The organism is Actinacidiphila sp. bgisy160 (assembly GCF_965342435.1).
Taxonomy (GTDB): domain Bacteria; phylum Actinomycetota; class Actinomycetes; order Streptomycetales; family Streptomycetaceae; genus Actinacidiphila.
In genome coordinates this window covers 1-45421 of sequence record NZ_CBDRCM010000059.1, presented here as the reverse complement: position 1 = coordinate 45421, position 45421 = coordinate 1, and the positions used below count along the sequence as shown (strand labels likewise).

Below are 45421 nucleotides of genomic sequence, written 5' to 3'. Positions count from 1 at the left end.
ATGGGCTCGCCATGAAACGTGCAGCATCGACGGCATGGTCGCGAGGCTGAGGGGCTGCGCGTTTCACGCGCCGCCCGACGTTGACTGAGAGCAAGGTCGGGCCTTCCGAGGACAGCGGGACGCGAACGGCGGACCGACCACCGGAAATCCCGACGCGCGCACCCTCCGCGAGTGCGCGCGTTTCCTGGCGCACTTCGCCCGTACCCAAGCACGACCGATGTGAGCAGGACGTGAGCGATGCTCGAAGTGCCCAGCTCAGGGGGTGCGAGCCGCCGGATCGGGGCCCGGGTTCTCCGGCGGGTACAGCACGATGGCGGCGAGGGAGCGGGCCAGCCCCTCCCAGCATCGAGGGTCCCAGCCCGTGAGGTGGTGCCAGCGATCCAGCCGGTAGGACACGGTGTTGGGGTGCAGATGCAGGACCGCGGCACTCGCGCTGATCGAGAAGCCGTTGTGCGCGAAGGCCAGGACGGCCTCGGCGAGGCGTGGGTGGCTGCGCGGCACCGTGGAGCGCACGAGGGGGGCCAGCCGATCACGCTGGGGCAGGAGGGTGGCGATGAGCCACTTGTCGTCGAAGGAAACGGTGCACCCCCGTTCCCGGGCGACCACGAGTGCCCGTTCCGCGTCGCCGATGCTCTCCGCGGCACCCGCAAGTCCGGCCCTGGGCATGCCGATCCCGGCCACCGGGTCGACTCCCGCGGGCAGCAATTCGCCGGCGTCCGCGATGATCACGCCTTGCGCCAGGATGACGACGCGCTCGCCGTGGATCACAGCGTGCAGCGTGCCGCCGTCCGCGTGCAGCTTCCGCCGCAAAAGGTCGAAATGGGTGTCGGACCAGGCTTCGACGGGTGCGCACACGGCCTGGAAGGAGGCGTAGGGGTCGAAGTCCAGAGCCCGCGCCATGCACAACCCGTCCTCGCCCTGCGCGCCGTCGGCGTAGAGGGCCCCGATGAATCGGTGCCGAAGTTCGACGAGAGCCGTTTCCCTGCCCCGGCTCGTCTCGGTGTAGCCCTCGGCCACAGCGCCGCACATGTGCTGCACCCATGCCCAGGCCTGGTCCACCAGTTCCAGCAGGGCGAGCAGGGCCGCCGCATTCCTGTTGCGGGCCTCGCGGCGCAGCATGCCCCACAGATGCCGGTAGCCGATGTGGAAGCCAGTGATGACGGCTTCCATGGGAACGAACTGCCGGGCCCGCCTTCGTCCGAGTTCTCGGGCAGCCTCGATCTCGCGTCCGGTGGGCGGTCGCCTCTCCTGGAGCGAGGCGAGGAATGCCTGGTACTGCTCCAGCACCGCCTTCTCGTGGTCGGCGCGTGGCATCGCTTCGAACGATCCGACCTGGCCGCGGATGTCGTCCACGACGGCAGGCACCAGATCACCGATCTCCCGAGTTGCCCATCGGTAGAGCGAGGAGAGCTCCACGGCAACGGCATCATCAGTGCTCGGGAGATCCGCTTGTCGTGCGCTCACGAGAATCCTGGCCCTTCGAACGGATGACGATTTCCACCGTACCTCAGCACGTCATGCCTCCTCCCCGGTGCGCAGTCGCGTGATCCGTCTCTGATTCCGTGCAGGAATTCATTCGGCCGGGCCTCCTCCGCGCTGCGATCGCATATCCGGAAAACGCGTCGGCCACGAAGGGAAACCCTCCGCCCGGCCCGGGTCCCGAGCCCGGTCGGCACGTGTCCCGGCAGCGCGGCACCATGCCTTGACGCCGAACAAAACGATACGTATCGTTTTGGCATGGCACTGGAATTCTCCTCGGGACCGCCGACCGGTGGGCCGCGGTCCGCAGCGAAGATCCTCGACGCGGCGCGGGATGTCCTGTCGGCACAGGGCTACCCGGCACTGACCATCGAAGCCGTCGCGGCCGCCGCCGGCGTCGGCAAGTCGACCATCTACCGCTGGTGGCCGAACAAGGAAGCCCTCGTCGCCGACGCCCTCGCCGAGATCTTCCGGGCCGAGGAGATCCCCGACGTCGGCGACACCCACGCCGAACTGCGCCACGCCGTCGACATGACCATCGACAACTACACCAACGAGGACATCGCGGCCTCACTGCCCGCCCTCGCCGCGGGCCTCCTCCCCCACCCCGAACTCATGACCCGTTTCCGCGAGACCTTCCTCCGCCGCAAACGCGAGAACATCGCCGCCGCGCTACGCCGCGGCATGCGCCGCGGCGACCTCCCCGGCGACCTCGACACCGACCTCGTCCAGGACATCTGGGCCGGCACCATCCTCTACCGGCGCCTCATGACCGACACGCCCACCGACACCGCCCTTGCCGAGCACCTCACCAGGCTCGTCACCGAAAACGGCTCCCACTTCGCGCTCCGCGCGGCCGAGCCCTCCGCGTGAACCCGGCACCCGCCGCCCCGGCCGCGGCGATCAATGAGTCGGGGTGGGCTCCTGTGATTTCCACAAGGATGCCGGCCTGGATTCTTCGGTCTTCCCTCTACCCCCGTGACGGGAGATGCGAAAAAATGGGGACGAAGCCTTTTCCATCCCGGCTGAAAGCGACCGCATTTCACTGACGGCCGGGCCCTCGATCCGCGGACGGAATCGAATGCGGATGGGCGGGCCAGAGAAGTCGAACCGGGAGCCAGTGAATGCCCCCCCTGCCCCGTAGCCTGAAGGCCGGCGTCGCGGGCCGGAAATCGTGAGCATGGTCATCCGCCGGCTCGCCGAGCACTGGGGGAGCTTGCGCCTCCGGCTGACCGGCATATTCGGCGTGATGTTCTTCCTGGCCGTCGCCGTGGTGCTGGGTGTCACCGTGCTGCTGGTCTACCGCTTCCGCCAGACCCACCCCGGAGCGTCCTTCCCTTCCTACGTGAAGATGCGTCCACCTCTCACTCCGCAGCAGCAAGCGCAGTTCCAGGAACAGGCCAGGTGGCTCGCGGCTGCCCAAAGCACGGACACGCGTGCCGACATGTTGTGGATGCTGAAATGGGGATCGCTCGTAGCCACGGCCGTGGGAGGCGCGGCCACTGCGGCAGGCTGGGTGGCGGCCGGCCGGCTGCTGCGGCCGCTGACGCAGATCACCGGAACGGCCGAACGCGTCGCCGAAGGGACCCTGCACCAGAGGATCGCCCTGAAGGCCGGGCCGGGCGAGGTCAAGAGGCTGGCGGACTCCTTCGACCGGATGCTGGCGAGACTCGACGAATCCTTCGCCGGCCAGGGCCGCTTCATCGCCAACGCGGCACACGAACTCAAGACCCCGCTCGTCATCAACCGCACCCTCGTCGAAGTCGCCATGAACCGGCGCGACGTTCCTGTGGAGACGCGTCACCTGGCCGAGGACCTGCTCGCGGTCAACGCTCGCCACGAGCGGCTGATCGACGCCTTGCTGGCCCTGGCCCGCTCCGAGAACGGCACCGTGGACCGCCTGCCGACCGACCTGGCCGAGGCGGCCGCCTCGGTCGTCGCGGCCTCGGCGCAGGCGGCCGAACAGGCCGCGGTGACGGTCCGAACGGATCTGCGTCCCGCGCCACTCCGCGGAGACCCGCTCCTGCTGGAGCAAGTGGCCCGGAACCTGGTCGACAACGCCATCCGCTACAACGTTCACGGCGGCGCGGTCGGCGTCCTCACGGCACAGGTTGCCGGCGAAGTGCGCCTCACCGTCACCAACACAGGGCCCGTCGTCGCCGCGCATGAGGTACCCGTCCTGTTCCAGCCCTTCCGCCGGCTGACCGACCGGGTCGGCGACGAGGCCAGGGGCAGTGGTCTGGGCCTGTCGATCGTCCGGGCCGTCGCCCACGCCCACGGCGGAGACGTCGATGCCGTACCTCGTCCGGGCGGCGGCGTCACCGTGACGGTCACCCTGCCCACCCCGGTCCCGGGCAGCGCAACGCCCACAAGATGACGCCGCCGAACGTCGGTCTTGACCAGGACCGCCTCGTCCTTTGATGGCCGGGAGGCAGCGTCCTTCAACGGCACTTTCAAGGAAGTCCTGGTCACGCTGCTGCCGGCATACCAGCAGCAGGCCGGTGAGCAGCCCGTGAGCACTCGCGCTCACCCCCAGCTCACGCCCGGTCCGGACACTGGGCGTAGCAACATCGCTGAGTGGAGGAAGGTGGACGGATGGGTGTGGGGGCGGCAGTGCGGAAGTTCGTCCCGGTCGGCTTGCCGCGTTCGCCGGGCCTGAACCAGCGGATGTCCGTTCATGACGGCGGCCGGGTTCCGCGGGCGGAGGCGGACCACCCGAAGCGCCGCGGTCACCGGTGCTGGACCCGGCGAGCGCCGGCCTCACCGTTCCTGTGGATCGCCGCTCACCGCGGCAGCCTGCGCCTGCAACTGACCGCCGTCTTCGGCTTGATGTTCTTCCTCGCCGCCTCGGCCGTACTCGCGGCCACCGTGCTGCTTGTCGTCCGCTACCTGCATTGGGACAGACAAGTGGTGGCGCCCGAAGCGCATCCGAAGATCTATTCGGTGGTGGCGCCGGAGCACAGAGGTGCGTTCAAGGAGCTGTCGAACGAAGACCGTTCCGTTGATCCGGTCCTCCTGCACAGTGATGTGTGGTGGTTGCTGAAGTGGGGGTCGCTGGTCGTCGTCATCGTCGGCATCACGGCCACAGCGGCCGGCTGGTGGGTGGCCGGACGGCTTCTCCGACCGCTCACGAAGATCACGCGAACCGCCGAGCGGGTGGCCGGGAGCACGCTGCACCAGCGCATCTCCCTCGAAGCGCCGCCCGGCGAGGTCAAGACTCTCGCCGACTCCTTCGACCACATGCTGGAACGTCTGGACGAGTCGTTCGCCGGTCAGGGCCGCTTCATCGCCAATGCCGCGCACGAGTTGAAGACGCCGCTCGCGCTCAACCGCACACTCGTGGAAGTGGCCATGAACCGCCGCGACGCCACGGCGTCCCTACGCCACCTCGGTGAGGACCTGTTGAGGGTCAACGCTCGCCAAGAGCGCCTCATCGACGCCCTCCTCGCGCTCGCCCGCTCGGACAGCGGCACCGTGGAGCGCCTGCCCACCGACCTTCGCCTCGTCGCCGAAACGGTCCTCGACGCCTCCGCGGCAGCGGCACGAGAAGCCGGGATCGCCCTGCGCGGCGATCTCGATGTCGCGCCGCTACAAGGGGATCCCACCTTGCTGGAGCAGCTCGCGCGGAACCTCGTCGACAACGCCATCCGCTACAACCATCACGGCGGTACCGTCCGCGTCATCACCCGGTTCAGCCCCGAAGCAGCCGTGCTGACCGTCACCAACACCGGGCCCTCGATCGCCCCGCACGAGGTGCCCACTCTCTTCCAGCCCTTCCGCAGGCTCACCGACCGCGTCGGTTCCGCCAAGGGAAGCGGCCTGGGCCTGTCCATCGTCCAGGCGATCGCCCACACCCACGGCGGCGAAGCCGAAGCCACCCCACGCCCCGAGGGCGGCCTGACCATCAGCGTCACACTCCCCCACCGAGGAGCCCGGCCCCGGTAGGGGCACCGAACGCTGTCGTCACGCGGCCGTCAGCGTCTGCTCGGCCCAGATCGTCTTGCCCACGTCCTCATAGCGCATGCCCCAGCGGTCGGCGAGGGACGCGACGAGGAACACGCCGCGCCCGCCCTCGTCCTGCAGGCGGGCATGACGCAGACGCGGGGTCGTATTGGCGTCGTCCGCGACCTCCACGGTCAGCACACGGTCGCGTATGAGGCGGAGCCTGATGGGCCCCTCGGCATGCTCGATCACATTGGTGGCGAGTTCGCTGACGATCAGTTCCGTGACGGGGGCGCACTCCTCCAGCCCCCACTGCGCCAGCCGGTCCCGTGCGGCCCGGCGCGCCTCGCGCACGGAGATCGCTCGGGCGGGGAGGGTCCAGGAAGCGACACTGCCGTCGCCGACGGACCGGGTTCTGGCCACCAGCAGCGCCGCACCGTCCTGGGGAGTGCTGCCACGGAGGACCTGGTACGACACCTGGTCGCAAATGTCGTCCGGAGCCGCGAGGGGGTGGGCCACCGCGGCTCGGAGCCGGTCGACGCGGTCCCTGGCCTCCGACGGATGGCGATCGGCGCTCCCGTCCGAGTACAGCGCCAGGAGACTGCCCGGCGCCAGCTCCGCACTGACGACCTCGTGCGGCTCGCCCTTGCCGAGAGTCGCGCCGCGCGGCACGTCGAGCGTCCCTACGCCGCCCTCGGGACTGGTGACGAGTGGGCTGTCGTGACCGGCGGACGCAGCCGTACAACGGCAGGTGACCGGGTCGTACGTCATGTACAGGCAGGTCGCGGTGAACGGCGGCCGTGCACGGTGGAGGGTGGCCGGGTCCGCTTCCTGCTCGCCGGCCAGTCGCTGGGCGACATCGTCGAGATGAGCCAGCAGCTCATTCGCCGGCAGGTCCATCGCGGCCAGGGTGGAGGCCGCCGTCCGCAGTCGCGCCATGGCGACGGACGCCTGCAGGTCCTCTCCCGGCACATATCCGATGGTCAGACCCACACGGCAGCTCGACAGCGGGAGCACCTCGAACCAGTGAGCGCCGTAACGGCCGACCCGGTAGCAATGGGAGGCTTCGACGGCGGAGAGCTGGGGCGTCTGGCGGGGCAGCAGGGTGCGTTGCAGAGCCGTCGCGACCACGTGCTCCCGGGTGAAGCGACGTGCGTTGTCGATGCAGACCGCCGTGCAGGAGGCGAGCTGCGTCGCCAGCGACAGATCGTCGTCGCCGAACGGCTCGGGGTTGGAGCGGGTCCGGTAGAAGCTGGCCAGACCCAGGACCAGGCCGTGCACGGTGAGCGGTGCCACGATCATCGAGTGCGCCCCGGACCGGACGATGAACTCGGCCCGCATGCGGTCGTGCACCAGCCAGGCGCCCGAATTCGTCGCCAAGTCGACCAGCCGCGGCCGCAGGTCCGCCAGGGCCCGCGTGTAGGGCGTGTGGGACGTGAACTGGCTGGTGCCGCCCACCGGATAGACCCCGTAATACCCCTCGTGAGAGGAGAAGGCGGCACGCCGCATCGGGAGGTGTGCCGTGACGGGCGCTATGGGGGCGTCGCCGTCGGACACGGCCTCCGCCAAGTCGACGGTGACGGCGTCGGCGAAGGCCGGAACCGCCATGTCGGCGAGTTCCTGGGCCGTACGAGGTGCGTCGAGCGTGGTGCCGATCCTGGACCGGGCCAAGGCCATCAGGTCCGTCGCCCTCTGCTTGCGGACCTGCTCGGTCACATCGCGGACCATCGCCGCGACGGCGCCCGGTTTATGGCCGTCGCGTCGCAGGGGGTAACCGGTGACGGAGTACACGTGCTGATGCTGCGGGTCGTCGGCCGGGACCGCGGCGACCGTGCGTTCCCGGACCACTTCCCGGGTGTCCAGAACCTCACGCATGATCGGCGACAGAGGGATCCGGCCGTCCAGATCACCCAGGCTGGCTCCGACCACTTGCGCCTCAGGCATGCCCCGCAAGGCCAGGAAGACGGCGTTGGAGCGCAGAACCCGCAGATCCGGACCGTACACCTCAAGGCCTGTCTGGGCCCTCCTGAACAGTTCCCTCTCGAAGGTCTCCGCTTTCTCTCCCGGAGGCACCTTCGGGAAACCCGGTTCGGCGTGTCGATGTCCACGAGGCATGACCGACCTCATCTTTCCTCGGCATCGCCAGTAAACCCGCCTCCGGACCGATGGGCCAACCGGGCGCGGTGGCGCACGGCGTCCAGTGCGGGCGCAGGTGGCCGGAGGGTGCGCTCGTCCCCGGTCGCCGACGGCCGCGGAGGCATCGCGGGGCAGCGGTGCCCCCCGGCTCAGCGGATGCGGTACCCCACTCCGGTGACGGTCTCCACGACGCCCGGCTCGCCGAGCTTGCGCCGCAGGCTGCGCATGGTGACCCGCACGATCGTGGTGAAGGGGTCGATGTTCTCGTCCCACACCCGTTCCAGCAACTGCTCCGCCGAGACCGGCCCGCCCTGCGCCCGGAGCAGTTCCTCCAGGACCGCGAACTCCTTCCTCGACAGCGGTACGAAGCGGCCGTCGCGGGAGGTCTCACGCAGGTGCGGGTCGAGGCGGATTCCCGCACGCTCCAGAACCAGCGGGGCCGGTGGCCGCACCCTGCGGCCCAGCGTCCTGATCCGGGCCACCAGCTCGGCGAACGCGAAGGGCTTGACCAGGTAGTCGTCCGCCCCCAGGCGCAGCCCGGCAACGCGTTCGGCGACCGTCGTCGAGACGGTCAGCATGAGGATCTTGACCTCGGCCCCCGCGGAGGCGGTGCGTCGGCACACTTCGTCGCCGTGCAGCTTCGGAAGGTCCCGGTCGAGCACCATCACGTCGTAGTCGTTGACCGCCAGCCGCTCCAGAGCCGCCTCACCGTCATGGACGACATCCACCGCGAACGCCTCCTGCCGCAGACCCTCGGCGATGGCACCCGCGAGCAGTTCTTCGTCCTCCACGACCAGCACCCGCACCTTGCGTCTCTCCCATCAGCCGTTTCTGCGCCGTCCGCCGGGCAGCAGCCATCTCGTCATGTCCGCGCCGAAGGCGCCCGTTCAGCCTCACCGGCAGCGGCACGAAACCGGCCCGTCCTTCGCTGGACCGCGGGCCGGACGACCGAGCTGCCAGGGCGTACGCGGGCCTCCGCGATGCGTCCGGGTTCGCCGCCGCTTCATCCCCTGCCCGGAGCGGGAAGGTGGCGTGGGGGCCGGCAGCGGTTCCGGCGCTTTCTTGCCAACTATGCATCGCGCCGCGTGAGGACAGCGTGAGTCGCGGTGCTCACCGCTGTTTCACCGGAGGCGTTGTGTAGTCCGAGGCATGAAGCACCGTCGCCGCAAACACCGCCGGGCAAGGAGGCGGCGCAGGGTTCTTGTCATTCCCTGCCTCGCGATCCTGGGAGTGTGCCTCGCGGGGGTGTTCGCCGTCACAAGGCAGGACACACCGGAGCCGGCCGTGCCCGCCGCGCACAAGAGCCGTCCCTCGCCGACCACGCCCGCCTCGACGCCTCCACAGGACTCAAGCCCCTCGACGACACCGCCGAGTCCCCGGCGCAGTCCGTCGCCCCCGCCGGCTCCACGCGTGCCGCAGCACGGGGCCGGCACGTTCACCTCCGCCGCCGGCTCATCGGAGGCCGTCGGGCACGGCAGAACCCTGCGGTACGTCGTACAGACCGAGGACGGCAGCGAACTGACCGCGGCGTCCGTGGCCGACGAGGTCGAACGCATACTGGCCGACAGCCGGGGCTGGACGAGGAGCGGCGTGGCATTCCGGCGTGTGGAGGGGCCGCCGTACGACTTCCGGGTCCGTGCGGCGACCCCGGACACCGCGGATGCCCTGTGCGCCGCCTATGGCCTGGACACCCAGGGTGAGCTGAATTGCAACGTCGCCCAGACCGTCGTGGTGAACATCAAGCGCTGGATCCTGCTCAGCCCCCAGTACGAGGGCCGGCCGGCCGATTATCACGCGATGATCATCAACCATGAGGTGGGTCACTTCCTCGGGCGTGGACACCGGGGATGTCCTGGACCGGGCATGCCGGCCCCCGTGATGATGCAGCAGATCAAGGGGCTGCACGGATGTATCGCGAACCCATGGCCCTACGACGACCAGGGCGACCTGATCACCGGGCCGCCCGTGCCCCCCTGACCCGGAAGCGGCCGAACGGTCCTGCCCCTCGTGAGCATGAGCTGTGGCCCGCGGAATCGACGATGCGCACGTCGGGAACTCGCGCGGAGCATGCGCCGCTACGCCTCCCGCCGGCCCAGCCATTCCTTCTCGTGGCCGGGGTCCGGCAGGACATGGCCGCCTTCGACCGCGGACCGCGCGGGGCTGTCCTGGATCACCACCAGAACGCGGCGCTCGGCGATCCCGGTGACGCGGGAGGCGGCCGCCGACAGTTCAAGCGCCAGGCGGGTGGTCTCCTCCTGCGGGTGGCCACGCCGGGCCCATCCGGTGATCAGCAACGGCGCTCCGGGCTCTCCGCCGACGTAGACGCTGTCCCGGGGCAGTTCGGTGAAGACCACGTTGACGTAGGCGGGCGGCACATGGTTGATCTCCGAGTGGATCCGGGTGATCTCTCCGGCCAGTTCCCCTTTGGTCGCGACTTCCAGCGTCCCCTGAGCGGTGGTGCAGGTGTAGATGGGCACGTCGGCTCCTGAAGTGTGAGGCCTACGGGCATGCCCCTCGATGCGAGGGGCATGGCTGGGTCGTCGGGTGGGGTGGGGCTCAGTCGGTCAGGGTGGTGAGGTCGGTGACCGTGTAGGCGAGGTCGAAGTGGAAGCCCTTGCCAGTGCGGCGGACGGGGAGGTCGGCGAGTTCTTCGCCGTGGGCGGGAAGGAAGGTGAGGTCGGCGGTGCCGGCCCAGGCGTCGCTGACGGCGGGGTTGTCCAGGACGGCCATGACGAGTTCGTGGACGGCGGGCTTGTCGTGCTGTCCGGCGGTCAGGTTGGGGAAGTGCCGGAGGTTGATCAGGGGGCGGCCCATGAGTGCGGTGGGGTCGGGGACGGGCTGCTGGAGGGTGACGGTGGCTTCGGCGATGCGCTGTCCGGCGGAGGATGCGGTGGCGGCGAATTGCCCGCCGGGGCCGAGGACGGGGGTGCCGGGGCCGCCGACCGAGTAGGCGCGGGTCTGGTGGACGGCGCCGAGCTTCTTGGGGAAGCCCTGGACCCAGCCGCGGGCCATGGCGGAGTCGTTGTCGACGTAGATGTACGGGCACCAGGAGACGGGGGTGCCCTTGTGGTGGGCGTCAAGGGTGATGAAGAACTCCCGGTACTGGGAGCGCGCGGGGTCGAGGTACTCCATGTTGGTGGAGGAGTACTGCCAGTCGATGAACATCGCGACGCCGCGGCCGGCGGAGTCCGGGTCCGGGGTCAGTCCCTCGGGCAGGGTCGCCGCGGCCGCGTCGGGGTCGGTGAAGAACTCGACGGCGACCACGGTGCCGGCGTAGTGCCACGGCGGGGCAGGCGCCAGGTTCGCGATGCCGCGGGGCGAGAGGGGGACGGTGTAGCCCTTCATCACACGCACTCCTTCACAAGAGAACCAATCAAAACGATACGTATCGTTTCGTTCGACTGGTACGACCGTAGCAGACGTTGATCGGGAAACAAAACGATACGTATCGTTTTGCCAATGTGCTCGTCATCCCTTCCGGTTCGGCGGCCGGTGAGCTGCGGTCTGCTTCAAAGATCCTCGACGCGGCGTGCGATGTCCTGTCGGCACAGGGCCGCCCGGCACTGACCAGCCGGTGACCGAACACGGAAGCCCTCATCGCCGCAGCCCTCGCCGAGATCTTCCGGGTTCCGGCGACCTCCTGCAGCTACGCGTCCGGGCTGCAAGACCCGTTGCCCACCGCGCCAGTCGGGGGGCGGGTCAGTTCTTCCAGAAGGAAGACGAAGGACTCGTACGGGCGGCCGGTCGCGTGGCGCAGCCCCATCTCGCAGGTGCGGTTGGCCGACAGGTAGGCATCCGCGGGGGTCTCGTCCAGGACGGCTTTCTCGTCCCGCGTCGCGGACCGGACCAGTTCCGGGTGGAGGAGTCCCCGGTCGCCGGCCGTGCCGCAGCAGGTGGTGCCGACCGGTACAAGGACCTCGGCGGCGAGTTGTCCCGCGATGACTTCCAGCGTCTTGCTCAGCCCCAGATGCGCTGTCGAACAGGTTGGGTGCAGCGCCACGCGGTTCACCCGTCTGGTGATGGTCAGGTGCGGCAGCAGGTCGGCGCACCAGGTGATCGCGTCGAGAAGAGTGATGCGTTCCAGTCGGGCGCGGTGTTCGTCGTCGAGGTAGTTCTTGACGTCGTCGAGCAGGCCGTTGGTGCATGAGGCGGCGTCGATGACCACGGGCAGGGCGCCGTGCCCACTCCAGGACCACAGGGCGTCGCAGGTGGTCGCGGCCATCCATTCGTGGCCGCGCGTGTAGCCCTTGCTGCTCCACGGTGTGGAGCAGCACTTGCCTGCCACGTCGTCGGGGATCCACAGCGGCTTGGAGGCACGTGCCGAGACCTCGACGAACGCCTGCTGCAGGGACGGATGCCGTGGCTTCCCTGGGTCACGGCCGAAGATGCGGTTGACACAGGCCGGGAAGTACACCGCCGCCGCGCCGTCGCGGGAAGTGTCGGGTGGTTTGCTCGCCGCGCCGCGCGGCATCGGTCCGGGGATCGCCGGCATGAGGTCGTTGCTGATCGCGAGCCGTGCGCCGGCCGTCAGTCCGGTGAGTGCTTTCGCGCCCACGGCTCGCTGGACGATGCCGGCGGCGCCCATGGCAATGCGGGCGATTCCCTCCACCGTTGCCCAGCGCTTGGCGATCTCCAGGGCGGCCTTCTCGCGGTGTTCCGTCGATTCGTCCCGCCGGAAATCCTTGATCAACGCGCCGGTGTTGATATGTACGGGGCAAGGGAGCGCACAGGTGCCGTCGACGGCGCAGGTCTCGATGCCGTCGTACTCGTATTCCGCCTGCAACTGAGCCAGCAGCGGCGATCCTGCCGGTTGTCGCGCCATTTCCCGGCGCAGGACGATGCGCTGGCGGGGAGTGGTGGTGACGTTCCGGCTGGGGCAGGCGGCCTCGCAGTACCCGCACTCGATGCAGTGGGTCGCGACGTCCTCGATGTCGGGCGTCGACTTGAAGGACTTCAGGTGGATGTTGTCGTCGCGGGTGAGGACGACGTTGGGGGCGAGTACGCCGTGCGGATCGGCGAGTTCCTTGATCCGCCACATGATCTCGGTGGCCTTGTCACCCCATTCGTGGCGGACGAACGGCGCCATGTTGATCCCGGTGCCGTGCTCCGCCTTGAGCGACCCGTCGTACTTGTCGATGACCAGTGCCACGAGGTCGGACATAAAGGCGGCGTACCTGTCGCGGTCGGCGGGATCGGCCAGCTTGGGGGTCAGGGTGAAGTGCAGATTGCCGTATGCGGCGTGGCCTGCGACGCCCGGCAGAAAGCCGTGCTTGGTCAGGAGAGAGTGCAGATCGCCTGCCCCTTCGGCGATCCGGGCGGGCGGGAAGCAGACGTCCTCGTTGACCACCGCGGCGCCGGACGGACGCAGTTGGCCGACGATGCCGAGCAGGCCCTCGCGGATGCGCCAATCCAGTTCGATGAGTTCCTGGTCGCGGGTGAAGTCCAGCGGGTGCAACAGGTTCGCGTCCACGACGAGCTCCGCGACGCGGGCTTCGACTTCGTCGAGGCCGGCCGGGTCCTCGGAGGCGAACTCGACGAGAAGCGCCGCCGCGCCCGGATCGAGGGTCTTCCAGTATTCGGGTGTGTGGGGGAAGGCCTGGGCGGCGGCGGTGAGGGCGGGCGCGACCATGAGTTCGACGGCTTCGGCGCCGAGACCGACCAGGCTGGGGACGAGAGCGACCGCTTCGTCGACCGACGGGAGCGCGATCCAGGTGACCGTGGTCGCGGTGGGGGCCGGGAGGGTGTCGATCACCGCCTCGGCGATGAACGCGAGGGTGCCTTCGGAACCGATGATCAGGCGCCGGAAGATCTCGAGCGGGGTGTCGGCATCGAGCAGCGCCGCAAGGGTGTAACCGGTGGTGTTGCGTATGGTGAACTTGCGGCGCACGCGGGCGGTGAGCTCGCTGTCGGCAAGCAGGTGCTCCCGCAACTCGGCAAGGCCGGCCGCCAGCCGGGGTTCCGCTGCGGCGAAGCGCTCCTCGGCGTCGGGTGCGGCGGTGTCGATGACGGTCCCGGACGGCAGCACCAAGGTCATCGACGCCACGGTGTGGTAGGCGTTGCGCTCGGGGGTGCAGCGCATTCCCCCCGCGTTGTTGGCGAGCACTCCGCCGATCGTGGCGACGTCCGAGGAGGCCGGATCCGGGCCGAGGCGTCGACCGTGGCTGCGAAGTACCGCCGCCGCGTGGCCGAGGATGGTGCCCGGCCGCGCTCGCAAGCGCGCGCCGCCGTCCTCGACGGCCATCCCGTTCCAGTGCCGGCGCACGTCCATGAGGATGTCATCGGACTGGGCTTGGCCGTTGAGGCTGGTCCCGCCGGCACGGAATGTCGCGTGCCGCCCGCTCCTGCGGCAGTAGCCGAGCACTTTCTGGACGTCGTGCACGTCGCGTGGCAGGACGACGACCTGGGGCAGGTAGCGATAAGGGCTGGCGTCCGAGGCGTAGCGCACGAGGTCCGAAATGCGGTGCAGCACTTGGTCCTCGCCGAGCAGCGCGACGAGGTCGTTCTTGAGTTCGTGAGGTGTCCCGCCCGCGTGAGCGGTGTCGATCGCATCCGCCTCTGGCAGACCCGACGGGCGGCCGACCGCGGAAACGCGGGGACTGAGCAACTTCTTCACGGTGCCGACCTCTCCGCCACGGCACCGGTGGCGGTACACACGGCTTCTTGCGAAACGGTGCACTCGGCGGGGCTCACGGTCTGTGGAGTTCACTGTGGCAACCCGAAAGACCGTGAGCGGGCCGACCGAACTCGGCTCCCGCGCGTCTCACCCTGGCCGGCGCCGGGGGACCACAGACCCTGGTATCGCGCCCTGATCACACAGTGGCAAGTCGTAGTCGAAGCGGACTTCAGACGATTTTACCGCGGCCATGCGGCGCGCGCCCGGTGACGTCGCGTGGCTTGCGCTTGCGCTTCCAGGGCCTTGAGGGGCGGCGGTGAGTGCCCGGTCGGCGGCCACCCATGCGGCGGCCGGCACGTCCCGGCGCACGAAGCTCGCCGCAATTACCTGGTGGTCCCGGCCCAGGCGTTTTCTCCAAGCGGCCCGCTCCGCCCGCACTCGGCTTCCGAGTGGTGAAGTGCTGGGCCTCACATGGGAGAACGTGAACCTTGATGCTGGAGCGATCACGATGCAGCCCCAACTCCAGCGTATCCAGCGCCGCCTGGCACACGACGAGACCAAGACCGAGGCGTCGACGGCGACCCAGCCGCTGCCGCAGATCTGCGTCGCAGCCCTACAGTTCCGCCGGAACGAACGGGGAAGCCGCCGGCGTGCCGCCGGGGAGCCGGCGAGGGCCACGTCGAGGGCGGTCAGGACCCGCGTGGTTCCCCCGGTGGCGCGGCCGATCCCGCAAGCCGAACGGCTGCGGCCCCTTCCCAAGAAGGACCTGCCGCGGATCTGCCCATAAGCCCACGATCACCGTCCAACCCGGCGCCCTCGGCAAGCTCGACAAGTTCCCGCCAGGACCGGCACTGCCTCCACCCCACCTGACACGACGCCTACCGGCCGGAGCGAGCGAACACTGCACGGCCGCCCGACGCGGCTGGCCTGCCGCCGCCCACGGGCCCGCCGATCCGCACGACCACCCGAGACCCCAGCACCACAAGCCGGGATCACGCACGCCCGACGACAGTGCCAGAACGCCCCACGCACCCGAACCACCCCGGAACTCCAGGCCGGCGATCGCCAGGCAACCGCCTCCAGCACCGACGCCGTTCGGACAACACCTCGAACAGACCCCGGGAACGCCGAGATCCCGCCCGATCAATCAGATCGGACGGGATCACGTGAACTCTTCTTGAACCAACTCAAGAACAGTCGTGCTGTGGGCCGTTCACGAGTCTGGTTGACCTGCACCCATGCCTGCCATGCAGGGCACTCTTCCCGCAATCCGCAAGATCACTTCCCGCAACGGCATGCCCACGCCAAAACCTAGAGAAACGCACGGCTTGCTCGGCGCCGCCACCTTCAGCGCGTCCGACGAGTGGGAAGCAGACGCGGAGGGGCCTGCAGCCGGATCCGACACTGGCTGACCACCAGGCGCCCTGGCCCTGGCACCGGCCGCCCCGAAGGGCGGGCAACCGACTCTATGCGTCGTCGCCCTTCTGTCAGCGCCTCCTTTGGTGTGCGCGCTGCACAGTCGCCTACACCTGGCTTCCCGGTCTTGCCAGAGATAGCGCGGAAAGCTGCCCATGCGCCACCCCGCCCGCAGACACGACAGAGCTCCACCTGCTCAAGTGGTGGCGAAAACCAGTCATCACCGGCGCAATTCACGCCATTCTCAATTCAACAACTGCGGCACGGTCAGCCGGCCCCGACCCTGAAATGTTGGTCACCGACTGAGGGGAGAACGGTGAACGCGACCGGACGTCATGCAGGGCATCCCGAGGTCATCGCCTCGACAACGGGGCTGGTCAGCTTCCTGCGCGAGGTGGTGCAGAACGGGACGCAGCGATTGCGGGACTCGCGAGACAGGTCGCGGGAGTACTGGTGGCTGTCAGAGGTGCCGGAGGGCGTGCGGAGGCCGGCGGAGCGGCTGGACGGGGTGCTTTTCAGGCTTGACTACGTGCCGCCGGTTGCAGCGCCTGAGCTTCCAGAGGTCTTGGTCGGATGGGTTGATCCCGTGCGTCTTGCCGATCCCGAGGGGGGTGACCCGCCGCTGGCCGAGGAGGGGCCGGTGCGGGAACGGGTGCGGGATGAGTTCGGGCGCGCCATGTGGGAGGAACGGACCAGCGCACAGGTGGACGCGGGAGATGTCCTGCATGCGTACGGTGCCTGGCTGGCCCGATGGCGGCGCTGGGCGGAACGGGAGACCGGGGACCGTCCCAGGCGGGAACGTTATGAGGCGTTGTACGGCTGGCATCAGCAGTTGGCTCAGCACGACGACCAGCGTGAGCTGGTGCTTGCGGTCGGGCTGCTGTCGTGGGTGGATGCCCATGGGGAGGCCGTGTACCGCCACCTGGTCACGCGGCGGGTCGAGATCGCAGTGGAACGCCGCACGGCCAGGCTGACGGTTCGCCTTGCGCCGGACACTGCATTGCGGGTGGAGGACCAGGACTTCCTCGACAGTGACGACGGCTGGGATCCGGAGAGAGCCGCGGCAGTCGGCGAGGATCTGGCAGCGCGCTCGCCTCATCCGCTGAGTGAGGCGGTACTCGAGCACCTGGTCCAATGGCAAGAGCGGGCGCTGTCCCGGCCCGTCGCCTTCAGTGCGGAGTGGGCGCCTCCCACGGACATCGAGCCGGGAGCGCGCCTGACGTATGCCCCCGCGCTGGTACTGCGTCCTCGTGACCGGAACGCGCTGCTGCGTTGCTACGAACAGATTGCCGCCGGGCTTGCTACAGACGGACACGCGCCGCTGGGGCTTGCCCAACTGGTGATGACGTTGGATGACGACGACCGGAAGCGGTGGAGCAGCGTCCAAAACGCTCCCTTGCTGGGAGATGACCCGCTGTTCCCGCTGAAGACCAACGCCCAGCAGCGGTCGGTGCTGCACCGCCTGGAGCGCAGTTCGGGCGTCGTGGTCCAGGGTCCGCCGGGCACAGGCAAGACGCACACCATCGCCAATCTCGTAGCCGCGCTGCTGGCTCAGGGCAAACGCGTTCTGGTGACCAGCGCCCGCGACCAGCCGCTGACGGTGCTGCGCGACAAGCTTCCTCCGCATGTGCGGGACCTGTGCATCTTGATGCTCAGCTCCACGCGTCAGGACGGGGCCAGCGAGCTGGAGCGCACCATCAATGCGCTGACCGACCAGGTGGCCGTCAGTGATGTCTCACACCTGCAGGATGACATCGCCCGCCTGTCGACCCAGCGTGACGGGCTGCGGGCGAGGATCTCTTCACTGAGCGACCAGGTGGTCGAATTGCGGGAGGCTGAGATTCAGCCTCACGACGACGTGGCTGCGGGCTATTCCGGCACGCTCGCCGTCATCGTGGAGCAGGTGCAGCGTAATGCCGATCAGTTCGGCTGGATCGGTGCTCTTCCGGAAGGCTCGCGCACAGGACCGCCGCTGACCGGGCTGGAAGCACAAGAGTTGCTTGCGCTGCTACGTGAGGGGGCGCTGGAACCACGAGCGGACGGCTGGTTGCCTGCTCCGGGCGATGTGCCGTCCGTCGGTTTGGTCGCCGAGACACTTGCTGCCGGCAGCGTCGCCGATGGGGACCTTTCGGAGGCGACGGTAAGCATCAGGGACTCGCTGGCCCGGCTCACCGAGACGGTGACCGACGAGCTGGCTGTTCTCGTCGAGCAGTGCCGGACTGCGCTGCATCATCTGGGACTGCCGAGCTCGCCGACGGATTGGCCGGCTCACTCCTGGAGCGCGGCGGCACTCCAGGATCGCCTGGCGCGCAGGAAGGCATTCTTGTGGAAGCGTGTGGCGCAAGTGTCGGGGGAGCTCGATGTCGCCCGGCGCAGCCTGGATGCCGCCGGTATGCGCCATGTCTCAGTGCCGGCCGACGTGTCGCCCGAGGCCGCAGGGCGGATGGCGCAGTCGGCCCGTGACCTGCGTGCGTTTCTTGAACGCGGCGGCAGGCTCCGGTCCCGCTGGCCGGGCAAGGAGCAAAAGGCGGCGCACGACATCCTCACTCGCTGCACGGTCGATGGCCAGCCCCCTGCCGAAGAGAGCAGCCTTGACGCACTGATCGCACACCTCCAGGCCCACGCCACCGTCTCGATGGTCGTCGCGCGCTGGGAACAAGCAGGCGTGCGGCTCACCCCGGAGCCACCCGAGGTCGCCATCGCCATGCTGGCCGAGCACTACGAACATCTGTCCTTCGTCCGAGCATTCGGCGAGGGGCGGGAACGGATCGATGCCCTGCTGGTATCACACGGTGTGCACGTCCCGCTGACCACGCCGCAGCAATGGCTGGAGTTCTGCCAGGCGCTGGCGGCGCTGGCCGACCGTCGGGCCGCGGACGACGCACACAGGCGTCTCGATGCCTGGGAACAGCGACTCCGCGCACCCGTCGGGGACACGCCGCCCGCCGCCGAGGTGGTCGCCCTCGCCGGCGCCCTGAACAGCGCAGACGTCGAACAGTACGCGGCTCAGCTGCAGATCTTGGCCCGGGCACACGAACACGACGCCCGCTTCCGGCGCTGCTCCAGCCTCCTGGAGGCACTCAAACAGGCCCACCCCTCGCTTGCCATCCACCTCGGTGCCGACCCGTCAAGCCCGCACTGGGACACGCGCCTCGCGCTTCTGGGCGAGGCGTGGGCATGGGCCACCGCGGCTGGATTCGCGCGGCGCCGCCGAACCCCCGGACTGGAACAGCGCCTCGACGCCGAGTTGACCGAACACGAGCAGCGGCTTGAGCAGGTCACCGGCGAGCTGGCCGGCGCCCTGGGACGCCTGCACTGCCTGAACCGCATGACACAGGACCAGCGGTCCTCATTGCAGGCTTACCGCACGCACACCGCTTCCTACGGCCGCGGCAAGGGTCGTCGTGCCGCACACTTCAAGGCCGCAGCGCGCGAAGCGATGTCTGTCGCCATGGAGGCGGTACCCGCCTGGGTCATGCCGATCGGGCAGGTCGCCGAGATGGTCCGCATGCAGCGCGACACCTTCGACGTCATCATCGTCGACGAAGCCAGTCAGGCCGGCATGGAATCCCTCTTCCTCATGTGGCTCGCCCCACGGGTCATCGTGGTGGGCGACGACAAACAATGTGCCCCGTCGGTCACCAGCCTGGGCCGCCTCCAGGTGATCGAGGATCGTCTCACCGCGCACCTGCCGGAGATTCCCGTCCGGCTGCGGGAGCTGTACACCCCGCACACCAACCTCTACCAGTTGCTGTCCACGTTCTTCCCGCTGGTGATCCGACTCAACGAACACTTCCGCTCCATGCCCGAGATCATCTCCTGGTCCTCCCGGACCTTCTACGACGGCAAACTGATCCCGCTGCGACAGTTCGGCGGGGAGCGCCCCGAACCGCTGGTGACACACTTCGTCGACGAGGCACTGACCGAGGGTCGTGACGGCCGTTTGCGCAACCCCAAGGAAGCCCAGGCACTGGTCGACCATCTTGTGGGCATGGTGGAAGACCCCGCTTACCGTGGCATGACGATCGGTGTGATCGTGCTGCAGGGGCAAGGCCAGGTCCGGCTTCTGGACGACATGATCAAGCAGCGTATCGATGCACCCACCCGGGAACGGCACGCAATCCGAGTCGGCAATGCCGCGTCGTTCCAGGGCGACGAACGTCACGTCATCTTGCTGTCGATGGTGGTGACCAACCCGCCCCGGGTCGCGGGCGGACACCGCAGCGAACAGCAGGCCTACAACGTGGCCGCCAGCCGCGCGCAGGATCAGATGCACCTGTTCTACTCAGTTCCGCGAACCAAGCTCAAATCCAACGACCTGCGCCTGAATCTGCTCACCTTCATGGAGAACGCTCCCGCCGCCCTGGCGGCTGACGACGATCTCAAGACGGTCCTTCCCGACGTCCCCACCCCGCCCTTCGAGTCGCTGTTCGAGCAGCAGGTCTACCTGCACATCAAGAAGCGCGGCTACCACGTAGTCCCCCAGTTCCCCGCCGGCGACAAGCGCATCGACCTGGTGGTGATCGGCGCCCGCTCCCGGCTGGCCGTCGAATGCGACGGCGACCACTTCCACTCGACACCGGAGCAGATCCGGCACGACCAGAGAAGGGAGCGAGAGCTGCAACGCGTGGGCTGGGAGTTCTGGCGTGTCCGGGAAAGCGAGTTTCGCTTCGACCCGGAGGCGGCCCTCACAGGCCTGTGGACAGAACTGGACCGGAACAACATTCATCCAGCCACCTTCGGCCTCACGCCGAAGCCCTCCGGAACTGGTCAGGTCTGGACGCCCATGGACTTGCCAGAGGCCACCGACGACACAGACGACGATGTCGAGGGCATGGAGGACACAGCAGACGACATCGATCCGCCGGACACGACCTCGACAGAAGGCGCAGCATGACGCAGCACGGAACCGCGGCGGCTCTCGGCCAGCTGGACGCGAACACGCTTGAAGAGATCGCTCGCGTGATCTGCGGTGACGACAACCTCTACTACCGCAAGGGCTGGGAGATCTCCCGCTTCTTCATCAACGCTGGCTGGGAGGGGGTACCTGCCTTCGACGCCGAATTCCGCCGCGACTGGGCCAAGGAACGCCTCACGGAACGGCGCACCCAGCCCGCAGCCCTGGAGCAGGTTCTCCTCCGCCTCGCCGACCCACGCGAATACCTCGATGAGCCCAACCAACTACCCCAGGTGGTCAGCGCCCTCAACGCCTTCCTCGTCCACGAGGGGCTGCGACTGGACACCACGGGCGGCAGGCCCCGGCTGCAACTGTGCGATCCAGCCCTGGCCCAGCCCGGCCAGCACGCACCAGCGGAGTTCCGGGCCACCCTCACCGACATCATCCGCGATCCGGTGATGGCCCGGGTCCTGCAGCACCGGCTCGACGAAGCACAGACCTGCTACCACAACGGTGCGCACATCGCTGCCACCATCATGCTGGGCAGCCTCCTGGAAGGCGTCCTGCTGCAAGTCATCAAGGAACACGACACGACCCTGCTCGGCTCGACCCCACCAGACAAAGCCACGCTGGAAAAGCTCATCAATGCCTGCAACACCGCCCGGCTCATCGGCGCGGACATTGAACGCTTCTGCCATGAACTGCGCATCTACCGCAACTATGTCCACCCAGCAGCCGAAATCCGAGAAGCCCACGCTCCAGACCGCGACACCCTCAACGTCTGCTGGCAAGTTGTCGGCGCTGTACTCAACGATCTCAAAAGTTCCCACCCCGCGCCCCCGGCACCTGCCTGACCACACAGCACTCGAAGCCACAACCAGAGCTCCCCTCCCGTCGGCCCCCTCCGACGGGAGGGAGCGCCACTGCCTTCGGAAAAGGGGCGGCAGCCGGAAGGTCACAAGTCGGCCGTTCATGTTCGGCAGCGACGACAACAGCGGCTACGGAGGCGCGTGCCTTGGTCCTCGGAGCGTCGACCAGGGTCGGCGGGAATGGGCACGGAACCGGAATCGCCGAGTCTCACGGGCCCGGTCCTGGCAGCGAGCGGGGCAGCGCTGCTGCTGCAGACCTTGACCACCTTCGCGTGAGCAGCGTCCCGACCATCGAGCTCACCGCTGACAGGTGCGACGCAAGGGAATTTTTCTCAAGGTGGTCACGGGGTGGGCTACCCGGCTGGATTCGTGGGGTTACCCCTATGGTGTGTCGCGGGCGGGCCCCGCAGAAGTCCCAGGGGCTGCCTGACAGCTTCCCTGCCAGGGCAAACGCATCATGGGAGGCGAATCAGAGCGGCACCCCAGCTTCGCAACAGCGTCGTCCGCCTGAACAAGTGTCACCGTTCATCTCCGGAGTACGCCATGCCCACATCCGAACTGATACCCGACAGCCTCCCGTACCCCATGACACTCGCTGACACCGGGAGTGGCCGGCATCGCGGGCAAGCCGCACCGGAAGGCCTCAATGGCCTCGACGGCCCCGGTCAAGGCCGGCACCGCCGGCCCGATGGAGTCCTCCCTCCCACGGGGAAGCAGGCATGAGCGGAACCACCAGCACTGCCGGACGGCTCGGCTACGGTGAACTCACCGGGAAGACACATGTCAACATCGCCTGTCCACCCGGCGCCCCGGTGAGCGCCGGCAGTGCCAGGATGACTCCGACGGACCTCGTTGCACGCTTCGAGCGTCTGGCCATGCCACTCCTGGCACGAGTATATGCAGCAGCAGCGCACATGACTCCCGACCGATCGGCCGCGGAGACCTTGGTTCAGCAGACATATGTACGGGCTTACGAAGAGTTCGGGATGTGCACAGGAGTCAACCTGAAGGCCTGGCTATTGCGCCTTCTGGCCGATACGGCACGCGGAACCCACGACCGACGTCAGGACCCGCCGCACTCTGACCGCGAGAATGCACTATCGCGCCACCAACCGCCGGAACGGCGGCGCCCGGAGCTTCCCGCGGCCCGTGACCTTCTCCTCCTGCCCGACCGCAAAGTCGCCGAAGCGCTGCACCGCCTCCCACAGGACACAGCACTGGTCATGCACTTGGCCCACGCTGAGGAGTTCACCCCGCAGGAGATCGCCGAGATCCTGCGCATTCCCCAGGCCGTCGTGATATCCCGATTGCGCCATGGGCACCGACGCATCCTCCAACTGCTGACCGGCGCGGTCTCGGAAGCGTTGCCCCGGTGACAGTGACGCACCGGCTTCGGCGACGGCGCTCGTGAGCGCCCCCACAACCGTGAAGGGGCCCCCTCCCGCCCGTCCTCGTTGCCGCAACTTCTCAGCGCTCCCCGGCAGCATCCGCCTGCAGTCGCCGACGATGCCGCGGACGCCCAGCCCATCACGCGGACGAGCAACAGTGGCTTGTCACCAGCGCCGGGGACGGTCTTCATCCACGGTAATCACTGAGCTTTTTCAGCGTTGCTTCCCCAGGGTGAGGACGGCTTTGGCTGCTGACGACAGGCGGTTGGGGCTGCAGCGGGCGTGGCGGAAGATGCGCCAGCGCTTGAGGGTGGCCATGCCGCGTTCGACGGGATACCGAAGCCGGGCGTGCCTCCCGCCCACTCCCGGCTTCGCAGCGCCGTTCCCTCGACGACCTGGCAGAACTCGTGGACCTGTCCCCTCAGCGCAGCCAAGCAGTCAACTTCTGGCTGATGCTGGCGCTCTCCTCAATTGTCGCGACCGTGGGCATCATCGCTGACTCCACCCCCACGGCGATCAGCACGGTGATCACCGCGCCGCTCTCGACCCCAACCATGGGCATCGCACTCCAGTCGGTATGACAACGTCCCCTGGTACATCGGGCGCCAGCGGGGCATCCACGATGTCCTGGAGACGGGAGAGCCCTGGTTACGGAACTTCGGCTCCACAACCAGGGCTTGCCATCCGAGTGCGCTTCCGTCGCCCGGGACGGCCGCACGCTGGTCAGCGTTCGCTGTCGAGGGTGGCCATCATCGGGGCCGCGTACCGCTCGCCGGCCGCCGAGCCGGCGGGAATGGCCGCCTCGATCTCGTCCAGCGTCTCCCGGTCGAGCTTGAGGTCGTCGGCCCCGAGCGACTCCGCCAGACGCTCGCGGCGACGGGCACCGACCAGGGGCACGATGTCCTGCCCCTGGGCTGCCACCCAGGCGATGGCCACCTGACTGGTGACGGCGCCGAGCCGCTCCGCGACCCTGCTCAGTGCCTCGACCAAGCGCAGATTGGCCTCAAGGTTCTCGCCCTGGAAGCGCGGCGAGTGGGCACGGAAGTCACCGCCGCTCAGTTCGCGGGACGGCGACCAGTGGCCACTGAGCAGACCACGCGACAGGACCCCGTAGGCGGTCAGACCGATACCCAGCTCGCGCAGCACGGGGATGATGTTCTCCTCCGGGCCGCGCGAAAGCAGCGAGTACTCGATCTGAAGGTCGCTGATCGGGGCCACGGCCGCCGCACGGCGGATCGTGTCGGCGCCGAGCTCGGACAGCCCGATGTGACGGATGTAGCCAGCCTGGCGCATCTCCTCCAGGGCCCCGACCGTCTCCTCGACCGGTATCTGCGGGTTGAGGCGGGCAGGGCGATAGATGTCGAGGTAGTCGGTGCCCAGGCGGCGCAGGGAGTACGACAGACGGTCCTTCACCGCGGCTGGGGACACGTCGTAGGGCACCGGCTGGAAGCTGCCGTCGGGGGCGCGGCGCGAGCCGAACTTCACGCTCAGTACGACGTCCTCGCGGTTGCGCTCACGCAGCGCACGGGCGATGAGCATTTCGTTGGCGCCGGAGCCGTAGAAGTCACCGGTGTCGATGAGGTTGAGGCCGGCGTCGATCGCTGCGTGCAGGGTGGCGATGCTCTCGGCGTCGTCGGCGGGACCGTACAGATCCGACATTCCCATGGCGCCCAGGCCGATGGTGGACACCTCGGGGCCGTTGGCGCCCAGCTTGCGACGGCTGACGGGCATGGTGTTTCTCCTTCGTGATTCGTTACCGAAGTGCGGCACGGACGTGTATGGACGAAGCAATGCGAGATGCGTGCGGACGCGGTGCGTCCGGGTCACAGTCGGCCAAGCAGGTCGGTGACGCCCATGCGGCGGGCCAGCCGCAGCCGCAGTTCCTCAGCGGCGCCGTTGATGATCTCCGCGCCGTAGTCAGAGGCGTCGGCAACGGTGCGGCGGGGGCGCTGTCCAGCCGGAAGGCCGACCACCCGGACAATCTCGTCGGCGACAATCTGCGGGTCGGCACTGATGGCATTTATCATCATGCGTTCGGTGTCCTCACCCATGGAGGCGAGGAAGGGCGCGATCTTGTCGTAGGCGGCGGTGCGCTGGGTGTCAGCGGGGAAAGCGGCGTTGGCGAAGTGCGCCGTGCCATGGGTGAAGACGCCGGGCATCAGAATCGTGGTCTCGATGCCATAGGCGGAGACCTCCCAGGCGGTCGACTCCGCGAAGGCGTCGAATGCGGCCTTGGCCGCCGAGTACGGGGCGAGGAAGGGCGGGATGGCGCGGGTGGTGCCGGAACCGACCCACAAAAGCAGGCCCGACTCCTGGCGGCGCATCACAGGCAGGACGGCGCGGTTGACTCGCAAGGCGCCTACGGCGTTGACGTCGAAGGCGCGTATGACCTCCTCCGGGCTGAAAGCCTCGGTGACACCGACCAGCAGGTGGGCGGCGTTGTGAACGACCACGTCGAGGCCTCCGCCCTGCTGGACGATGTGCCCGACGGCGGCGGCCGCGGACTCCTCTGACAACACGTCGAGTTCGACGACGGCCAGCTCGCCGACCGCGCTCTTGGTCCGGTCCAGCAGATGCTGGGCCTTGTCGGAGTTGCGGCCCTGTGGGTCACGCATCGAGGCAAAGACGCGGTGGCCGGCCTGGGCCAGCGAGATGGAGGCGAGGGCGCCCATCCCGGTGCCCGCGCCGGTCACCAGCACGGTGCTCGGGGTGGTGTTCGCGGTCTCAGTGCTCATGATTTCTCCTGGATCGTGGCGTCGGCTCTTCCTCCGATAGGAGGAATCGCCGATCGCCGGTTCGCTACATCGACAGCGGTGAACACTGGTAACGAAATGTCGTTACCGTCGATCACATGAGTGCTCCATGCGCGGACTTCTCAACGAGGGTCGTACGGATGGGAGTCGCCGCCACATCGCCCACGGACCAGCCGGTCTCGGCGCAGGAGAGCCGGGCATACAACTTCGTCGGCGTCTGGAACCTGCACGTGGCCTTCCGGCTCCCTCTACCTGGCCCGCCCACCGGCTCCTGTGCGCCGGCTCTCGCCTAAACGCGGGTTATGCCCTCAAAGATGCTGCATTCTGGTGCGGCTGGTCACCCGGGCGGCCGAAGCCCGTCCGCTGCGGACGGGCTTCGGCCGCCGACGCGCGGCTGCCTTCAAAGCCCTGCTGGACGAGGACCGTGCGGACGAGACGGCAATGCCTACTGCTGGGCGTATGGCTGATCCGACTGACCGCACCGGCCGTCTCTGTCGTCCGCATGGTCCGAGAAGGGGCGTTATCAGGCGGAGCGGGCGTGTGCGTCGGCCCCTCGGTCCCGGATGCTGGAAGTCCTTTACGCGCTGGCCGGGTGGACGGTCAGCAGGTCGTCGAGGTCGATGCGGGTGAGGAACTCGCGGCGGATCCGGTCGGCGACGTTCGACACCTCTTCGGAGCCGTCGTTGGCCGGGTCGATGTGAACACGGTAGGGACGCTCGCCCGCGGGGAGCGCCACGATGCGGGCGATCTCGTCGGAGACCAGGGATGCCTCAGCGCCTTCGGGGGCCAAGGCCGCAAGCTTCTGGGCCACCTGCTCCATCAGGCCCGCGTACTTGGTCTCGTATTCCGCCTCGACGGCGCCGTCGGCCGGGTGGCCGGAGTGCGCGAAGTGATTGGTGCCGCTGGTGAAGGAGCCGGGGACGATGATCGACGTCTCGACCCCCCAGCGGGCCAGTTCGCCTGCGTAGGTCACCGCGAGTGAGTCCATCGCGGCCTTGGCCGCGAAGTACGGGCCGAGGTAGGGCGGGGTGCCGCCCTTGACGCTGGAGCTGGACACCCAGACGACCAGGCCCTGGCCGGCCTTGCGCAGATGGGGCAGGGCGGCACGGTTCAGGCGCTGGGTGGAGAGCACGTTGATGTCGAACAGCTGGTCCAGCTGCTCCGGGGTGAACGCCTCGGACGGGCCGGTGACCATGTGGCCGGCGTTGTGGATGAGGACGTCGATGCGACCATGCTCCTCGATCAACTGCTTGACCGCGGCATCGACGGAGTCCTGGAGGTTGACGTCCAGGTCGACCGCTCGCAGGTCGACTCCGTGCTCCTTGGCATAGTCGCGAGCAGCCTGCACCTGGGGCGCGTTACGCCCGGTGGTCTCGCGCATGCCTGCGTAGACGATGTTCCCCGTGTCGGCCAGGGCACGGGCGGTGAGGGCGCCGAAGCCGCTGGATGCGCCGGTGATGAGGACGATGTTGCTCATGGGTTCTCCTTGAACACGGTGTTGTTACTGTCGAACGGAAAGCGATGGACGCCCGGGGGGGGGCACCGGGCGTGCCTGTCGCCCGGCCGGTCATGGTTCTGCACACTTCCGGCAGCAGACGTTCATTGCCCGCGGTGGCACTCACGGGCCGAAAGGGGAGGCAGTGTTCATGGGACGGGGAGGCACTCGCTGTTGCGGCGATGAGCGAATGGCGGCTGGTGCCTGTTCTCGCAGCTGGCGCTGCTGTCCCGGTCACTGGACCGGTGGCGGCGTCGCACAGATCACTACCGGGTTGCTGCCCGAAGTCCTGGGCACCCGACGCAGGCACTGACTCCCGGCCGCTGCCGAAGCGCTGTCGACGTGAACAGCGCCATATGCGCTTGTCAGGCGATACCGCCGTTGGTGAAGATGACCTGCCCGTTGATCCAGCGGGCCGGCCCGGCAAGGAACGCCACGGCCTCGGCGATGTCTTCGGGAGTGCCGATCCGCTCCAGCGGCGCCGCCTTGGCGAGGTTGTCGAGGGCGGCCTGGTCCTTGCCCTCCAGGAACAGCGGGGTCGCGGTCGGGCCAGGGGCGACGGCGTTGACGGTGATGTCCTTGCCGCGCATCTCACGGGCCAGGACCAGGGTCATCGCGTCGACCGCGCCCTTGCTGGCCGCGTAGGCGCCGTAAGTGGGGAACTGGAGCCGGGTGAGGGACGAGGAGACGTTGATGATCGCCCCGCCGGAACGCACGCGTCGGGCCGCCTGCTGGGAGACGACGAAGGTGCCGCGGATGTTGGTGCGGTGCATACGGTCGAGGTCGTCCAGGTTCAGCGTGGCGATGGGTGACAGAAGCATGACACCTGCAGTGTTGACGACCACGTCGACCCGACCCAACTCCGCCTCGGTGACGTCGAAAGCCGCCGCCATCGCCACCTCGTCAGCGACGTCAGCGGCCACGGCGACGGCCTGACCACCCGCCGCCTTGATGGCGTCGACCGCCTCGTCGGCCTTGACCTTGTTGCCTGCATAGTGCACGGCGACGGCGAACCCGTCCTGGACGAGACGGTTCGTGATGGCCCGGCCGATGCCTCCGGTGGCGCCGGTGATCAGTGCAACGCGAGAGGTCGTGTTCGTCATGATGACCAGTCCTTGGATGAGAGTGGTACGCGGATGGACAAGTGGATGCGCCGGTCGCCGGGAGCATCCGGAAACGCGGTACCCAAGACCGGCGGACGATTGTTCATCTCCCCTCGGCGCAAGGAGAGCCGCGAGCGGGGAGTCTGACGTTGCCGGCTTGGCGCGGCGAACCACTTCGAGGTCTGCCTCTCCGTGTCTCGGCGCACCATCAAGTCTTCCGCGGGCGCCGACGAGGGACCATGTGGCGGGCCGGACACCTGACGTCTGGGCTACCCGGCGGGAATGTAGGGCCAACCCCCACCCAGGTGAATGGAGTGCCCCGACCGGCGGGGCGCGTGGAGGGAGTACCCGGTAGATCGGGGCGTCCGGCCACAACCAGTTGCTGACATCGGCTACGAGGACGATCCGCCTGGCCGGGCGCGGCAACGGGTTGGAGGCGGGTGAGGCGACCGCCTATCTGACCAACCCCAGGCACCCATGGCCGACCGCACCGTATACCGGCCCGGCCCGCAGCAACGAGACCCGAGCCCCTTCTCATGCCGGGAAGCTCGAGGCCCGGCGCCCGCCCGCGCTAAGACCACGATGCGGTGAGGAACAGAACGACGACCTCCATCCCCGACCCCGCAGATGAACCAAACCGTTTGGACGTGACGGTCGCCCTCCGGGAGTCGCTGGCAACCGGCACACGCTCCAGGTGTGCCGCGGGCGGGCCGTGAACGGCCCGCCCGCACCTGTGTGAACGCGACATCGTGCGCCAGCGCAGGCCGAAGGCCCGGTTCACGGTCTGGGTGACCGCGTAACCCGCGGAGTCGTGCGCACGTGCACGCAGCGAGACGAACCGCGCCTGCTTCGGGGCGGACAGCTTGAAGCGGCCGTCGTGCCCGCAGGCGGTCTTCCGCCAGGTGTGTCCGTCGTCGTAGGACACCTCCAGCGAGACGGCCGAGAGGGTGCCCGTGCCGCCCGGAAGGTGGGAGGCCGTGACGGACAGCGTGCTCCTGCGGACGGCCCTGCCGTCGGCGTCCGTGGCCGAGCTTCCCCAGGGCACCTACTCGTTCCCCCTGATGGCGGCCGAAGGCGCGAGCGCGGACTACGCCGGGGTGGACGCGCGCGGCAAGGCCGTGGTCGTCTTAGCCTGTCAGGCGAACGAGCAACAATGCCTTGTCGTCAGTACCGGGTACAGTGCGAGCCGCATGGTTCAGAATAGCGTCGGCGATTTCCTCTACACTCTGTTCGCCAGCGCCAGTGAGTTCGTGAGCCAAGTCGACGATGGCGTCGCCGATGTCGACACCTGGGGTTTCAACAAGTCCGTCAGTGTAGAGGGCCAAGATCGTGCCGGAACTCAGGGCAACCTCGGTGGTGGGGTATTCAGCGTCTGGGATGACACCGAGGAGCGGGCCCGGATTTATCTGCAAAATTGCGCTTTCCGCACCAGGATGACGAATCAGGGCCGGGGGATGGCCCGCAGTGGCGAAGTGGGCGCTCTTTTGGGCAACATCCACGTGTGCATACAGGCAGCTAGTGAAAAGCCCCGGGTTGAGGTCGGCAAGCAGTCGGTTCGTACGGGCCAAGACCTCTCCGGGAGCGGCACCCACGGCGGCGTGCGCATGGATGGCCGTTCGGACCTGTCCCATGAGGGCGGCGGCTTGCACACTGTGCCCCTGCACATCACCAATCACCACGTCGGCACATGCAACTGAAGAGCGAATAAGGTCGTAAAAATCCCCACCGATATCCATACCGAAGCCAGCGGGAAGATAGCGGGCCGCGACTTGCAGTCCAGGTACCGCGGCCAGATCCTGCGGGAGCAAATCCGCTTGTAGGGCCCGTGACAGATTATGCCGAACATCGAAAAGGCGAGCACGATCCAACGCCTGCGCGATCACTCCCGCCAGCGCGGTAAGGAGGGCACGCTCGGCCTCCGGGAAGGAGCGAGAGCGATCATAGGACAGGACCAGAAGGCCGATCAGTCGGCTTGAGGCTATCAACGGCAGGAAAGCCCAGGCATCCCTATTACCGTATCGGGCAGGATTGGGATAGGTGTTCTGAAATTCGGCGTAATTGGAGAAGAAGACCGGCCCTCCCATCGCCAGAACCTGCGTGGAGGGAGTGTCTGCGCTTAGCGATTCGCCGTCAAATTGTCCCACGAATTCGGCGCTGTACCCACGGTAGCCAACAACCCTGAGTCGACCCTCTTCGACTGTCATCAGGGCCAGCCCCTGAGCCCCAAAGGAAGGGACGAACTGATTGGCCACCAAGTCGACAACATCCGCAACGCCGGCGGCCTCCGTAAGCGTCGCCGCAAGGTGCATGAGCTGGTATAGAGCCGACGCGCCAGTCGGACCCGTGGCAGGGCGCTCAGCAAGACCAGGGATCGTCGGGCGACCATCCGTAAGCGGGCTGATGAGAACGCTCACGCCCGAGGTGCCGGGTCGCAATTGAAATGAAAGCTTCCCATCCGGTGGCCTCACGGAGACGAATTCGGTCGACTGGCGGCTGACAACTGTAGCGCGGTGACAATCCTCGAACGCCGGATCAGTCAACCAAGATATCTTCTCCCATGGCCGGACTCCAACCAATTCGGCGGCTCCCGTTCCGAGAAGTTCAGCCGCAATTCTGTTAATATACGCAATTCGACCGTCGGCGTCTAGCGAAAGGCACCCCACCGCCAAATATTCGACTGCATCATGCGCGGCCATTGCCTTGGCATGGGCGACGGTGCTCGAACGCGTCGGCGAAAACACTGCTGGTTCCGCTCCAGGCTGTATCGAGTTTCCGCGTTCTGCCGCGCACCGTAGCAGCTGGCCCGCATTGCCACAAAATGCATCGATTTTGTCGCGTTCTTCCTGCTCCAACTGCGGTGTATGCGAGGTCGGCCATATCAGGCTTATGCCACCCCATGCCAAATCATCGTGAATCATTGGCGCCGATGCAACCATGAAGTCGTAGGGCAGCAGGAGCCTGAGTCGCGGGTAGCGGTGAGCCATCTGCTGCGGGGTATTCACCCATACAAGTTGCCGCCCCCGCACTGCCTCGGCCACTGGTGTTACTTCACTGAGGGGAATCCGCATCCACGGAGCAACGATTCCTCGAGAGGCGCCCGCCACTACCGCGAGATGCAGCACCTCGCCTCCTTCGGGCAATACATATAGCGTGCCGACTGCAGCTTCGGTGTCCAGCACCAAGCGGTTGAACGGATCGATGATTTGCTGCAAATTCGAAGCAGCGAAATTTTCGTATTCCCTCATATCGCCGCCAACCTTGCGGAGATCAGTATGCCGACGTTGCGGATCGGGTCCGTGCGCGCTCGTCCTGACGACATCACGCGCTTTCTTCTCTAGATTGTCATGAGGATTCGCAGGCCGCAAAGCATGCGATCAGGTGCTGTGAGTCGATACCGGTGAGCTAGGGGTGTACGGCTTCTGTGCCCCTGAGGGTAACCTGCCCTACGACGACCCGCTCTCGTGCATAGGGGTGTCCCCATAGTCGAGGCCGTGCACACGTGGGGTCCACTCCATCGCAAGACTTCTACCCGTGAGAGATCATGGAGTCCGTCCCGTCGGCCGCATGAAGTGGCGCGGTTGCCGGTGCGCTAAGAGGCCTGGTAGCGAGTCCGGTAGCCGATAGGTGTCCCCGACGCCTGGATTTCCGCGACTGCTTCCAAGGCAGCGAAGATCTTCTTCGATCCGTGATGCCTGCCAGCCGTCATTCGGCCGAGGAAGCGTCCTAACCGGGTCCCCCGCGGCCCCGCGATGGGTCGCTGGGCGCCACGGTTAGTCACCCACATGTATGCGAGAAGGGGGGGTTACCGGATGATCCCGATCTATGCCTTCCCTACCCAAGCAGAGAGAAGTCGACATGACTGAGTCACGTCCGCCGTTCCCACCGTTCGATCGGCAGAGCGCCTGGGCCAAGGTGCAGGCCGCTGAGGACTCATGGAACAGTCGAGATCCGCAGAGGGTCGCCCTTGCTTACACACCAGACTCGGTCTGGCGCAACCGTGACGCGCTCATCCGAGGGCGCGCGGCGATCATCGAGTTCCTAACCGCCAAGTGGGAACGGGAACTCGACTACGCATTGCGCAAGAGTCTGTGGGCGTACGAAGGAGACCACATTGCTGTGCGATTCCAGTACGAGTGGCATGACATCGAGGGGAAGTGGTTCCGAAGCTACGGGAACGAGCTGTGGGAGTTCGACAAGAACGGGCTCATGCGCAGACGCGAGGCGAGCATCAATGACGTTGAGATCGCCGAGTCCGATCGACGCTACTTTGGTCCGCGCTCGGCGGATGAGCGCGGGAGCGGTCACGATTTCGCGTTGTATTAGATGGACCGTGGACGGCACAGTGGTCCCAGTCCGGTCGCAAGGTGCTTCGAACCGCCACTACCGGCTCTCCGCAAACGTGCAGGTCATCGACGTCGCCGGGTCGTCGCTAACCTGGGCGCCGGGCACCAGGGCCAACGCTGTTGTGTGGTGCAACTCCGTTCATGCCGCAGCAGTGCCAGGGGTCACCGTGCGCGGAGACGAAGCCTCTCTCAACACCGCCCTGCCCGTCACGCACCGCGAAGGTGCGACCGCCTCAAGCGATTGCCGGGAGTGAGTAGTCGACATGCCGCCGTTTGGGCAAGGCTGGCCTGTGCTGGACCGCTCGCGAACTCTCTCCGTCGCTGCTGATCGAGCTGGAACGGCGCGAGTGCGTCTGCTTACTGATCGTTTCAGAATGACGTGCGGAGTCGTCGGAGGCAGATGATGCTGCAGGCGAGTTCCAGGAGGCCCTGGTGGAGGTCGGCGCGGCGTTCGTAGCGGATCCGCAGTCGTTTGAACTGGTGGAGCCAGGCGAAGGTGCGCTCGACGACCCAGCGGGTCTTGCCCAAGCCGGAGCCGTGAGCGACGCCGCGCCGTGCGATGAGGGGCTTGATCCCGCGCTGCCAAAGCAGCCGGCGGTACTTGTCGTAGTCGTAGCCGCGGTCGGCAAATAGCCGCTTGGGCTTGCTGCGCGGACGCCCTTGAAGGCCCCGTATTCGGGGGATCGCGTCCAGCAGCGGGATCAGCTGCGTGACGTCATGCCGGTTCCCGCCGGTCACGGACACGGCCAGCGGGGTGCCGCGGCGGTCGACGATCAGGTGGTGTTTGGAGCCGGGGCGAGCTCGATCGACCGGCGAAGGCCCGACGTGATCCCCCCTTTGAGGGCCCTGACATGGGAGCCGTCGATCGCGCAGTCGTCCATCTCGAGCAAACCGGCCTTGCGTAGTTCGGCAAGGAGCTCCGCGTGCAGGCGGGGCCAGACTCCTGCTTCGGTCCAGTCCCGCAGACGCCGCCAGGCGGTCACGCCGGAGCAGCCCACCACGCCGGCAGGGACGTCCCGCCAGGCCACCCCCTTGCGCAGCACGTAGACAATGCCCGCCAGGGCAACACGGTCGGGCACCCGAAGTCGGCCTGGGTGCCGGTGCCTTCGCTCAGGCTGAGGCGGCAGCAGCGGGGCTATGCGTTCCCACAGGTCATCAGGGACAAGATCATCGGACACCCCGCAGACCCTGCCGACGAAGATCACTGACTGCCAGCCGACACGCCGATCTCATTCTGAAACGATCAGTTATAGGTCAAGTGCTACCTGTCCCGGACATAGCAGAGCCCTGGTTGCAGAGCCGAAGCTCGGCAACCAGGGCTTGCCATCCGAGTGCGCTTCCGTCGCCCGGGACGGCCGCACGCTGGTCAGCGTTCGCTGTCGAGGGTGGCCATCATCGGGGCCGCGTACCGCTCGCCGGCCGCCGAGCCGGCGGGAATGGCCGCCTCGATCTCGTCCAGCGTCTCCCGGTCGAGCTTGAGGTCGTCGGCCCCGAGCGACTCCGCCAGACGCTCGCGGCGACGGGCACCGACCAGGGGCACGATGTCCTGCCCCTGGGCTGCCACCCAGGCGATGGCCACCTGACTGGTGACGGCGCCGAGCCGCTCCGCGACCCTGCTCAGTGCCTCGACCAAGCGCAGATTGGCCTCAAGGTTCTCGCCCTGGAAGCGCGGCGAGTGGGCACGGAAGTCACCGCCGCTCAGTTCGCGGGACGGCGACCAGTGGCCACTGAGCAGACCACGCGACAGGACCCCGTAGGCGGTCAGACCGATACCCAGCTCGCGCAGCACGGGGATGATGTTCTCCTCCGGGCCGCGCGAAAGCAGCGAGTACTCGATCTGAAGGTCGCTGATCGGGGCCACGGCCGCCGCACGGCGGATCGTGTCGGCGCCGAGCTCGGACAGCCCGATGTGACGGATGTAGCCAGCCTGGCGCATCTCCTCCAGGGCCCCGACCGTCTCCTCGACCGGTATCTGCGGGTTGAGGCGGGCAGGGCGATAGATGTCGAGGTAGTCGGTGCCCAGGCGGCGCAGGGAGTACGACAGACGGTCCTTCACCGCGGCTGGGGACACGTCGTAGGGCACCGGCTGGAAGCTGCCGTCGGGGGCGCGGCGCGAGCCGAACTTCACGCTCAGTACGACGTCCTCGCGGTTGCGCTCACGCAGCGCACGGGCGATGAGCATTTCGTTGGCGCCGGAGCCGTAGAAGTCACCGGTGTCGATGAGGTTGAGGCCGGCGTCGATCGCTGCGTGCAGGGTGGCGATGCTCTCGGCGTCGTCGGCGGGACCGTACAGATCCGACATTCCCATGGCGCCCAGGCCGATGGTGGACACCTCGGGGCCGTTGGCGCCCAGCTTGCGACGGCTGACGGGCATGGTGTTTCTCCTTCGTGATTCGTTACCGAAGTGCGGCACGGACGTGTATGGACGAAGCAATGCGAGATGCGTGCGGACGCGGTGCGTCCGGGTCACAGTCGGCCAAGCAGGTCGGTGACGCCCATGCGGCGGGCCAGCCGCAGCCGCAGTTCCTCAGCGGCGCCGTTGATGATCTCCGCGCCGTAGTCAGAGGCGTCGGCAACGGTGCGGCGGGGGCGCTGTCCAGCCGGAAGGCCGACCACCCGGACAATCTCGTCGGCGACAATCTGCGGTGCGCCCTCCGGATTCCTCATCGAGGCGAGCACGGTATGGCCCGCCTTCGCCAGATTAACTCGAGGCTAGGACGGGCTATGCCAGTTCCCGCACCCGCCAGCAGAACGTTTCTTGGCTGGGTAGCCCTACTTCCTCCTGATGGAATTAGAGCGTGAAGTCAATTTTCGACGCAAGACTTACATTGCCGCACAGAATGGAATATGGCGCGTCATTTTTAATGCTAACGTGCGACTGTTATCGATGATTCAGAGGGAAAGATCGGGGCATCCACACCACCACTGGCCCGCCTGTATCCCGGGCCAGGTGGGCCTGGATGCGGATGCTCGTGCTGCCAGCGGACGGCTGTCGGGCCTGAGCAGCGACCAGGAAGTTATCCGAACAGTCACGTCTTCGGGCGACGGACTTGCCGGCCCCTCCGGCGTGACTGGCGTGTCCCAGGATGCGACGGCTTCAGGGCATGCTGACTTTACGTTCGGCGTCGCGGAGTGGTGCTTGCACCAGGCGTGGCCGCTTCGGCCCGAAAAGCATGGGGACGAGCATGCCAGGTGAGAAGAGACGAACAGGCGGCTTCTCCAGGCTCATGACGTCGAGCAGGGCCTCGAGCGCCTGGGGATTGCGAGCACCAGTGGCCACCGCCCGGTCGACATACCGCGCGAGAAGGCGCTCCACGGTGCTCGGAGGTGCCTCCGTGGCGCCGGGATAGAAGGCGTCCTGGCCGAGAGCCAGACTCCAGGCGGCAGAGACGGGACGCGCGGCAGCGTGTTGGAGGCGGCGGGCGGTGCCAGGAGCAATGAGACTGGTCACGCGTAGAACATCCCGGACCGCGATTGCGCTCTGAGCGGCAACCGTGAGGCCGTGTCCGTAGACAGGATTGAATCCGGCGATGGCGTCACCGATTGCAACGAATCCGTCGGGCCAGCTCTTCAGCTTCTCGTAGTACCGCCGGCGATTGGCGGTACTACGGCTGATGGTGATGTCATCGAGTGGCTCCGCGTCGCGGATGAGGCAGCCGATCAGGGGATCCGGAAGGCTGAGCGCGAAGTCTACGAAGGCGTTGGGGTCAGTGGTGGGCTCTCCGCCGCGAGTGCCCCTTAGCGTGACGAGCCAGCGGTTTCCCTCGATTGGCAGCAGCAACCCCCCCTTTCCGGGGGGAGCAGCCGGGTTGGCCTGCACGTTGATCAGAGGGAACTCCGTGTTCGAGGCAGCCGCGGGTGCATTGAAGAGACGCGTGGCATAGGTAACGCCTGCGTCCACCACCCGCTCAGCGACACGCGGCAACCCGAGACCCTGGAGCCACTGGGGTGCCCGAGAGCCGCGACCCGAGGCGTCCACGATCAAGTCGGCCGACAGGATCGACTCTTCCTCGCCAGTACGGATCCGGACGCCTGTAACTCGGCTAGCATCCCCTTCTATCCCAATCACAGTGGTGTTGGGCCGCAAGCTGACGCTGCCTAGAGCGAGGACCAGATCCCGGAGCACAAAGTCCATGAGGTCGCGAGAACTGACCAAAGCCCGGTGGCGGTTACTTAGGAAGCGCCTGAACCAGATGCCATTGGGCGCGCGGCACACCATGTCGCCCATGATGTGGGCCAGACGGCCGCCGCGCGCGAGGATGTCGTTAATGGCTCCGGGAATCAGTTCGTCGAAGGCAGTGACTCCACCGCTCCACACCAGATGTGCGTGCCGGGCTTGTGGCACCCCGCGGCGTGGGTGTGGTTGGTCGGGCAGGTCGTCACGTTCGACGAGCGTGACGTCCGCGAGCGGTGCGAGTGCAGCTGCGGTCAATAGCCCTGCTGCACTCGCCCCTATGATCAGTACGGTCCGCGGATGATTCGCTGCGCAGTCAGGCGCATATGCGGGATCATTAGTCAACTAACTTCGAGTCCTGTCGATAGCGCTGATCAAGGGAGGTGCAGTCGCTCCGTGCTCCCGATTCAGCTCGTTTCGTCATGAGCACGGTGGCCCAACGTTTAACACGCGTATCCCGGTCTCCTACGGGCTCTACATCCCGGATTCTCGCCGCGCCTCGCCCAGCGAGCGGCAAAGCGGACGAGCTCGAGATCGCCTCCGTGAACGACGGCCCGCCCAGCACCTACGGCCGGTGGAGATAAGAGCTCGGTCGTACGAGAGCGTGTCCCAATCGTGCTGCTCGAGTGGGCGCGGTTGCGGCCATCACCCGGCTGTCATCGCCTCGACCGCGGACGGTCCAGATCCGGCCGACGGATGGAACACGGCAGCCTGCCCGTGGCGGGTGCCCTCGGAGTCCTCTAGGTTCCACATGCGGACGTCCTCGATCCGGAATATGCGGCCCTCCTTGTGCCGTCGCAGTCCTTGGTATCCGTCGGCGTAGCCGTGTTCGTTCACCGACGCGAGAAGGGCATCCCGGTCCTCTTGCGCATCCGGCGCGGCCGACAGGCGCGAGGGAAGGCCGATGAACTCGTCCCAGGTGTAGCCGAAGGCCCGCTGCGCGGTGCGGTTGGCGTAGAGGAACAGCGGGTCGGCTGACGCGTCGTGAGCCAGTAGCACGAAGGGCGCCTTCTCGTAGAGCCACTGGGCGGCCTCGGCGTCCGATGCCCACACCGGTGGACACAGGTCGACGCCCACCAAACGGCGGTAGCTGTCCAGGAGGAGGGCGGCGAAGCGGGGATCCGCGCGCCGGTCGGAGGGCGCCTGCACCCGCGGGGACGGATCAGTCACCGTTCTCGACCCAGCTCATGAGCTTGCGGAGCTTCTTGCCGGTGGTCTCCAGCAGGTGGTTCTCGTCGGCCTTCTTGTACTCGTTGTAGCGCGGCAGACCGGCGTTGTACTCGGCGATCCAGTTGTTGGCGAAGGAGCCGTCCTGGATCTCCGCCAGGACCTTCTTCATCTCGGCCTTGGTGGCGTCGGTGATGATGCGCGGACCGGTGACGTAGTCGCCCCACTCGGCGGTCTCGGAGATCGACCAGCGCATCTTCTCCAGGCCGCCCTCGTACATCAGGTCCACGATGAGCTTCAGCTCGTGCAGGCACTCGAAGTACGCGATCTCCGGCTGGTAACCAGCCTCGGTCAGGGTCTCGAAACCGGCCTTGACCAGCGCCGCGGTACCACCGCAGAGCACCGCCTGCTCACCGAACAGGTCGGTCTCGGTCTCCTCGGTGAACGTCGTCTTGATGACGCCCGCACGGGTGCCGCCGATGGCCTTGGCGTAGGACAGCGCGAGCGCGAAGCCGCCCCCGGTCGCGTCCTGCTCGACCGCCGCGATGCACGGGACGCCGCGGCCCTCCTCGTACTGACGGCGCACCAGGTGACCCGGGCCCTTGGGGGCGACCATGCACACGTCGACACCGGCCGGGGGCTTGATGAAGCCGTAGCGGATGTTCAGGCCGTGTCCGAAGAACAGCGCGTCGCCGTCCCTCAGGTTGTCCCTGACGGACTCCTCGTACACCCGCGCCTGGATCGGGTCCGGGACCAGGATCATGATGACGTCGGCCTCGGCCGCGGCCTCGGCGGGGGTGACCACGCGAAGACCCTGCTCCTCCGCCTTCGCCTTGGACTTGGAGCCCTCGTGCAGGCCGACGCGCACATCGACCCCCGAATCGCGCAGCGACAGCGCGTGCGCGTGGCCCTGGCTCCCGTAGCCGATGACCGCGACCTTGCGGCCCTGGATGATGGACAGGTCGGCGTCGTCGCCGTAGAACAGCTCAGCCACTGCTTTCCCTTTCACGAACTTACTCACGCAAGGATGCAAGTCACCTTGGGTGCGGGAGCACCCCGGCGCCGGATGGGCCCGGGGAGCGGCAAGAGGCGGAAACATTGACTGACCGCAGGTTGAATGTGGCCGTATATATCGCTCGCGTGCCCAGCACTCAAGTCGGTGTACCCGAAGCCACACCTGCCGAGAATATTGTGACGTCGGCACGGTAGGCAGCCTCTTAGGCTAAGGGTAGGGCACCCGAACAACACTCAAGGTCCATCTTGGGTGTACGTAACAGGTACACTCGTGCGCCGCCACGAGTCAATGAGGCGCGTAGCCGACTCTGCCCGCTACGTCCTCATCTATTCTCACGCCGAACTGCCGAATATGTGCGCTTCGTTACACCGCGGTCCCGTACCAATGCGGAGGACCCACCAACGTGTGCATGTGCTTGGATGGGGGACGATCCAAGCAAGCTCGGACATGGGTCTCGTGTCATGTTGCACTCAGGAAAGCATGCCTGGAATCTTGAAATGGGCATTGCCGAAGTAATCTTGCTGACCGACCACTGTGGGTTCAGCAGACAGGAATGGGTAGTGGCTTCGCACCATCTTTTCCCCACAGGGGCCACCCCCCGGCGGGCACAATTTCGGAAACTCCGCGCCGCTACGAGCCCATGTGAGCGAGCACTTCGCCGACCTCACAGCACTAATTATCTGCAATTACAAGCACGAAATTGTGAGACCTAAGGAGCAACGAACGTGGACGTCAGAGCGCTCAACGCTGCTGCCCTTGACCGGTCCATCGCTGATCTGCGCCGGGGCGCCGGCTCCTGGGCCGCGAGCCCGCTAGCAGACCGCATCGTCATGCTGGAACGACTGCTCCCGCGGGTGCTGTCGCGCTCTGACGTCATGGTGACGGCGGCGGCGCGTGCCAAAGGCTACGGCCCAAGTTCTGCGTGGGCAGCTGAGGACTGGGCCGGCGGCCCGTGGGCCCTAGTACAGAGTGCCACGGCATATCTGCACGTTCTACGGCGTATCGCCAACGGCCAGGACCCCGTAAAGACCCAGAACATCCATGTGCGGGGCGCGCGCGTCCACGTCGATGTCTTCCCCGTAACCGGCTGGGACCGGATGCTGCTCAACGGCTTCAGTGCGCGGGTCTGGATGCGGCCAGGCGTTACGGCACGGCAGGTTCGTGATAGAGCGGCGAGCCCGCACCGGAGTGATGGATTCCGTCCTGGCGTGAGTCTGGTACTTGGTGCGGGGAACGTTGCCGCCATCGTGGCTCTCGACATCCTGCACAAGTTGTACGTCGAAGGCCAGGCAGTTATAGCCAAGATGAACCCCGTCAACTCCTATCTGAAGCCTCATTTTGAATACGTATTCGGAGAATTCATCGCGCGGGACTGGGTGCGCTTCGTCGACGGAGGTGCACGCGAAGGCGAGTACTTGGTCCGGCACGAGGGCGTCGACACCGTCCATGTAACTGGCAGTGGCCGTACACGCGATGCCATTGTCTGGGGCACCGGTACGGACGCCATGGATCGCCGACGTCGCGGACAGCGCCTCATGAACAAGCCTCTTAGCAGTGAACTGGGCGGGGTCAGCCCGTGCCTAGTGGCACCCGGCCCTTGGCGCGCGGCCGACTTCCGGTTCCAGGCTGAGAACATCGTCACAAGCAAGCTCAATAATTCGGGCCACAATTGCATCGCCAGTCAGATACTGGTGGTGCCTCGCGACTGGGATGGCACCGAGCGACTGCTGCAGGAGATACGGCGCCTGCTGCGTGCCTTGCCGCCCCGCAGCAACTACTACCCTGGTGCTGATGATCGGCTGGGAAAAGTTGCCACAGCCCACCCGGAGGCGGAGGTCTACGGTGATGGCTCCCGACTCCTTGTACCCGATATCACGGATTTTGACGGTCCGCTGATCAAAAGTGAGGTATTCGGTGACGCGCTGGGAGTCGTGCGCCTTCCGGGAGGGAGTACCCTGGACTACTTGACCAAGGCCGCGGAGTTCGCCAACGATATGCTTCCCGGCTCCCTCGGCGCCACCCTCATCGCGCACCCGAAAACGCTCCGAACCGATCGTGAAGTGCTGGAACGCATAATCGATCGTCTTCAGTTTGGCACTGTGGGGGTCAACTGCTGGGCAGGCCTGGGCTTCCTCCTCGGCTACGCACCTTGGGGTGCCTTCCCGGGAAACACTCAGCAAGACGTCGGCAGCGGCATTGGGTTCGTGCACAATGCCTTCATGCTCGAAGACATCGAGAAGTCTGTCCTGTACGCTCCGTTCGCGCCGGCGCCACGAGGGCTGTTCCAAGGGGCGCCGTCCATGTCACCACGGCCGCCGTTTTTTGTGACCAACCGCTCGGCGCTGACCACGATGCGGCTTGTCACGCGCTTCACTGCGGCGCCCAGTCTGCTGGCTCTCCCGGCCATTTTCGCATCCGCCATGCGCGGCTGAGAGACGATACGGCCACCACGCAAGGTCTCGGTCAGCGGGCCGGGCGCGACGTCGACCACGGCGCCGACATGTAGTTCAGCATGGGAGCGATGCGGCAAACTGACGTCCACTGCGACGCCAGCACTGCTTTCTGATGCTTCAGTTGCGGTGACCGGCCGAGGCTGCCGCCGGAGCCAAAGATTCGCTGTCTGCCTCAAGAGACGTGGTCCACTTCTTCTCGATGCCGGCGCACCTCCACACCCCCATGGCGACCATCCAGGTGCCGAAGAAGAGCGCGACAATGAAGTATCCGAGCGCGTTGAGGTCGAGTCCGCCGATCCAGCGCCAGAAGGCACCCTTCATGTGGGCCTTCTCTGCGACGAGCCCGAGTAGCTCAACAGTGCCAATGAGCCATGCGACAGCGACCGACAGGCCCGTGATGGTCAAGTTGTAGTAGACCTTCCGTACGGGCTTGGAGAACGCCCATTGGTAGGCAAAGTTCATGAAGGACCCATCGATGGTGTCCAACAGCGACATGCCAGCAGCAAATAGAACTGGCAGGCACAGAAGGGCGTACCAGGGCAAGCCGGAGGCGGCGCCGGTCCCCGCCAGGACCAAGAGCGCGATCTCGGTGGCGGTGTCGAATCCGAGGCCGAACAGCATTCCCAGGGGGTACATCTGCCAGGGCTTGGTGACAGACTTCATCACCCTTCCCAGGATGCGGTTCATGAGACCGCGGTTGTTGAGCTGCTCGTCCAGGGCTGCCTCGTCGAAGTGACCGCGGCGCATCTCCCGGAAGACCTTCCAGATGCCGGTCAGGAGGGCGAGATTGATGAACGCGATCAGGTAGAGGAAGGTGCCCGAGACGGTAGTGCCCACCCAGCTCGTGATGTGGTGCAGACGCGAATTGCTGTTCTGGACCGGATCGGCGAGGGAGCGCACGCCAACGGAGAGTATGAGGGCGAGCACGAAGACGATGCTGGAGTGCCCCAGGGAGAACCAGAAACCCACAGACAGCGGACGCTTGCCCTCGTGCATGAGCTTGCGGGTCGTGTTGTCGATCGCCGCGATGTGGTCTGCGTCGAAGGCGTGCCGCATGCCCAGCGTGTACGCCGTCAGGCCGATCCCGATGCCAAATGTCTGGGTTCCGGCGCTGTAGTGGCGTGGTGCCACGATCTCAACCAGGGTGAACCAGCCGATGACGTGCAGGAACACAATGAACGTGGCCATGCCCGCAAGCCGGGTCCATTCCGATCTGGTCATGACGCGTGCTGGCCATCGCTTGCTTCGATGGGACGAGTGACTCATAGCTTGAGCGGACATGGGGTTCTCGTGCTTTCTGTCAATTGCCGGCATCCCATGCCCCGGCAGGGGATGGAGGAGGCCGCCGGGCCGGCACGGGGGTGGTGCCGGCCCGGCGGGGCGCGGTGTCAGGCAGTCGGTACGTAGGGAAACACCTGGGACGGCTTGGAAGTGATCGAGTCCTTGTTGATCCCGAGCGTCACCGGCGTGTTGGTCGCCAGCGAGAACATCACGTCGGGGGCGTTGTCCGTCAGGGAGCGCCCGTTCCACTCCGCGAAGCCGTACACGGCGGGGGTGGCGATGGTGTACGGCAGCACGTTGGGGAAGACCTTCGCCGCGACCGTCCGGCCGTAGGCTTCGGGGTCCTCGGCGGTGCCGTAAGCACGCACGGTGCCAGCGATCATCTCGGCGATGGAAGCACCGAACGTGACGATGTCGTCGGCCGGACGGCCGATGTTGAGGTGGTCGCCCAAGTGCTCGTCGAGCTGGGTGAAGAGCGGGTGGATCATGGGGAGTCCTGCCCGGTTGATCTGCCGCCAGCCGCCGGCGTCGGTCGCCAGGCTTGACAGCGCCCATGCGCCGATGCGCCGTCCGCCCGCGAGTTCGGCAACCTCGTTTTCGGAGACCTCCAGGACGAGCGAGTGAACAGTGTGGCCCGCGAACAGGTTGACGGCACGGTCGGGGCTCCATCCGTTCAGGTCCACCCGTGTGCCCTCCTTGACCGCCTTGCCGACGGCGTGAAGCACATCGGGCTCGATCCAGAACGGATCCCCCGCCTTGCCGGCCCACGATCGGGCGCCACGGCCGAAGCTGGCAGTCTCGCCAGTGACCCCCTCGCCGATGAGCTCACCCCGGGCAAAGGGGTCCTCGGAGTGCGAGCCGATGAGGCGGTGCAGGGTGTATCGCTGGGCACCGTCCGGGTCGGCCTCACCAAAGGTGAAGCGGTAGGTCAGCTCCTCCACCGCGTCACCGTTCCCGTCGATCTTGAATTCGTAGCGGCCCTCCGGGTGGAAGCCACGGGGAATGTCCTCCCCGGCAAGCGAGTGCGACACGTTCAGGACGAAGACCGTGCCGCGCTCACCTCGGAAAAGGTAGAAATCCGTGATGTCCAGTCGCGGGTCCTGGCGGGCGATGGGGGAATCGAGGTGGTGAGACATTTTTACTCGCTTTTCTCGCGCGGCTTGTGCAGTGCTGCACCGATGTCTGACATCAGGGCCCGTCGCGTCACGGAAACTGTATCGATGTGCGTCGTGCCCTGATCGCAGAAATAATCCTCGCGAAATTTCCTGCCAGGTTCTGTCGAGCGACCCCCAAACTTGGCTGATGCCATCCCCATCGCGGGCGTGGTGTCCCCTCAAGGAACGGCATCGGGTTATCCCCACGATCGGCAATGAGACATCGGAACGCCGGATGAGCGGCTCACGTCGCGATAGCGCAACCCACTGTGACGTGAATACTGCAAAGAGTCACGTGGCGAAAGGGCCACGCCGCCTGGGTGGACGCCACACGTACACCCAGCGCCAGCCCCGAGGCGTTAGCCTGCCTTCATGGAAGATTTCACCGGTCTTGGTGCATTCATTCGGGCCAGGAGGGCGGCGACCTCGCCGGCTCAGGTGGGGCTACCCGACACCGGACCGCGCCGCACGCCAGGGCTGCGGCGCGAAGAAGTTGCCACCTTGGCTGGCCTCAGTGAGGGGTACTACGCGCGTTTGGAACAGGGGCGCGAGAAGTACCCGTCGGACCAGGTCCTCGATGCGCTCACCCGTGTCTTCGGTCTTGATCGGGAAGCCGAAGAACATCTGCACCACCTCGCTCGACGGACAGGGCAGCACTGGGCCAAGCGCCGAGAGGACGTGAGCCCGCACCTCCAAGACATGCTGGAGGCATACGGGGACACGCCTGCAATGATTCTTAGCCCTCGACTCGACATCTTGGCTGGTAACAGGCTGGGGCGAGCCCTGTATTCGGTGGTCCTTGAGGATGGCAATTTGGTGCGTTTCACCTTCCTGAATCCTGCCGCTCGCACGTTCTACCAGAACTGGGATGAGATCGCCCGCACGGGCGTGGCCCATCTTCGCGCGGCCGCCAGTGTCGATCCGGATGACACCGCCTTGCAGGATCTTGTACGCCAACTGTCCGAGAAAAGCCCCGAATTTCTCCGCCTGTGGCAGCAATACGACGTACGAGGCAAAACTCGTTCGATCAAAATGCTGCACCACCACCAGGTCGGCGACCTCACCCTGATCTACCAGTCTTTCGACGTGTCCGGCGCCCCCGGACAGCAGTTGGTCACTTACCAGGCCGAAGCCGGCTCTCCGAGCGAAACACAGCTTGCCCGCCTGTCTGCTCTAACTGCCGACGATGCCACGGGGTGACGGACCGCGTCAGCCAGCGTTTCCTCTTAAGCCTCGCGGATCGATTCGCGCCCCAGGCCGCTCAAATGCGGGCATCGCCTGAGCTGTTCGTCCACCCGCACGGTGTACGGGGCAACCTGCATCTGAAGGAAAAGGGGGGGCAGGCGCTGGGCCGAACCGCACAAATCCCGTCCCCACAAGTTGCCGCACGGATTTGTGTTGTCAGACGTGCCCGGAAGCGGTCCCCGATACGTGCACAATGCACCAGCACGGGACGGGGAGGGCACAAGGATGGCGCGACGAATGCGGCATGCGCGATGCCGGGCCGACTGGCGCACTCCGGAGAGGATATAGCCGACCGGAAGAACTCACAGCCCGCGCTGCCGCGTCCGGCGCCGGCACGCTGGGAGTGGGGCCCTGAGCAGGGCAAGGCGACCCACTGGGCATAGCAACGGCGGACCGCGTCTTCCATCCCAACGCGGGAGCATCGTCCCGGGGGGGGGGGGGGGGGGGGGGGGGGGGGGGGGGGGGGGGGGGGGGGGGGGGGGGGGGGGGGAGAGGGGG

General features: G+C 66.9%; 30 protein-coding genes and 1 pseudogene. 11 read left to right on the top strand and 20 right to left on the bottom strand.

Annotation, left to right across the window (positions count from 1 at the left end):
- Positions 1 to 255: 255 nt before the first annotated feature.
- Positions 256 to 1416, bottom strand: coding sequence for a PucR family transcriptional regulator (locus ACRWNP_RS31355; RefSeq protein WP_431967355.1), 1161 nt, complete (start codon positions 1414 to 1416; stop codon positions 256 to 258).
- 321 nt (positions 1417 to 1737) lie between these two features.
- Here ACRWNP_RS31355 and ACRWNP_RS31350 point away from each other — a divergent pair, with 321 nt between their 5' ends.
- The 3 genes from ACRWNP_RS31350 (at position 1738) to ACRWNP_RS31340 (ending at position 5424) form a co-directional block, all read left to right on the top strand.
- Positions 1738 to 2352 (top strand): TetR/AcrR family transcriptional regulator, encoded by a 615-nt coding sequence (locus tag ACRWNP_RS31350; RefSeq protein WP_431967353.1) that lies wholly within the window; start codon positions 1738 to 1740, stop codon positions 2350 to 2352.
- Positions 2353 to 2659: 307 nt separating this feature from the next.
- Positions 2660 to 3856 (top strand): sensor histidine kinase, encoded by a 1197-nt coding sequence (locus ACRWNP_RS31345; RefSeq protein WP_431967363.1) that lies wholly within the window; start codon positions 2660 to 2662, stop codon positions 3854 to 3856.
- Positions 3857 to 4074: 218 nt separating this feature from the next.
- A complete protein-coding gene (locus ACRWNP_RS31340; RefSeq protein WP_431967351.1) occupies positions 4075 to 5424 on the top strand; it encodes a sensor histidine kinase in 1350 nt (449 codons plus the stop codon).
- An 18-nt stretch (positions 5425 to 5442) separates the two neighbouring features.
- Here the strand turns inward: ACRWNP_RS31340 and ACRWNP_RS31335 are convergent, their stop codons facing one another.
- A complete protein-coding gene (locus ACRWNP_RS31335) occupies positions 5443 to 7536 on the bottom strand; it encodes a SpoIIE family protein phosphatase (protein WP_431967349.1) in 2094 nt (697 codons plus the stop codon).
- Positions 7537 to 7706: 170 nt separating this feature from the next.
- Positions 7707 to 8363: a response regulator transcription factor gene (locus tag ACRWNP_RS31330; protein ID WP_431967347.1), complete on the bottom strand. Its 657-nt coding sequence runs from the start codon at positions 8361 to 8363 to the stop codon at positions 7707 to 7709.
- 343 nt (positions 8364 to 8706) lie between these two features.
- Here ACRWNP_RS31330 and ACRWNP_RS31325 point away from each other — a divergent pair, with 343 nt between their 5' ends.
- The gene (locus ACRWNP_RS31325; RefSeq protein WP_431967345.1) at positions 8707 to 9534 is read left to right on the top strand and encodes a DUF3152 domain-containing protein; all 828 of its coding nucleotides are present in this window, start codon (positions 8707 to 8709) and stop codon (positions 9532 to 9534) included.
- A gap of 98 nt (positions 9535 to 9632) precedes the next feature.
- Here ACRWNP_RS31325 and ACRWNP_RS31320 read toward each other — a convergent pair whose 3' ends face one another.
- The 3 genes from ACRWNP_RS31320 to ACRWNP_RS31310 all read right to left on the bottom strand — a co-directional run bounded on the left by ACRWNP_RS31320 (position 9633) and on the right by ACRWNP_RS31310 (position 14170).
- Positions 9633 to 10034, bottom strand: coding sequence for a tautomerase family protein (locus tag ACRWNP_RS31320; protein WP_431967343.1), 402 nt, complete (start codon positions 10032 to 10034; stop codon positions 9633 to 9635).
- Between the two features lie 79 nt (positions 10035 to 10113).
- Positions 10114 to 10902 (bottom strand): acetoacetate decarboxylase family protein, encoded by a 789-nt coding sequence (locus ACRWNP_RS31315; protein ID WP_431967341.1) that lies wholly within the window; start codon positions 10900 to 10902, stop codon positions 10114 to 10116.
- 301 nt (positions 10903 to 11203) lie between these two features.
- Positions 11204 to 14170 (bottom strand): FAD-binding and (Fe-S)-binding domain-containing protein, encoded by a 2967-nt coding sequence (locus tag ACRWNP_RS31310; protein ID WP_431967339.1) that lies wholly within the window; start codon positions 14168 to 14170, stop codon positions 11204 to 11206.
- A gap of 1732 nt (positions 14171 to 15902) precedes the next feature.
- Between ACRWNP_RS31310 and ACRWNP_RS31305 the strand changes: the two genes are divergently transcribed.
- The 3 genes from ACRWNP_RS31305 (at position 15903) to ACRWNP_RS31295 (ending at position 22728) form a co-directional block, all read left to right on the top strand.
- Positions 15903 to 20483 (top strand): AAA domain-containing protein, encoded by a 4581-nt coding sequence (locus ACRWNP_RS31305; protein ID WP_431967337.1) that lies wholly within the window; start codon positions 15903 to 15905, stop codon positions 20481 to 20483.
- Positions 20480 to 21337 (top strand): hypothetical protein, encoded by an 858-nt coding sequence (locus tag ACRWNP_RS31300; protein ID WP_431967335.1) that lies wholly within the window; start codon positions 20480 to 20482, stop codon positions 21335 to 21337. The genes ACRWNP_RS31305 and ACRWNP_RS31300 overlap by 4 nt, the downstream gene beginning before the upstream one ends.
- Before the next feature lie 734 nt (positions 21338 to 22071).
- Positions 22072 to 22728, top strand: coding sequence for a hypothetical protein (locus ACRWNP_RS31295; RefSeq protein ID WP_431967333.1), 657 nt, complete (start codon positions 22072 to 22074; stop codon positions 22726 to 22728).
- Positions 22729 to 22953: 225 nt separating this feature from the next.
- On the opposite strand, the pseudogene ACRWNP_RS31290 reads toward ACRWNP_RS31295, so the two are convergent.
- Positions 22954 to 23088 (bottom strand): annotated as a pseudogene (locus tag ACRWNP_RS31290) (IS5/IS1182 family transposase); the annotation flags it as partial.
- A gap of 59 nt (positions 23089 to 23147) precedes the next feature.
- Between ACRWNP_RS31290 and ACRWNP_RS31285 the strand changes: the two are divergent.
- Positions 23148 to 23321 carry a hypothetical protein gene (locus ACRWNP_RS31285; protein ID WP_431967331.1) on the top strand — a complete coding sequence of 58 codons (174 nt, stop codon included), beginning with the start codon at positions 23148 to 23150 and terminating at the stop codon, positions 23319 to 23321.
- Positions 23322 to 23463: 142 nt separating this feature from the next.
- Here ACRWNP_RS31285 and ACRWNP_RS31280 read toward each other — a convergent pair whose 3' ends face one another.
- From ACRWNP_RS31280 to ACRWNP_RS31260, 5 genes are all read right to left on the bottom strand, one after another.
- Positions 23464 to 24471, bottom strand: a complete 1008-nt coding sequence (locus ACRWNP_RS31280; protein WP_431967319.1) for an aldo/keto reductase — start codon at positions 24469 to 24471, stop codon at positions 23464 to 23466.
- A 92-nt stretch (positions 24472 to 24563) separates the two neighbouring features.
- Entirely contained in the window at positions 24564 to 25475 is a 912-nt protein-coding gene (locus ACRWNP_RS31275) for an SDR family NAD(P)-dependent oxidoreductase (protein ID WP_431967329.1), read from the bottom strand.
- A 595-nt stretch (positions 25476 to 26070) separates the two neighbouring features.
- A complete protein-coding gene (locus tag ACRWNP_RS31270) occupies positions 26071 to 26970 on the bottom strand; it encodes an SDR family oxidoreductase (RefSeq protein WP_431967327.1) in 900 nt (299 codons plus the stop codon).
- A gap of 383 nt (positions 26971 to 27353) precedes the next feature.
- Positions 27354 to 28091, bottom strand: coding sequence for an SDR family oxidoreductase (locus ACRWNP_RS31265; protein WP_431967325.1), 738 nt, complete (start codon positions 28089 to 28091; stop codon positions 27354 to 27356).
- Positions 28092 to 29218: 1127 nt separating this feature from the next.
- A complete protein-coding gene (locus ACRWNP_RS31260) occupies positions 29219 to 31336 on the bottom strand; it encodes a SpoIIE family protein phosphatase (RefSeq protein WP_431967323.1) in 2118 nt (705 codons plus the stop codon).
- Positions 31337 to 31946: 610 nt separating this feature from the next.
- Here ACRWNP_RS31260 and ACRWNP_RS31255 point away from each other — a divergent pair.
- Positions 31947 to 32414, top strand: a complete 468-nt coding sequence (locus tag ACRWNP_RS31255) for a DUF1348 family protein (RefSeq protein WP_431967321.1) — start codon at positions 31947 to 31949, stop codon at positions 32412 to 32414.
- 389 nt (positions 32415 to 32803) lie between these two features.
- Here the strand turns inward: ACRWNP_RS31255 and ACRWNP_RS31250 are convergent.
- From ACRWNP_RS31250 to ilvC, 6 genes are all read right to left on the bottom strand, one after another.
- A protein-coding gene (locus ACRWNP_RS31250) for an IS5 family transposase (protein WP_431967361.1) occupies positions 32804 to 33612 on the bottom strand; the annotation gives its coding sequence in 2 pieces (ribosomal slippage) (positions 32804 to 33273 and positions 33273 to 33612; 810 coding nt in all).
- Between the two features lie 188 nt (positions 33613 to 33800).
- Positions 33801 to 34808, bottom strand: coding sequence for an aldo/keto reductase (locus tag ACRWNP_RS31245; RefSeq protein WP_431967319.1), 1008 nt, complete (start codon positions 34806 to 34808; stop codon positions 33801 to 33803).
- Positions 34809 to 34900: 92 nt separating this feature from the next.
- A complete protein-coding gene (locus ACRWNP_RS31240) occupies positions 34901 to 35101 on the bottom strand; it encodes a hypothetical protein (RefSeq protein WP_431967317.1) in 201 nt (66 codons plus the stop codon).
- A gap of 430 nt (positions 35102 to 35531) precedes the next feature.
- Positions 35532 to 36896 (bottom strand): NAD(P)/FAD-dependent oxidoreductase, encoded by a 1365-nt coding sequence (locus ACRWNP_RS31235; protein ID WP_431967359.1) that lies wholly within the window; start codon positions 36894 to 36896, stop codon positions 35532 to 35534.
- 357 nt (positions 36897 to 37253) lie between these two features.
- Entirely contained in the window at positions 37254 to 37778 is a 525-nt protein-coding gene (locus tag ACRWNP_RS31230) for an MEKHLA domain-containing protein (RefSeq protein WP_431967315.1), read from the bottom strand.
- Positions 37771 to 38769: a ketol-acid reductoisomerase gene (ilvC, locus tag ACRWNP_RS31225; protein ID WP_431967313.1), complete on the bottom strand. Its 999-nt coding sequence runs from the start codon at positions 38767 to 38769 to the stop codon at positions 37771 to 37773. Before ilvC ends, ACRWNP_RS31230 begins: the two co-directional genes overlap by 8 nt.
- Positions 38770 to 39515: 746 nt before the next feature.
- On the opposite strand from ilvC, the gene ACRWNP_RS31220 reads away from it, so the two are divergent.
- Entirely contained in the window at positions 39516 to 41222 is a 1707-nt protein-coding gene (locus ACRWNP_RS31220; RefSeq protein WP_431967311.1) for an aldehyde dehydrogenase family protein, read from the top strand.
- A gap of 138 nt (positions 41223 to 41360) precedes the next feature.
- On the opposite strand, the gene ACRWNP_RS31215 is transcribed toward ACRWNP_RS31220, so the two are convergent.
- Together ACRWNP_RS31215 and ACRWNP_RS31210 are read right to left on the bottom strand one after the other, a co-directional pair.
- Positions 41361 to 42464, bottom strand: a complete 1104-nt coding sequence (locus ACRWNP_RS31215) for a HoxN/HupN/NixA family nickel/cobalt transporter (RefSeq protein ID WP_431967309.1) — start codon at positions 42462 to 42464, stop codon at positions 41361 to 41363.
- A 167-nt stretch (positions 42465 to 42631) separates the two neighbouring features.
- A complete protein-coding gene (locus ACRWNP_RS31210) occupies positions 42632 to 43660 on the bottom strand; it encodes a DUF4331 family protein (protein WP_431967357.1) in 1029 nt (342 codons plus the stop codon).
- Positions 43661 to 44050: 390 nt separating this feature from the next.
- Between ACRWNP_RS31210 and ACRWNP_RS31205 the strand changes: the two genes are divergently transcribed.
- Complete coding sequence (locus ACRWNP_RS31205) at positions 44051 to 44878, top strand: helix-turn-helix transcriptional regulator (RefSeq protein WP_431967307.1); 828 nt, start codon at positions 44051 to 44053, stop codon at positions 44876 to 44878.
- Positions 44879 to 45421: the final 543 nt, after the last annotated feature.

Bases quoted from the DNA above. Each gene is read 5' to 3' on its own strand.
- ACRWNP_RS31350 (WP_431967353.1), top strand. From the start codon at position 1,738: ATGGCACTGGAATTCTCCTCGGGACCGCCGACCGGTGGGCCGCGGTCC.
- ACRWNP_RS31345 (WP_431967363.1), top strand. From the start codon at position 2,660: ATGGTCATCCGCCGGCTCGCCGAGCACTGGGGGAGCTTGCGCCTCCGG.
- ACRWNP_RS31340 (WP_431967351.1), top strand. From the start codon at position 4,075: ATGGGTGTGGGGGCGGCAGTGCGGAAGTTCGTCCCGGTCGGCTTGCCG.
- ACRWNP_RS31335 (WP_431967349.1), bottom strand. From the start codon at position 7,536: ATGCCTCGTGGACATCGACACGCCGAACCGGGTTTCCCGAAGGTGCCT.
- ACRWNP_RS31325 (WP_431967345.1), top strand. From the start codon at position 8,707: ATGAAGCACCGTCGCCGCAAACACCGCCGGGCAAGGAGGCGGCGCAGG.
- ACRWNP_RS31315 (WP_431967341.1), bottom strand. From the start codon at position 10,902: ATGAAGGGCTACACCGTCCCCCTCTCGCCCCGCGGCATCGCGAACCTG.
- ACRWNP_RS31300 (WP_431967335.1), top strand. From the start codon at position 20,480: ATGACGCAGCACGGAACCGCGGCGGCTCTCGGCCAGCTGGACGCGAAC.
- ACRWNP_RS31295 (WP_431967333.1), top strand. From the start codon at position 22,072: ATGAGCGGAACCACCAGCACTGCCGGACGGCTCGGCTACGGTGAACTC.
- ACRWNP_RS31280 (WP_431967319.1), bottom strand. From the start codon at position 24,471: ATGCCCGTCAGCCGTCGCAAGCTGGGCGCCAACGGCCCCGAGGTGTCC.
- ACRWNP_RS31275 (WP_431967329.1), bottom strand. From the start codon at position 25,475: ATGAGCACTGAGACCGCGAACACCACCCCGAGCACCGTGCTGGTGACC.
- ACRWNP_RS31270 (WP_431967327.1), bottom strand. From the start codon at position 26,970: ATGAGCAACATCGTCCTCATCACCGGCGCATCCAGCGGCTTCGGCGCC.
- ACRWNP_RS31265 (WP_431967325.1), bottom strand. From the start codon at position 28,091: ATGACGAACACGACCTCTCGCGTTGCACTGATCACCGGCGCCACCGGA.
- ACRWNP_RS31260 (WP_431967323.1), bottom strand. From the start codon at position 31,336: ATGAGGGAATACGAAAATTTCGCTGCTTCGAATTTGCAGCAAATCATC.
- ACRWNP_RS31255 (WP_431967321.1), top strand. From the start codon at position 31,947: ATGACTGAGTCACGTCCGCCGTTCCCACCGTTCGATCGGCAGAGCGCC.
- ACRWNP_RS31245 (WP_431967319.1), bottom strand. From the start codon at position 34,808: ATGCCCGTCAGCCGTCGCAAGCTGGGCGCCAACGGCCCCGAGGTGTCC.
- ACRWNP_RS31240 (WP_431967317.1), bottom strand. From the start codon at position 35,101: ATGAGGAATCCGGAGGGCGCACCGCAGATTGTCGCCGACGAGATTGTC.
- ACRWNP_RS31215 (WP_431967309.1), bottom strand. From the start codon at position 42,464: ATGACCAGATCGGAATGGACCCGGCTTGCGGGCATGGCCACGTTCATT.
- ACRWNP_RS31210 (WP_431967357.1), bottom strand. From the start codon at position 43,660: ATGTCTCACCACCTCGATTCCCCCATCGCCCGCCAGGACCCGCGACTG.
- ACRWNP_RS31205 (WP_431967307.1), top strand. From the start codon at position 44,051: ATGGAAGATTTCACCGGTCTTGGTGCATTCATTCGGGCCAGGAGGGCG.